The 57,050-nt window shown below is 53.6% G+C and carries 58 protein-coding genes (1 of these 58 only partly in view); 19 read left to right on the top strand and 39 right to left on the bottom strand.

Features of this window, described 5'->3' with window-relative positions; all coding sequences use genetic code 11:
• Window positions 1–228: 228 nt before the first annotated feature.
• The 4 genes from ACN06F_RS02685 to rho form a co-directional block, all read right to left on the bottom strand.
• On the bottom strand, window positions 229–357 hold the full coding sequence (locus ACN06F_RS02685) for a hypothetical protein (protein WP_267900578.1): 129 nt from the start codon (window positions 355–357) through the stop codon (window positions 229–231).
• 67 nt (window positions 358–424) lie between these two features.
• Entirely contained in the window at window positions 425–1,204 is a 780-nt protein-coding gene (locus ACN06F_RS02680; protein ID WP_433924604.1) for an NAD(P)H-flavin reductase, read from the bottom strand.
• A gap of 42 nt (window positions 1,205–1,246) precedes the next feature.
• Complete coding sequence (gene ubiD, locus ACN06F_RS02675; RefSeq protein ID WP_253486580.1) at window positions 1,247–2,740, bottom strand: 4-hydroxy-3-polyprenylbenzoate decarboxylase; 1,494 nt, start codon at window positions 2,738–2,740, stop codon at window positions 1,247–1,249.
• 69 nt (window positions 2,741–2,809) lie between these two features.
• A complete protein-coding gene (rho, locus tag ACN06F_RS02670; protein WP_038481222.1) occupies window positions 2,810–4,069 on the bottom strand; it encodes a transcription termination factor Rho in 1,260 nt (419 codons plus the stop codon).
• A gap of 466 nt (window positions 4,070–4,535) precedes the next feature.
• Between rho and ppx the strand changes: the two genes are divergently transcribed.
• Window positions 4,536–6,071 carry an exopolyphosphatase gene (gene ppx, locus ACN06F_RS02665; RefSeq protein WP_038481218.1) on the top strand — a complete coding sequence of 512 codons (1,536 nt, stop codon included), beginning with the start codon at window positions 4,536–4,538 and terminating at the stop codon, window positions 6,069–6,071.
• On the opposite strand, the gene tilS is transcribed toward ppx, so the two are convergent.
• From tilS to rpsB, 18 genes are all read right to left on the bottom strand, one after another.
• Entirely contained in the window at window positions 6,052–7,344 is a 1,293-nt protein-coding gene (tilS, locus tag ACN06F_RS02660; protein WP_433924603.1) for a tRNA lysidine(34) synthetase TilS, read from the bottom strand. The genes ppx and tilS overlap by 20 nt on opposite strands.
• Window positions 7,325–8,281, bottom strand: a complete 957-nt coding sequence (locus ACN06F_RS02655) for an acetyl-CoA carboxylase carboxyltransferase subunit alpha (protein WP_038486504.1) — start codon at window positions 8,279–8,281, stop codon at window positions 7,325–7,327. Before ACN06F_RS02655 ends, tilS begins: the two co-directional genes overlap by 20 nt.
• Before the next feature lie 173 nt (window positions 8,282–8,454).
• Window positions 8,455–11,958, bottom strand: a complete 3,504-nt coding sequence (gene dnaE / locus ACN06F_RS02650; RefSeq protein ID WP_198348659.1) for a DNA polymerase III subunit alpha — start codon at window positions 11,956–11,958, stop codon at window positions 8,455–8,457.
• Between the two features lie 38 nt (window positions 11,959–11,996).
• Window positions 11,997–12,614, bottom strand: coding sequence for a ribonuclease HII (gene rnhB, locus ACN06F_RS02645; RefSeq protein ID WP_095602773.1), 618 nt, complete (start codon window positions 12,612–12,614; stop codon window positions 11,997–11,999).
• Window positions 12,604–13,803: a lipid-A-disaccharide synthase gene (gene lpxB / locus ACN06F_RS02640; protein WP_198348705.1), complete on the bottom strand. Its 1,200-nt coding sequence runs from the start codon at window positions 13,801–13,803 to the stop codon at window positions 12,604–12,606. Before lpxB ends, rnhB begins: the two co-directional genes overlap by 11 nt.
• A 61-nt stretch (window positions 13,804–13,864) precedes the next feature.
• Complete coding sequence (gene lpxA / locus ACN06F_RS02635) at window positions 13,865–14,632, bottom strand: acyl-ACP--UDP-N-acetylglucosamine O-acyltransferase (protein WP_198348660.1); 768 nt, start codon at window positions 14,630–14,632, stop codon at window positions 13,865–13,867.
• Complete coding sequence (gene fabZ, locus ACN06F_RS02630; RefSeq protein WP_038481200.1) at window positions 14,629–15,072, bottom strand: 3-hydroxyacyl-ACP dehydratase FabZ; 444 nt, start codon at window positions 15,070–15,072, stop codon at window positions 14,629–14,631. The genes lpxA and fabZ overlap by 4 nt, the downstream gene beginning before the upstream one ends.
• Window positions 15,073–15,209: 137 nt before the next feature.
• Window positions 15,210–16,247, bottom strand: coding sequence for a UDP-3-O-(3-hydroxymyristoyl)glucosamine N-acyltransferase (gene lpxD, locus ACN06F_RS02625; protein ID WP_038486502.1), 1,038 nt, complete (start codon window positions 16,245–16,247; stop codon window positions 15,210–15,212).
• 52 nt (window positions 16,248–16,299) lie between these two features.
• Entirely contained in the window at window positions 16,300–16,806 is a 507-nt protein-coding gene (locus ACN06F_RS02620) for an OmpH family outer membrane protein (RefSeq protein ID WP_038481196.1), read from the bottom strand.
• A gap of 47 nt (window positions 16,807–16,853) precedes the next feature.
• Window positions 16,854–19,205, bottom strand: a complete 2,352-nt coding sequence (gene bamA, locus ACN06F_RS02615; RefSeq protein ID WP_370687195.1) for an outer membrane protein assembly factor BamA — start codon at window positions 19,203–19,205, stop codon at window positions 16,854–16,856.
• Between the two features lie 100 nt (window positions 19,206–19,305).
• Complete coding sequence (gene rseP, locus ACN06F_RS02610; RefSeq protein ID WP_038481192.1) at window positions 19,306–20,664, bottom strand: RIP metalloprotease RseP; 1,359 nt, start codon at window positions 20,662–20,664, stop codon at window positions 19,306–19,308.
• 55 nt (window positions 20,665–20,719) lie between these two features.
• Window positions 20,720–21,904, bottom strand: coding sequence for a 1-deoxy-D-xylulose-5-phosphate reductoisomerase (ispC, locus tag ACN06F_RS02605; RefSeq protein ID WP_433924602.1), 1,185 nt, complete (start codon window positions 21,902–21,904; stop codon window positions 20,720–20,722).
• Entirely contained in the window at window positions 21,901–22,722 is an 822-nt protein-coding gene (locus ACN06F_RS02600; protein WP_038481186.1) for a phosphatidate cytidylyltransferase, read from the bottom strand. Before ACN06F_RS02600 ends, ispC begins: the two co-directional genes overlap by 4 nt.
• Window positions 22,715–23,500, bottom strand: coding sequence for a polyprenyl diphosphate synthase (uppS, locus tag ACN06F_RS02595; protein ID WP_038481184.1), 786 nt, complete (start codon window positions 23,498–23,500; stop codon window positions 22,715–22,717). The genes ACN06F_RS02600 and uppS overlap by 8 nt, the downstream gene beginning before the upstream one ends.
• A gap of 106 nt (window positions 23,501–23,606) precedes the next feature.
• On the bottom strand, window positions 23,607–24,164 hold the full coding sequence (gene frr / locus ACN06F_RS02590) for a ribosome recycling factor (RefSeq protein WP_038481172.1): 558 nt from the start codon (window positions 24,162–24,164) through the stop codon (window positions 23,607–23,609).
• Between the two features lie 4 nt (window positions 24,165–24,168).
• Window positions 24,169–24,942, bottom strand: a complete 774-nt coding sequence (gene pyrH, locus ACN06F_RS02585; RefSeq protein ID WP_038481158.1) for a UMP kinase — start codon at window positions 24,940–24,942, stop codon at window positions 24,169–24,171.
• A gap of 122 nt (window positions 24,943–25,064) precedes the next feature.
• The gene (gene tsf, locus ACN06F_RS02580; RefSeq protein WP_038481144.1) at window positions 25,065–25,934 is read right to left on the bottom strand and encodes a translation elongation factor Ts; all 870 of its coding nucleotides are present in this window, start codon (window positions 25,932–25,934) and stop codon (window positions 25,065–25,067) included.
• Between the two features lie 218 nt (window positions 25,935–26,152).
• Entirely contained in the window at window positions 26,153–26,902 is a 750-nt protein-coding gene (gene rpsB, locus ACN06F_RS02575; RefSeq protein WP_038481130.1) for a 30S ribosomal protein S2, read from the bottom strand.
• 334 nt (window positions 26,903–27,236) lie between these two features.
• On the opposite strand from rpsB, the gene map reads away from it, so the two are divergent.
• From map to ACN06F_RS02540, 7 genes are all read left to right on the top strand, one after another.
• The gene (gene map / locus ACN06F_RS02570) at window positions 27,237–28,028 is read left to right on the top strand and encodes a type I methionyl aminopeptidase (protein ID WP_038481127.1); all 792 of its coding nucleotides are present in this window, start codon (window positions 27,237–27,239) and stop codon (window positions 28,026–28,028) included.
• Entirely contained in the window at window positions 28,028–30,703 is a 2,676-nt protein-coding gene (locus tag ACN06F_RS02565; protein WP_038481123.1) for a [protein-PII] uridylyltransferase, read from the top strand. Before map ends, ACN06F_RS02565 begins: the two co-directional genes overlap by 1 nt.
• A gap of 127 nt (window positions 30,704–30,830) precedes the next feature.
• Complete coding sequence (dapC, locus tag ACN06F_RS02560; protein ID WP_433924601.1) at window positions 30,831–32,027, top strand: succinyldiaminopimelate transaminase; 1,197 nt, start codon at window positions 30,831–30,833, stop codon at window positions 32,025–32,027.
• 28 nt (window positions 32,028–32,055) lie between these two features.
• The gene (locus tag ACN06F_RS02555; RefSeq protein WP_038481117.1) at window positions 32,056–32,403 is read left to right on the top strand and encodes a Spx/MgsR family RNA polymerase-binding regulatory protein; all 348 of its coding nucleotides are present in this window, start codon (window positions 32,056–32,058) and stop codon (window positions 32,401–32,403) included.
• A 57-nt stretch (window positions 32,404–32,460) separates the two neighbouring features.
• Window positions 32,461–33,486 (top strand): 2,3,4,5-tetrahydropyridine-2,6-dicarboxylate N-succinyltransferase, encoded by a 1,026-nt coding sequence (dapD, locus tag ACN06F_RS02550; RefSeq protein ID WP_038481114.1) that lies wholly within the window; start codon window positions 32,461–32,463, stop codon window positions 33,484–33,486.
• On the top strand, window positions 33,473–34,645 hold the full coding sequence (dapE, locus tag ACN06F_RS02545; RefSeq protein ID WP_038481111.1) for a succinyl-diaminopimelate desuccinylase: 1,173 nt from the start codon (window positions 33,473–33,475) through the stop codon (window positions 34,643–34,645). The genes dapD and dapE overlap by 14 nt, the downstream gene beginning before the upstream one ends.
• The gene (locus tag ACN06F_RS02540) at window positions 34,642–35,031 is read left to right on the top strand and encodes a hypothetical protein (protein ID WP_038481108.1); all 390 of its coding nucleotides are present in this window, start codon (window positions 34,642–34,644) and stop codon (window positions 35,029–35,031) included. The genes dapE and ACN06F_RS02540 overlap by 4 nt, the downstream gene beginning before the upstream one ends.
• 84 nt (window positions 35,032–35,115) lie before the next feature.
• Here ACN06F_RS02540 and ACN06F_RS02535 read toward each other — a convergent pair whose 3' ends face one another.
• Window positions 35,116–35,658 carry a cold-shock protein gene (locus ACN06F_RS02535; protein WP_038481105.1) on the bottom strand — a complete coding sequence of 181 codons (543 nt, stop codon included), beginning with the start codon at window positions 35,656–35,658 and terminating at the stop codon, window positions 35,116–35,118.
• Between the two features lie 110 nt (window positions 35,659–35,768).
• Here ACN06F_RS02535 and ACN06F_RS02530 point away from each other — a divergent pair, with 110 nt between their 5' ends.
• Window positions 35,769–36,017, top strand: coding sequence for a SlyX family protein (locus tag ACN06F_RS02530; protein ID WP_038481102.1), 249 nt, complete (start codon window positions 35,769–35,771; stop codon window positions 36,015–36,017).
• Between the two features lie 66 nt (window positions 36,018–36,083).
• Here the strand turns inward: ACN06F_RS02530 and ald are convergent, their stop codons facing one another.
• The 7 genes from ald to radC form a co-directional block, all read right to left on the bottom strand.
• Window positions 36,084–37,199: an alanine dehydrogenase gene (ald, locus tag ACN06F_RS02525; RefSeq protein ID WP_038481099.1), complete on the bottom strand. Its 1,116-nt coding sequence runs from the start codon at window positions 37,197–37,199 to the stop codon at window positions 36,084–36,086.
• 305 nt (window positions 37,200–37,504) lie between these two features.
• The gene (locus ACN06F_RS02520; protein WP_231658271.1) at window positions 37,505–37,939 is read right to left on the bottom strand and encodes an acyl-CoA thioesterase; all 435 of its coding nucleotides are present in this window, start codon (window positions 37,937–37,939) and stop codon (window positions 37,505–37,507) included.
• A 73-nt stretch (window positions 37,940–38,012) separates the two neighbouring features.
• On the bottom strand, window positions 38,013–39,203 hold the full coding sequence (locus ACN06F_RS02515) for a class I SAM-dependent rRNA methyltransferase (protein WP_415964581.1): 1,191 nt from the start codon (window positions 39,201–39,203) through the stop codon (window positions 38,013–38,015).
• An 81-nt stretch (window positions 39,204–39,284) separates the two neighbouring features.
• Window positions 39,285–40,112, bottom strand: coding sequence for a bifunctional DNA-formamidopyrimidine glycosylase/DNA-(apurinic or apyrimidinic site) lyase (mutM, locus tag ACN06F_RS02510; protein WP_038481090.1), 828 nt, complete (start codon window positions 40,110–40,112; stop codon window positions 39,285–39,287).
• A gap of 186 nt (window positions 40,113–40,298) precedes the next feature.
• Window positions 40,299–40,454 (bottom strand): 50S ribosomal protein L33, encoded by a 156-nt coding sequence (rpmG, locus tag ACN06F_RS02505; RefSeq protein WP_009098622.1) that lies wholly within the window; start codon window positions 40,452–40,454, stop codon window positions 40,299–40,301.
• A 25-nt stretch (window positions 40,455–40,479) separates the two neighbouring features.
• Entirely contained in the window at window positions 40,480–40,716 is a 237-nt protein-coding gene (gene rpmB / locus ACN06F_RS02500; protein WP_038481085.1) for a 50S ribosomal protein L28, read from the bottom strand.
• Window positions 40,717–40,966: 250 nt separating this feature from the next.
• Window positions 40,967–41,641: a RadC family protein gene (radC, locus tag ACN06F_RS02495; protein WP_038481081.1), complete on the bottom strand. Its 675-nt coding sequence runs from the start codon at window positions 41,639–41,641 to the stop codon at window positions 40,967–40,969.
• A gap of 153 nt (window positions 41,642–41,794) precedes the next feature.
• On the opposite strand from radC, the gene coaBC reads away from it, so the two are divergent.
• The 5 genes from coaBC (at window position 41,795) to slmA (ending at window position 46,685) form a co-directional block, all read left to right on the top strand.
• Window positions 41,795–43,111 carry a bifunctional phosphopantothenoylcysteine decarboxylase/phosphopantothenate--cysteine ligase CoaBC gene (gene coaBC / locus ACN06F_RS02490; RefSeq protein ID WP_415964582.1) on the top strand — a complete coding sequence of 439 codons (1,317 nt, stop codon included), beginning with the start codon at window positions 41,795–41,797 and terminating at the stop codon, window positions 43,109–43,111.
• Entirely contained in the window at window positions 43,108–43,569 is a 462-nt protein-coding gene (gene dut / locus ACN06F_RS02485) for a dUTP diphosphatase (protein ID WP_038481077.1), read from the top strand. Before coaBC ends, dut begins: the two co-directional genes overlap by 4 nt.
• Window positions 43,570–43,605: 36 nt before the next feature.
• Window positions 43,606–44,988: a phosphomannomutase/phosphoglucomutase gene (locus ACN06F_RS02480; RefSeq protein ID WP_433924600.1), complete on the top strand. Its 1,383-nt coding sequence runs from the start codon at window positions 43,606–43,608 to the stop codon at window positions 44,986–44,988.
• A gap of 167 nt (window positions 44,989–45,155) precedes the next feature.
• The gene (argB, locus tag ACN06F_RS02475) at window positions 45,156–46,055 is read left to right on the top strand and encodes an acetylglutamate kinase (protein ID WP_009724121.1); all 900 of its coding nucleotides are present in this window, start codon (window positions 45,156–45,158) and stop codon (window positions 46,053–46,055) included.
• 21 nt (window positions 46,056–46,076) lie between these two features.
• On the top strand, window positions 46,077–46,685 hold the full coding sequence (gene slmA, locus ACN06F_RS02470; protein ID WP_433924599.1) for a nucleoid occlusion factor SlmA: 609 nt from the start codon (window positions 46,077–46,079) through the stop codon (window positions 46,683–46,685).
• Between the two features lie 94 nt (window positions 46,686–46,779).
• Here the strand turns inward: slmA and rpoH are convergent, their stop codons facing one another.
• The 4 genes from rpoH to ftsY form a co-directional block, all read right to left on the bottom strand.
• Window positions 46,780–47,646 carry an RNA polymerase sigma factor RpoH gene (gene rpoH / locus ACN06F_RS02465; RefSeq protein ID WP_038481065.1) on the bottom strand — a complete coding sequence of 289 codons (867 nt, stop codon included), beginning with the start codon at window positions 47,644–47,646 and terminating at the stop codon, window positions 46,780–46,782.
• Between the two features lie 153 nt (window positions 47,647–47,799).
• Window positions 47,800–48,840, bottom strand: coding sequence for a permease-like cell division protein FtsX (ftsX, locus tag ACN06F_RS02460; RefSeq protein ID WP_433924598.1), 1,041 nt, complete (start codon window positions 48,838–48,840; stop codon window positions 47,800–47,802).
• Entirely contained in the window at window positions 48,837–49,505 is a 669-nt protein-coding gene (ftsE, locus tag ACN06F_RS02455) for a cell division ATP-binding protein FtsE (protein WP_038481059.1), read from the bottom strand. The genes ftsX and ftsE overlap by 4 nt, the downstream gene beginning before the upstream one ends.
• Complete coding sequence (ftsY, locus tag ACN06F_RS02450; RefSeq protein WP_433924597.1) at window positions 49,502–50,917, bottom strand: signal recognition particle-docking protein FtsY; 1,416 nt, start codon at window positions 50,915–50,917, stop codon at window positions 49,502–49,504. The genes ftsE and ftsY overlap by 4 nt, the downstream gene beginning before the upstream one ends.
• 90 nt (window positions 50,918–51,007) lie before the next feature.
• On the opposite strand from ftsY, the gene rsmD reads away from it, so the two are divergent.
• Both rsmD and zapB read left to right on the top strand, forming a co-directional pair.
• The gene (gene rsmD, locus ACN06F_RS02445; protein WP_038481054.1) at window positions 51,008–51,634 is read left to right on the top strand and encodes a 16S rRNA (guanine(966)-N(2))-methyltransferase RsmD; all 627 of its coding nucleotides are present in this window, start codon (window positions 51,008–51,010) and stop codon (window positions 51,632–51,634) included.
• 107 nt (window positions 51,635–51,741) lie between these two features.
• Complete coding sequence (zapB, locus tag ACN06F_RS02440; protein ID WP_038481051.1) at window positions 51,742–51,936, top strand: cell division protein ZapB; 195 nt, start codon at window positions 51,742–51,744, stop codon at window positions 51,934–51,936.
• On the opposite strand, the gene ACN06F_RS02435 is transcribed toward zapB, so the two are convergent.
• The 5 genes from ACN06F_RS02435 to ACN06F_RS02415 form a co-directional block, all read right to left on the bottom strand.
• The gene (locus tag ACN06F_RS02435) at window positions 51,933–52,406 is read right to left on the bottom strand and encodes a GNAT family N-acetyltransferase (RefSeq protein ID WP_038481048.1); all 474 of its coding nucleotides are present in this window, start codon (window positions 52,404–52,406) and stop codon (window positions 51,933–51,935) included. The two genes, zapB and ACN06F_RS02435, sit on opposite strands and share 4 nt — an antisense overlap.
• Window positions 52,403–53,260, bottom strand: coding sequence for a hypothetical protein (locus ACN06F_RS02430; RefSeq protein ID WP_038481044.1), 858 nt, complete (start codon window positions 53,258–53,260; stop codon window positions 52,403–52,405). The genes ACN06F_RS02435 and ACN06F_RS02430 overlap by 4 nt, the downstream gene beginning before the upstream one ends.
• Complete coding sequence (locus ACN06F_RS02425; protein ID WP_038481041.1) at window positions 53,257–53,565, bottom strand: BolA family protein; 309 nt, start codon at window positions 53,563–53,565, stop codon at window positions 53,257–53,259. The genes ACN06F_RS02430 and ACN06F_RS02425 overlap by 4 nt, the downstream gene beginning before the upstream one ends.
• Window positions 53,566–53,608: 43 nt before the next feature.
• Window positions 53,609–55,012 (bottom strand): MFS transporter, encoded by a 1,404-nt coding sequence (locus ACN06F_RS02420; RefSeq protein ID WP_231658278.1) that lies wholly within the window; start codon window positions 55,010–55,012, stop codon window positions 53,609–53,611.
• 88 nt (window positions 55,013–55,100) lie between these two features.
• Entirely contained in the window at window positions 55,101–55,487 is a 387-nt protein-coding gene (locus ACN06F_RS02415; protein WP_038481035.1) for a hypothetical protein, read from the bottom strand.
• Window positions 55,488–55,680: 193 nt separating this feature from the next.
• Between ACN06F_RS02415 and ACN06F_RS02410 the strand changes: the two genes are divergently transcribed.
• The 3 genes from ACN06F_RS02410 to ACN06F_RS02400 form a co-directional block, all read left to right on the top strand.
• A complete protein-coding gene (locus ACN06F_RS02410; protein ID WP_038481032.1) occupies window positions 55,681–56,088 on the top strand; it encodes a DUF2170 family protein in 408 nt (135 codons plus the stop codon).
• 121 nt (window positions 56,089–56,209) lie between these two features.
• On the top strand, window positions 56,210–56,905 hold the full coding sequence (locus tag ACN06F_RS02405) for a PspA/IM30 family protein (RefSeq protein ID WP_433924596.1): 696 nt from the start codon (window positions 56,210–56,212) through the stop codon (window positions 56,903–56,905).
• Between the two features lie 46 nt (window positions 56,906–56,951).
• A protein-coding gene (locus ACN06F_RS02400) for an ion channel (RefSeq protein ID WP_038481025.1) crosses the window boundary here: on the top strand, window positions 56,952–57,050 show its start. Its footprint extends 948 nt past the window's final position; the window shows 99 of its 1,047 coding nt (coding positions 1–99); it begins with the start codon at window positions 56,952–56,954; the stop codon falls past the right edge of the window.

The raw sequence follows: 57,050 nt of genomic DNA, 5'->3' as shown, positions 1-57,050 counted from the left end.
ACTGGTCGGCCAGGGGCACACCGTGGCTAAACCAATAGGCAGCATAAAAGAACGCAGCAACACACGCCCAAGCACTCGCCGCCGATATCGGCCTTGCTTGTGTGTGGCAAGTGCATTGTGCTGTGTGCATGGCTACATCCTAATTTATAAGTCTAATTCACGTTGCGCATCGCAAACGATGACATCTAAGTGTTTAATCCTGCCTGCATAGGAGCAAAATGGCAACCTTCAGCCGCCAAACGCTTGTATCCAACCAATCGTTGCGGGCAGTGCACTCATGCCAACCAGAACCACAACGCCGAGCACAATAGAAAGTAAACCTGATTCATCTTTGAAGTTGTCGTCATGGTGGGCCATGAAAGCCTCCTTTTTTATCGGTATCGGTTATCGGCACATGCCGTGCGTCAGTTATCGGCCGATCATTTTAGTGAGGGCGAGGAGCGTAGGCAAATACATCCGAGAACATTCTCTCACTACTGATGTTTTTTCGCTCGAACACATCAACACAGGCGTAAACCATCCCCGGTGAGCCTGATAGGAAGATATCACAATCGCTGGGCGTCAACTGAGCCCTTGCAAGTTCGCTCTCAAGGGCACTTTCCAGCACTAGGTCAACGCGTCCTTGATGGTGTGATATGCGTTCACCAACCGCCAGCGGCTCGGTAAGCGGAAACTCTGTTACGGCTTGAAAAGCAACATTGGCATACTGTTGTGCCCATTCGCAGGCCAAGTCTTCGGCATACAGATCGCGGTGCTCGCGGTTTGCCCACCATAGCGAAATAGGCCTAGCGGGCTGCTGCCGTAACGCTGCTTCTACAATGGCTTTCATCTGTGCAAAACCGGTGCCTGCCGCGATCAGCAGTAGCGGGCGCTCGCTTTCGGCGTCCAGCACACAGTCACCACTGGGTAATCGTACGGTCAACTGGTTGGCCACCTGCAACAACTCTCTCAGACGAGCTGAGTTGTCCCGTTCAGGCCAGTGTTGAATATGCAATTCGATAATGCCATCGCCACGTTCAGCGCTGGCAATTGAAAACGGCACCCAGGTGTTATCGTCTAGTTTCAGCTCTAAATACTGACCAGGCGCATGCTGCATGGCTTCTGGCCGCCCTTCCAGAGTCACCCCAAAGACGTCGGGATTTAAATCCTCAACGGCGGTTACCTGGCAGGTTAACGTCTTGCAAGTTGACGTGCTTGCGCTCATGAAAGCCTCTTTATGAAGAATCGTCCGACCTGCGCCACTGGGTTAGCCGTGGCGAGGTGTGGGTAACGGGATATCAATGCCCAGCTCGTCCCAACGCTCGTCAACGCGGGTCTTTATCGAATCGTCCATCACGATGGGTATCCCCCACTCTCGATCCGTTTCTCCTGGCCATTTATTGGTGGCGTCGAGCCCCATTTTAGACCCCAACCCGGACACCGGAGACGCAAAGTCGAGGTAATCAATGGGAGTATTTTCCACCATCACGGTATCCCGTGCTGGGTCCATACGCGTGGTAATTGCCCACATCACGTCTTCCCAGTTACGCGCGTCGACGTCGTCATCCAGTACAATGACAAACTTGGTGTACATAAACTGACGCAGAAAGCTCCAAACCCCCATCATGACGCGCTTGGCGTGACCTGGGTACTGCTTCTTCATGGTCACGACGGCCATCCGATAGGAGCACCCTTCCGGCGGCAGGTAGAAGTCAACAATCTCCGGGAACTGCTTACACAGGATCGGGACAAATACCTCGTTAAGCGCGACGCCTAGAATAGCTGGCTCATCGGGGGGGCGGCCGGTATACGTGGAGTGGTATATCGCGTCCCGCCGCATCGTCATCCGCGTGACGGTAAAAACGGGGAAGTGATCGACTTCGTTGTAATAACCGGTGTGATCGCCAAATGGCCCTTCCGCTGCCATATCGTCGGGATAAATAAACCCTTCAAGCATGATTTCTGCAGATGCAGGCACTTCCAGATCAGCATGGCCGCACCTAACAAGCTCTGTGCGTGAACCGCGAAGAAGCCCAGCGAATGCATACTCGGAGAGAGAGTCGGGTACCGGTGTGACGGCGCCTAAAATCGTTGCAGGGTCTGCCCCCAGCGCCACCGCCACAGGAAATGGCTCACCGGGATGCGCTTTTTGAAACTCAAGGAAATCCAGCGCACCGCCTCGATGGGAGAGCCAACGCATAATCAGGCGGTTTTTAGCAATTTTCTGTTGGCGGTAAATACCGAGGTTTTGACGCTTTTTATGCGGGCCTTTGGTAATCACTAATGGCCAAGTCACTAGCGGCGCCGCATCGCCAGGCCAGCAGTGCTGGATCGGCAAACGATCTAAGTCAACCTCATCGCCTTCAAACGATAGCTCTTGTACCGGGGCCCGCTTAACGATTTTTGGCCCCATACTTAGCACTTGCTTGAAAATCGGCAGCTTGTCCCAGGCGTCTTTTAGCCCTTTGGGCGGATCGGGCTCTTTTAGAAACGCCAGTAGTTTACCCACTTCGCGCAGCGCCTCTACCGAATCCTGCCCCATGCCCAGCGCAACCCGTTTAGGCGTACCAAAAAGGTTGCCCAGCAGCGGCATGTCATGACCCTTCACATTCTCGAACAACAGCGCGGGGCCGCCAGCACGCAATGTTCGGTCGCAAATTTCGGTAATTTCCAGATAAGGATCAACTTCTGCTTTAATTCGCTTAAGTTCACCCTGCGCTTCAAGTGCCGCAATAAAATCGCGCAAGTCGTGGTACTTCAAGGCACTCTCCTCAAGGCACTTCTCCGGCTGTCAGACGTTTATCGCTAGTGCTTGGCCGTAATGCAGCGCCTAGCGGCGCTTCATTGCTTCAAAGAACTCCAGATTCGTCTTGGTATCCTTCAGACGATCAATCAGGAACTCTGTAGCAGCCGTGTCTTCCATCGGGTTGAGCAGCTTGCGAAGAATCCACATGCGCTGCATTTCATCTTCAGACGCCAATAGGTCTTCACGCCGAGTACCGCTGCGACGGATATTGATCGCGGGGAACACGCGTTTCTCAGCCAGCTTGCGGTCAAGGTGCGCTTCCATGTTGCCGGTGCCCTTGAACTCTTCGAAAATAACTTCGTCCATTTTCGAACCAGTATCGACCAGCGCAGTGGCAATAATCGTCAGGCTACCGCCCTCTTCGATATTACGCGCGGCACCGAAGAAACGTTTTGGCTTCTCAAGAGCGTGAGCGTCCACACCACCGGTTAGCACTTTGCCGGAGCTGGGCACTACGGTGTTGTAGGCACGTGCTAGACGAGTGATGGAGTCAAGCAGAATCACCACGTCCTTCTTGTGCTCTACTAGACGCTTGGCTTTTTCGATAACCATTTCTGCAACCTGCACGTGGCGGGCGGGTGGTTCATCGAAGGTAGAGGCAACCACTTCGCCACGCACGGTGCGTGACATTTCGGTCACTTCCTCAGGACGCTCATCGATCAGCAATACAATCAGATGGCACTCAGGATTGTTGCGCGTAATGGACGTCGCGATGTTCTGTAGCATCAGTGTCTTACCCGCTTTAGGCGGTGACACCAACAGACCGCGCTGACCTTTACCAATCGGCGCAGTCAGGTCAATGATGCGCGCGGTAAGATCTTCGGTAGAGCCATTACCAATCTCCATGCGCAGCCGGTCGTCTGGGAACAGCGGCGTTAAGTTCTCAAAGAGAATCTTATGCTTGGCATTTTCCGGACGATCAAAGTTGATCTGGCTAACTTTGAGCAGGGCAAAGTAGCGCTCACCTTCTTTAGGCGGGCGGATTTTGCCGGAAATGGAGTCGCCTTTACGCAGATTGAAACGACGGATCTGAGACGGCGATACGTAGATATCATCCGGTCCAGCGAGGTACGAGCTGTCAGCGCTACGCAGGAAGCCGAAGCCATCCTGAAGGATTTCCAGCACACCATCGCCATAAATATCCTCTCCACTTTTAGCATGCTTTTTGAGGATGGCGAAAATGATGTCCTGCTTGCGCGAACGGGCTAAGTTGTCGATACCCATCTCGCGGGCGATATCGAGCAGCTCGGGAACGGTTTTTTGCTTGAGTTCAGTGAGATTCATCGGTGTGTTAGAAAGTTGCTCATGAAAGCTGGGCGACAAGCGCCGGGAATAAGACAGGAGGCGTGGCCTAAATAGTAGGGCTAAGCGCCGAGTGATGCGTTCAGAACCCCATCTAGGCACACACTCAGATACTGAAAGCTGGGCAGTCTTGAAGCAAATGCCAATAAAGGAGTAGCGGCATCAATGACTGCTTAGCGTGAGGGTGCTAATAAACTAGTTAATCTGATCGGCACAGAAAATGCTGTTTCAGCGGGTTATCTGACGACTTGGACATCTGGCTGATGCCATTGGATACGTACTGCTCGGAATACCCGAGTAATACGCCTGTTTAATAGGCAAACAAGTTAACTCGGATCAAGCCAGTAGTTCGATGGTAGTCAAGGCCCGCGATAAACGCAAGTGTTTGACAATTGACAATACTAATAAGGCACCGCAACCTTGGCATAGCCACTAGGAAGGAACGCCCATGCCCAAGGAAATTTCACTCCCTCTCACCGCGCCGTCGGCTGAACTGGATCACACTGAACCGCAGCGCTTAGCCGCCATCGACCTGGGTTCTAACAGCTTCCACCTGCTGGTCGCTAACTATCAAAACGAGCGCCTTCAAGTCGTTGCCAGGATGGGTGAAAAGGTTCAGTTAGCCGCTGGGCTAGACGAGAACGGCTATTTAAACGAGGCAGCCATGCAGCGCGCGTTGGACTGTCTAGGCCGTTTTGCACCCTTTCTCAACGACATTGAGGATGCCAATCTGCGCATTGTCGGTACGAATGCGTTGCGCGATGCCTATAACAGCCAAGCGTTTATCGAGCGTGCCGAAGCGCAGCTTGGCCACGCCATCGAAATTATTGCTGGCCGCGAAGAGGCCCGGCTTATTTATTTAGGTGCCGCCCACGCGCTAGCCGAAACTGGTCGCCGCTTAATTGTTGATATCGGCGGCGGATCGACGGAATTTATCATTGGCGAAGCCTTCGAGCCCAAAGCACTTGAGAGCTTACGCATGGGCTGCGTCACCTTCAGCAGCCGCTTTTTTCCTGATGGCGAACTTAGTGAAAAGCGTATGCGTCGTGCTGAGCTGTCTGCCCTGTCAGAACTGGCCAACATTCAGCGTCCCTACCTACGCCTTGGCTGGGATGACCCGGTGGGCTCCAGCGGAACGATAAAGGCTGCCGCGAGCGTGTTATATGCTTACGGCGATTCGCCCCAAGAAGGTGTTATCACCCGTAGTGGATTGAAAAAGCTGCGTGAACGCCTACTAAAATGCAAACAGCTGGAGAAAGTTGAGCTAGATGGTCTAAAACCTGACCGAGCAAAAGTCTTTCCTGCAGGTATCGCCATTTTAAACGCTATTTTTGAAGCCTTTAACCTTTCCCAAATGCGTTTTGCAGACGGCGCCCTACGCGAAGGAGTGCTTTATGACATGGCGGGACGGAATAGCGCGGAAGATACCCGTTCTAAAAGCCTAGATGCATTGAAGCGGATTTATGATGTTGATTCTCGGCAGGCAGAGAATGTCGCCGACACTGCCCTTCGCCTATTCAATAAAGTAAAAAAATCCTGGGGATTAACAAAAGAGCAAGGCCATTATCTTGTCTGGGCAAGTCATGTACATGAAATTGGCTTGGCTATTTCTCATAGTCAATTCCATCGCCACGGCGCCTATTTGCTAGAACATTCCGACTTGGCTGGCTTTTCACGCCCTGAGCAGCGCCTACTGGCGTTTTTAGTGCGCGCCCATCGACGCAAGTTTCCAACTAAAGAGTGGCAGGCACTGCCTGCCTCACACCAGGAAGGTTGTGCCAAACTTGCTCGCCTGCTGCGCCTTGCCGTGCTTATTAATCACTCCCGGTCTGAAAATCCCCCGCCGCTACCAGAGATTAACGCAGAGGGTGAAGCACTGCTGATGACGCTACCACCTAGCGACGAACCGACGCTGTTAAGTACCGATATGGAGCAGGAACAGGCCTATATGACAGCGGCTGGGTTTACGTTTTCGGTGGTGTAGCTGTAGAGGCAAGAACAACGCCTTCAGCCTGCCACAATACGTTGGCAGGCGGTTGGATAACGCCCAAGCATGACTTACCTTCCATTACTACAATCAAACGCTCACGCTCCCAAGGCGGCACTCCCCGCTCTTGGAGTAAGCGTTTAACGTCGCGCCGTCCGCGCTCTTTTAATGCAACCACTTCACCACCACGTCGCCAACGCAAGGTTACGCGGCGCGGCGGCGCCAGCGATACTTCCAACCGGCCCAAAGGGGTTAGCTGCCCTGGCGCGCCCTCCCATTCGGCTTCCCACTTAGGCAGCGGCTTAAGCGGCCTCATGAGATAGAGATGGCGTTGCCAAATCCGCGCGTCTACTCCTGGCCATTCAACCTTCACCTGGGCGTCGTTCACTGCGCCTAACTGCGCTAGCAGGCTTTCGAGGCGTTTTTGAGGGGGTGTTGGGAGCGCTAGCTGCTTACAAAGCGTACGCACCAGCAGCCGCTGGCGAGGTAAGGAGCGTTGACTAAGCAGCGTAGCATCCATGCAGTACTCTCCGCGCATCAGCGTTGCCAGCTCTTCCGCGGCATAGGCCGCCAACAGCTGGTCTGCCTCACCGGCATGCCGGGCACTGTTGGCAAGGGCCCGTGCAGCGCCAGGCCAACGTAGCTGTAATGCTGGCATCACTTGATGGCGTAAGCGATTACGATCAAACGCGATGTCTCGGTTTGTCGGGTCTTCGCACCAACTGATTGATAATCCATGCGCGGCATCAGCCAACGTCTGTCGGCTGACACTCAACCAGGGCCGCAGCAGAGTGAGCCCCTGCCACTCGCGGCGAAAAGGCATGCCCGCCAAGCCACGCACACCACTGCCGCGCAACGCGGCCAGCAGTAGCGTCTCGGCTTGGTCATCTTGGTGCTGGGCTAGCCATAGCGTATCGCCAGCGGGAATATGCGCCATGAACGCCTGGTAACGCGCTCGCCGCGCCGCCCCCTCTACACCTTCGCCCTGAGCGTCCACAGCAACGTTTGCCGTCACTAGTGATACACCAAGCGTATCGCACAGCGTTTGACAATGCGCTTCAAAGGCGCTGGCTGCCGCCTGTAGACCATGGTTAATATGAATCGCCCGCAGCGGACGACGTGCATCCCGGCAAACCTGAGCGGACAGCGTCAGCAGCAGCGAAGAGTCTAGCCCACCGGAAAGCGCTATCCAAATAGTACGCCCCGGCGGGGTCTCCGCCAGGGCGTCATTCAGTAAACGTAACAGCGGCTTAGGCGGCTGGGGCGCCATAGCTCATTAACCGCTTATAGCGGCGCTCCAGTAACGCATCGCTATCAAAGCTTTGCAGACGCTCCAGACTATTAGCCAAAGCCTCTTTAACGCGCTCAGCCGTCGTTAGTGGATGGCGATGAGCACCACCTAGCGGCTCTTTAATCAGCTCATCAACAAAGCCAAGCTCTTTGAGGCGCTCAGCAGTAATACCCATGGCTTGAGCGGCGTCAGATGCTTTTTCAGCGCTCTTCCAAAGAATAGACGCACAGCCTTCCGGAGAAATAACCGAATAGGTGGAGTACTGCAGCATATGCAGCTCGTCGCACACACCAATCGCCAGCGCGCCACCAGAACCACCTTCCCCCACTACGGTGGAGATAATCGGTGTTTTCAGGCGTGACATCACCGCCAAATTATACGCAATGGCTTCCGACTGACCGCGCTCTTCTGCATCGATCCCTGGGTAAGCCCCAGGCGTATCGATAAACGTTAGGATGGGCATTTTAAAGCGTTCAGCCATTTCCATTAGGCGACAGGCTTTACGGTAGCCTTCTGGACGCGGCATGCCAAAGTTGCGACGTACTTTCTCTTTAACATCGCGTCCTTTTTGATGCCCAATAACCATCACCGGCTGATCATTCAGACGCGCGACGCCTCCGACAAGGGCTGCATCATCGGCAAAGTTGCGGTCGCCGTGAAGCTCATCAAAGTCAGTAAAAATATGCTCAAGATAATCCAGCGTATAAGGGCGCTGCGGATGGCGAGATATCTGGGAAACCTGCCAGGGCGTTAAATCCTTGAAGATCGATTCGGTTAACTTACGGCTTTTCTCTTCCAGCCGAGATATCTCATCGGAGAGATTAACCTGGCTATCGGAGCTGACCAAACGCAGCTCCTCAATTTTTGCCTGAAGCTCGGCAATGGGCTGTTCAAAATCGAGATAGTTAGGATTCATCGGCTCTGCCTGTAAGCTGCCTATAAAAAAAGAAGCCTTGTCGAAACGGGCATGTATGAGGGGCATTATCGCACCCTGAACCTGCCACGCAAGGCAGTACCCTTTCAATTAGCGTGCCGCACCGCCATTTAGCACTCAATTTGACGGTAGCACGCGCACGTTTGTAGCGTTTGTTAGCGGTAACGTAGCTGAACGCCAACCTGCCCCTGCACATCACGAAGGGCCAACAGCAGGTCGTCGCTGGGAGCTACTTTCCATTCATCAGCCAGCGCCAGCCAGCCAACCGCTGCTGAGTGGCGATACTGTAGCCGTACCGGCAACCCGCCGGTATCGCGGTATGGCGCAAGACTCTCACGCAGGCTATCGACTAAACGCCCGTTGATCTGTTCAGCATCTAATGCTAATTCCACTGCTTCGCCATAGCGAATCCGCGCGGTCACCATCGGCGTAACGTCTTTACCCCGCAAGCGCAAACCGCCGGAGAAGTCATCGTTGGATACTTCACCTTCAACGATAATCACTTGGTCAGATTCGATTTGGCCTCGCAGTTGCTCAAATAGTTCGCCAAATAGAGAGGCCTCGATACGCCCGGTGCGATCATCCAGCGTGATAAACGCCATGGTATCGCCACGTTTGGACTTCATGGTGCGCATGGCTACCACTAAGCCAGCCACCCGCTGCGGCTCACGAGAGGCCTTCAAATCACTAATGCGAGTAGAGACAAAGCGCTTTAGCTCACGCTCATATTCATCAATGGGATGGCCGGTCAGATAGAGACCCAGCGTATCTTTTTCACCAGAAAGACGCTCACGATCTGTCCATTCACGGGCGCTCTGATACTCAGCATAAGGATCCGTTTCTTCCTCTTCCGCTGTAAACGCATCGCCAAACATATCCAGCATACCCAGATTTTGGTTGGCATGGTTTTGAGCAGCCGCTTTCAAGGCGTCTTCCATCGCGGCGGAAAGCACCGCCCGGTTAGGGCCAAGATTATCCAGTGCGCCAGAGCGAATCAGCGCTTCTAGCGTTCGCTTGTTCATCCGTTTTGGATCAAGGCGGCGACAAAAATCGAAAAGATCTTTAAATGGACCATCGGTGCTACGGGCTTCAACAATCGCACCAATCGGACCTTCACCCACACCACGAATGGCACCCAGGCCGTAAACCACGCGCCCTTCCGTATCAACGGTGAACTTGTAGCCACCGACATTAACATCCGGCGGTGTGACGGTAAGCTTGAGGTGGCGGCACTCCTCAATTAGCGGCACCACCTTGTCCAGGTTATCCATTTCCGTTGACATAACGGCGGCCATAAACGGGCCAGGATAGTGCGCTTTCAACCAGGCGGTTTGATAAGACACCAAGGCGTAAGCGGCAGAGTGCGATTTGTTAAAACCATAACCGGCGAATTTCTCAACAAGATCAAAGATATTGCCAGCAAGGTCTTTATCGATACCGTTGGCGGCACAGCCTTCCATAAAGCCTGAACGCTGCTTGGCCATCTCTTCGGGCTTTTTCTTACCCATGGCGCGGCGCAGCATGTCCGCCTGCCCCAAAGAATAGCCGGCCATTACCTGAGCAATCTGCATAACCTGCTCTTGGTACAAAATAATGCCGTATGTCGGGCTAAGTACCGGCTTTAACAGGTCATGCTGATAATCTGGGTGGGGATAAGAGACTTCGGCACGGCCGTGCTTACGATTGATAAAGTCATCAACCATGCCGGACTGCAGCGGGCCTGGGCGGAATAGCGCCACCAGGGCGATCATATCGTCGAGGGAGTCTGGCAGCAGGCGCTTAATCAGCTCCTTCATACCACGAGATTCCAACTGGAAAACGGCGGTGGTTTCCGCGCGTTTAAGCATCTCAAACGTTTTGCTGTCGTCCAGCGGGATAGCGTCGATGTTAAGTGGCGCTTGACCGTTTACCCCCCGCACTTTATCGACCATTTCCAGTGCCCAGTCGATAATCGTCAGCGTCCGCAAGCCCAAAAAGTCGAACTTTACTAGCCCAGCGTCTTCGATGTCGTTTTTATCGAACTGCACCACCAGGCCAGAGCCATCTTCATCGCACAGCAGCGGCGAGAAATCGGTCAGTTTGGTGGGCGCAATGACGACGCCCCCCGCGTGCTTACCGGTACCCCGGGTGGTGCCCTCTAGCTTGAGGGCCATTTCCCAGATCTCTTCGGCTTCGTCGTCATTGCCGATAAACTCTTTCAGTGCCGGTTCTTGCTCTATCGCTTTGGCAAGCGTCATACCCACTTCAAAGGGGATCAGCTTAGAAAGCTTATCGCCTAAGGAGTAAGGCCGCCCCTGAGCGCGCGCCACATCGCGCACCACCGCTTTTGCAGCCATGGTGCCAAAGGTGACAATCTGAGATACCGCATTGCGGCCATAGCGGTTAGCTACATACTCAATCACTTTGTCGCGTTTTTCCATGCAAAAATCGACGTCAAAGTCGGGCATGGAGACACGCTCAGGATTAAGAAAGCGTTCGAACAGCAGATCGTAGCCAATGGGGTCAAGATCGGTAATTTTTTGCGCGTAAGCCACTAATGAGCCCGCACCGGAACCACGCCCTGGGCCGACTGGCACGTTGTTATCCTTGGCCCACTGGATAAAGTCCATCACGATCAGGAAGTAACCAGGAAAGCCCATTTGGATAATAACGTTCAGCTCAAACTCAAGCCTGTCACGGTAACGTTGATCAATCTCGCGATATGCGTCGCTATCGCGGGGGTACTGTTCAACAGGGAACAGAAAATCTAACCGTTCAGTGAGGCCGTCATGGGAGACTTTGCGGAAAAACTCATCCTGAGTCATCCCTTCGGGAATTTCGAACTCAGGTAGGAAAATTTCGCCCAACCGTACATCAACGCTACACCGCTCGGCGATCATAACGCTGTTCTCAAGCGCCTCAGGAATATCAGCAAACAGTGCTGCCATCTCCTCAGGGCTTTTTAGGTACTGCTCTTCGGTGTAGCGTCTTTCACGGCGCGGGTCATCCAAGGCCTTGCCTTCGCCGATGGCAACGCGGGTTTCGTGTGCCCAAAAGTCCTCCCGCTCTAAAAAGCGCACGTCATTGGTCGCTACCACTGGGGTATTCGACTCAATCGCCAGCTTCACACTCGCGTGAACGCAATCTTCTTCAAGCGGCCGCCCGGTACGGATTAACTCCAAATAAAAACGGTCTGGAAAGGCGCGCTGCCACTCTTCCAACAGCTCCCGAGCTTCGCGTTCATGATCAGACAGCAAGTGACGACCTATCTCGCCTTCACGTCCGCCTGATAGCGCAATTAGTCCTTCGCTTTGCGCTAGCACCCACTGTTTGTCCAGAATGGCTCGCCCTTGGCGCTGGCCATCGGTCCACCCCTTAGAAATCAATTCGGTGAGATTGCGGTAACCAACATCGTTCATCGCCAGCAGCGTAATGCGATACGGATGGGCCTCATCATGGGGGTTGTACAGCCATAAGTCGCTACCGATGATGGGCTTGAGACCAGCGCCCTGCGCCGCTTTGTAGAACTTAACCAAACCAAACAAGTTAGCTTCATCGGTTAAGGCCAGAGCCGGCATCCCGCGCTCAGCGGTGGTACTGACCAGTGACTTGAGTTTTACCAAGCCATCAACCAGGGAGTATTCACTGTGCAAACGTAGATGAACAAACGGAACCGTCATGGGACTCTCAGCAACAAAGCTAGATAAATAGAAAATGCTTACAGCAGCGCTAACTGACGCTGAACCGGCGCAAAGCTCCGGCGGTGTTCGGCAAGCGGCCCGTGTGCAGACAATGCCGCTAAATGTTCTTTCGTTGGATAACCTTTATGGCGGGCAAAGCCATAATCAGGATAGCGCAGATCAAGCTCAGCCATCTGAGCATCTCTGGCCACCTTGGCCAAAATTGACGCAGCGGCGATCGCAGGATGGCGGGCATCACCTTTTACCACCGCTTGCCCAGGAAGCTCGTGGCCGGGCAACCGATTACCATCTACCAATAAATATTCAGCCGCGGGTATTAAAGCATCAATGGCACGCCGCATAGCAAGATGAGTGGCATGGTAGATATTTAGCTGATCAACCTCAGCAGCACTGGCCTCGGCCACAGCAAACGCTAGCGCACGTTCGCGAATCTGCACATCCAGCGCTTCGCGCTTCTTAGCGGTGAGCTTTTTTGAATCCGTCAGCCCCTCAATAGGGCGACTAGGATCAAGAATCACCGCCGATGCCACAACACTGCCAATCAGAGGCCCACGCCCAACTTCGTCAACGCCCGCTAAGAAGTCACCACGATAGTCGATCACTAAGGGGGGATAGTCAGTCGGCTTAACGGCCATGATGATTCCCTTCTTGGGAAGCTATTTCGTTGCTATCCAATGGCTGGCCCGCCACCATCGCGGAAATTGCTTGTGCCGCCCGTTGGCTGGCATTGCGCTGTAATGCACGATGCATATCGGCAAAGCGTGCCTCCAGGGCGTTACGTTCTTGGGCATTATTAAGCATTTCGCCGAGCCGATCAGCGATCGTTTCTGGTGAGGCAGCGTCCTGAATCAGCTCGGGCACAACGCCCTCTTGAGCAATCAAATTGGGTAGTGAAATCCACTCGGTTTTCACCAACCGCTTTGCCAGCCAGTGGGTCGTCGGTGCCATTTTATAAGCCACTAGCATTGACCGATGACATAGCATGGCTTCTAGCGCGGCGGTGCCCGAAGCCAGCAACACAGCATCGCTGGCTACCATCGCCTCGCGAGCCTGCCCTTCCAAGAGCATGACACGCTCGCTTAACGTGGGGTAGCTTGCCAGGAGCTGGGTGATTTCTTGATAACGCTGGTGGGTCGCTGCGGGAATGACCACATGTAGCGCTTCATTACGCTGACAGAGCAGCTCAGCAGCGCGTAAAAACGTATCACCAAGAAAGCGTATTTCATTACCCCGGGAACCAGGCAATATTGCCAGAACAGGGGCTTGAGCAGGCAATGCGAGTGTTTGGCGAGCCGCTTGGCGGTCATTCTCAAGCGGTAATTCATCCGCTAATGGATGACCAACAAAGGCGACCGGTACCTGGTGCTGATGGTAAAAGTCAGCCTCAAACGGCAGTAGCGTCAACATGCCATCAACCGCCTTGGCGATCTTTTTCACCCGCCCTTGCCGCCATGCCCATACCGAAGGGCTGACATAGTGAGCTGTCTTTAATCCGGCGGCACGCAGCTGTTTTTCAAGGCCGATATTAAAGTCAGGCGCGTCAATGCCAATCATAATATCCGGCTGCCAGGCGAGCGCTTCTTCACGCAGAGTGCGGCGCACGCGAATGAGCTCTGGCAAGTGCTTGATGACTTCAACAAGACCCATCACCGATAATGTTTCAAGGGGAAAGCGGCTCGTCAGACCATGCGCTTCCATGCGAGGCCCACCCAGCCCACGAAACTCAATGTTGGGGTGACGCAGCTTCAGCTCGTGCATCAATCCTGCCCCGAGGATATCGCCGGAGAGTTCACCTGCAACAATATAGACGCGCTGAAGTGTCATGATGACGGGAGAAGTAGTGGCATTTGAATCCATCGTTGATGTCAGCTAGACATCAATATCGTTAGCGGACGATACCGCGCGTTGACCGTTCAATAGAGTCGGCAAACGTGGTGACTTCGGGCAGATCGAATCGGCTGCGCATTTCGCTAACCGCCTGTTCGACAGTTAAGCCCTGGCGGTATACCAGCTTGTAGGCACTGCTTAATGCATTAATCGCGTCTCGACTAAAGCCACGGCGCTTCAAACCAACAAGATTAAGGCCTCGCGCTTCAGCAGGGTTGCCATTGATCATCACATAGGCGGGCGTGTCTTTGGTAATAATCGACCCGCCTCCGGCCATCGCATGTTCACCAAAGTGACAAAACTGGTGAACAGCCGCTAGGCCACCCAAAATGGCGTGATCGCCGAGAACCACATGACCTGCCAAAGTAACTTGGTTAGCTAGGATACAGTCGTTGCCAATCACACAGTCATGACCGACATGAACATACGCCATAAATAGGTTACGCGAGCCAATAGTGGTTTCGCCGCGATCCTGCACGGTACCACGATGGAGGGTAACGCCTTCACGGACAACGTTATCATCCCCCATTACCAACCGTGTTGGCTCGCCCGCGTATTTCTTGTCTTGGCAGTCTTCTCCTACCGAAGCAAACTGAAAAATTCGCGTACGTTCACCTAGAACGGTAGGCCCTTTAATAACCACGTGGGGGCCTATCACAGAGCCAGCGCCAATCGTGACGCCTGGCCCAATAACACTAAACGGGCCAACCTCAACGTCGTCAGCAAGCTGCGCTTTGGGATCAACCAGTGCAGTAGGGTGTATCAAGCGACCTTCCTCTCAGCACAAATAATTTCCGCCTCACAGGCTAATTCACCATTAACCGAGGCACGGCAGGCGAACTTCCAAATACCACGTTTCCCACGGATGACATTGGCTTCCAGGACTAACTGGTCTCCCGGCATAACAGGGCGTTTGAAGCGCACATTATCGCTTCCTACTAAATAGTACACATAGCCGTCAGCGGGCAGCTTATTGACTGTTTTAAACCCTAAAATACCGCACACCTGAGCCAGCGCCTCTAAGACTAAAACACCTGGCATAATGGGATGGTGCGGGAAATGGCCATTAAAAAACGGCTCATTAATACTGACATTTTTGTACGCAACGATGGATTCACCCACGGTTAATTGCGTTACTCGATCCACCAGCAAAAACGGGTAGCGATGAGGCAAGTATTCGCGAATTTCGTTAATATCCATAACCATCGTAACGACCTCTAAAATGACAAAAGGCCTGAATCATATCAGGCACGCGCCAGCAAAGTTGCTGGTTAAAAAACAGTGAATTATAACCTGCTGCTATGCAGCCTCAAGCTAGCTGTATCTATATTGCTGGCATAATTCTACTTACTGCGATGGCTTTTCTCTAAACGAGATAAACGCTTGGCTATTTCATCTAGCTGTTTAAATCGCACCGCATTCTTGCGCCATTGGGTATTACTCATGGCACCAGTACCCGAAGAGTAGACACCTGGCTCATGAATCGAATTGGTCACTAGACTCATCCCCGTTACCTGCACACCGTCACAAATAGTAAGGTGTCCGGACAGTCCAACGCCCCCTCCGAGCATGCAGTGTTTACCCACTGTCGTGGAGCCAGCAATGCCAACACATCCCGCTAGTGCACTGTGATCACCAATGATTACGTTATGCGCAATCTGTACCTGGCTATCGATTTTTACATCGTTGCCAATGACGGTGTCTCCCAACGCGCCACGGTCAATGCTTGAGCAGCTGCCGACTTCAACATCATCGCCTAGCACAACCCCGCCTAATTGAGCGATTTTGTGCCATCCTGCCCCGTCATGGGCAAAGCCGAAACCATCACCACCGATCACACAGCCGCTTTGCAAAATCACTCGCTTGCCCACAACAACACCGTGGCAAACAGTAACGTTGGCGTGTAGCCGAGTATCATCGCCAATCACACTATCGGCACCAATCACACTGCCAGCACCAACAACTACACGCTCACCTAACACAACGCCTGCCTCAATCACTGCATGTGCTTGAACAGAAACACCTTTGCCCAACATAGCGTCATCCGCTACAACAGCTGTAGGGTGAATACCTGTAACATCCCGAGCAGGTAACGGATCAAATAGCTGGGAAAGCTTTGCGTAACCTAAGTAAGGATTAGCCATCTCTAAGCGCGGAACAGGGCAATTCTTGCCATGCTCAGGATGAAGCAGCACCGCCGCTGCTTTTGTGGTTGCTAGATCTTTTAAATACGCACGATTAGCGAGAAATGCGACTTGATCAGGCGCTGCCTCTTTAAGCGTTGCAAGACCCCGAATCGGCTGTTCGGCGTCGCCTTCAAAATCGACGTCCAAGTGACGTGCAATATCCGCAAGGGTAAGGTGATGAGGAGCGTGCGTCATAGAAGCCCAGAGAAACATGGGTGCGGGCTAGCCCGCACCAACAGTCCTAAAATTAGTTTAGCGAATCAAAAATCTGTGTGACTTCATTAGTCACATTAGGCAGGTCAGTTGATGAGTGCAACACCCCTTGAGGTTCTACCAGAACATCAATGTTGTGGCGCTCTAGCACCTGCTCTACCGCTTGTTCCAGCTTGGGCTCAGCGCCTTCAAGAAACCGCTGCTCAGATGCTTGCTGCGCTTGGATCACTTCACGGCGCAGCTGCTCAAAGCGGCTACCCTTTTGCTGAAGTTCAGCAATGAGCGGATCTCGCTGAGACTGAGACATCGTCTCACCTTCACGCTGTAAACGCTCTTGTAGGCGTTGAAGCTCTTCGCCCAACGCTTGAGCCTCACGCTGCTGGTTACCGATTTGGCCTTCCAGTTGGCTCAACGATGACTGAGCCGACTGTGTATTCATCAACGCGGCGCGCCAATCAAGCACTGCCACTTCAGCGGCAACGGCGTAGGCGGGTAGCGTCATTGCACCAAGTAGGCACACAGCTGCTGTCAGTTTACGCATCGTGTTAACTCCTTTTTATTAGGTAGGTACCAACGTATCCCACCATGTTAGAACGTTTGGCCCAGCGAGAACTGGAAGAACTGAGTATCGTCACCGCTTTTATCGCTTAACGGCTCTGCCACGCTGAAGGTCAACGGGCCTACCGGCGTTAGCCACGAAAGGCCGATACCAACGCTGTAACGCAAGTCACCCAAGTCGACTCCAGAACTGCATTGCTGGCGCCCAACATCTGCTTCCTGCACATCATAGCAAGAACTCAAGAAGGTATTACCCGCGTCGAGGAAGAGCGACGGTTGAATCGCACGCTGATCTTCCACAAAGGGCATTGGGAAGAGCACTTCTGCCGACCCTTCTACCAATATATTGCCACCCAACGTACGGTCACGACCACCATCTCGAGTCGGCGTTGTACGCTGTCCCAGGGTGTTTGAAGTAAAACCACGTACTGAACCTAAGCCACCCGCATAGAAGTTCTCATAGAACGGATAAGGATCATTGCTACCCAGCGTGTCGGCATAGCCTAGATTACCGGTAAACTTCAACGCCCAGGTCTGGTCATCATTGATCGGGAATAGCTGCTGGGCACGAGCACGCAGCTTGTAGTACTCCGCATCACTACCAGGGACACCTGTTTCTAGCGATACACGCTGATAGTTACCCGCTGTTGGCATAATGCCACGGTTCAAGTTATTACGTGTCCAGCTCGCAGTCAGCTTCAGGCTTTGTGCATTATCGCCTTGATCTTCGACGTAACGAATAATTTCTGAGGCAGAGTCGTTGTAGGTTTTAACCGTGATTTCTTCAAGACTGGCGCCGAAGTTCAGACGGGAAAGCTCGCTGATGGGATAACCGAAGTTAATACCAGCGCCGTAAGCATCGGTGGAGAACGTCGAAATATCGGAGTCGCCGTAATCAGTTTCCCGATAAAAGAGATTATAACCGCGCGAAATACCATCCAGTGTCCAATAGGGATCCGTGAAAGCAAAGTTAACACTGGTAAACGTATCACTACGTTGTGCACCTACGTTGACGCGGTTCCCGGTGCCCAGGAAGTTATTTTGCGCCAGACCAACGCCGTAAATCACACCTGCGCTTTGTGAAAAGCCGACACTGGCAGAAACTGAGCCAGACGGCTGCTCTTCAACGTTATACGTTACGTCTAGTAAGTCAGGCTGTCCCGGGACCGGTTGCGTATCAACCTCTACTTGGCTAAAGAAGCCAAGACGCTCTAAGCGTTGACGCGACTGAGTAATCGACTCAGTCGAGGCAGGTGCACCTTCTAACTGGATCATTTCGCGACGCAATACTTCGTCTTGCGTTGTGGTATTGCCGAAAAACTCAATGCGACGTACATAAGTTCGCTGACCAGGGTTGACCGCGATCACTAAATCAACCGTTTCACCATCACCGGCCATTTCAGGGATACCTTGAACTTCAGCAAACGCAAAGCCTTCCGCACCAAGTCGCTGGCGAAGCGCTTCAGTAGACGCATTAAGATCGCCACGAGAGAACGTATCACCACGGCTAATGGTCAGTAGTTCGTTCGCTTCGTTTTCGCTGATTTGCAGATCACCTGCAAAACGAATGTCACCAACTTGGAACTGATTGCCTTCATCAATATTTAATGTGATGAAAATTTCTGACTTTTCGGGACCAATCGATACCTGCGTTGAGGTGACATCAAAATTAACGTAACCACGATCCAGGTAAAAAGAGCGTAGTCGCTCAATGTCACCTGCAAGCGCTTCACGAGAGTAATCATCCTTAGAGAACCAACCAAAAACACGCCCTGGCCGATCATTTAGCTCGAATACGTCGCGCAGCGTCTCGTCGTCGAATGCCTCATTACCAACAATATTGATCTGTCGGATTTTAGCGACTTCGCCTTCATTAACATTGATATTAACCTGGACGCGGCCCTCATCAATTTCATCAACTTCAACATCGATGCCTGCGCTGTAGCGTCCCTGAGCTTGATAAACCCCTTCAAGCTCACGTTGAATCTCTTCCAATGTGGAAAGCTGAAGCACCTGCCCTTCGGAAAGGCCTGATTCGCGTAGGCCATTGCGCAGATCCTCATCAGAAATCTGCTGATTCCCTTCGATGTTCAAGCGCGCGATGGTCGGCCGCTCAACCACCTGGATAACCAACACATCCCCCTCGCGCGCGAGGGAAACATCTTCAAACAAGCCTGTGGCAAACAAATCTCGCGCAGCAGCAGCAAGCTGCTGTTCGCTAACGCGATCATTGGCATTGACGGGAAACGCATTAAAGACCGAGGCGGCAGATACCCGCTGCAGTCCTTCCACACGAATGTCGGAAACATCAAAGGATTGTGCTTGGGCACTGCTGGTACCTACCAGCAACAATGCCGCCATTCCAAGGGTCTTGATTTTCATGCAGTCAGTTCGCTCGCGTTGGTCTGCCCATCATTCCAGATAGGCACCATATACATTTGTGCAGGCAGATGACAAGGCATCCAGCGCCCTACACGCGTCATTACCACAGGCGCATCAGATCAAAATAGAGAGCCATTAACATTAGGGTGCCTACCATGGCAAGCCCAATACGCAACCCTACTGCTTGCGTTTGCTCAGAGACCGGCCGCCCACGCACGACCTCTATAAAATAATAAAGTAAATGCCCACCATCGAGCACAGGTATTGGCAGTAGATTAAGCACGCCAAGGCTGATGGAAAGATACGCTAGAAAGCCTACGAACGCTTCCATCCCCGCACGAGCAGAGTCACCTGATATCTGCGCGATGGTAATCGGCCCCGAAAGGTTCGACGGTGAAATAAGCCCCACCAGCATCTTACGGATAGCATCTACCGTCAGTAGCGTCATCTCACCTGTACGTGATAACGCCTGACCTACCGCTGCTACAGGCCCGTAACGAATTTCACGTTGAAACTCTTCAGGCCATGTTACCTGCTGCGCTCCGGCACCAATGTACCCAACCTCACCGCCACTCTCCAGCGTATTACGACCAGGCGTTAAAGAGAGGCTGCCCTGCTCATCACCACGCTGGTAACTCACCACTAGGGTTTGGCCTGCACTCTCACGAATAACCGAGACAAACTGCATCCAATCATCAATTGGCTCGCCATCCAGTGACAAAATACGATCACCTGCTCGCAGGCCAGACTGTGAAGCCGCCTGGCCATCAATCACTTGGCCTAGCACCGCGGGTACGTTGGGGCGCCAAGGAGTAATACCCAAACTCTGCATTGGCTGGGGCGGGTCCTGGCGAACCATGTAGTCAACAACAGGAAGCTGATAAACCCGTGAGGCATTCGCCCCTTCAGGCTGCGCCTCAAGCATCAAGTCACCATTAAACCCGATCATAGAGACAAGCTTTAAGTTAATCTCTTCCCAGGAGCGCATAGCATCCCCCTGGATAGAGGTAATCTCTGCACCGTGAGAAAGCCCTGCCTCTGCCGCAGGAGAGTTAGGAGCAACATCGCCCACTACTGGGGCAACGGTTGTGGTGCCAGCAACAAACAGTGCCCAATAGGCCACAATCGCGAGTAAAAAATTTGCAATCGGGCCAGCAGCAACAATAGCGATACGCTGCCACACATTTTTACGATTAAATGCTTGATCTAATTGCTCTTCAGGTACAGGCGCTTCACGCTCGTCAAGCATTTTCACATAGCCGCCTAGCGGTATGGCCGCCACCGCAAACTCTGTGCCGTGACGATCAACGGTCGACCACAGCGGCTTACCAAAGCCAACCGAGAAGCGCAGCACCTTTACACCGCAGCGCCGCGCCACCCAAAAATGGCCAAACTCGTGAAAGGTTACCAACAACCCCAGTACCACGATCACCGCTAATATGTTCTGAATCAGGCCCACTCTTCGCTCCTTTACATAACTCGCTGATCAACGATGGCTGATGCCAAGCGAATTACTAGCATACTATTAGCGCCGCCTGCTCCCGTGCCCACTGATCTGCAGATAATATCTGCTCAAGCGTGTCCGCACGTCCTTCAAACGGTAGAGCCATCACTTTTGCCACTACATCAGCAATCGCGCTGAAGCCAAGCTGTCCTTCCAGAAAAGCTTCCACGGCGACCTCATTCGCCGCATTCAAAATCGCCGGTGCAGCGCCGCCCTTGTGCATAGCATCGCGGGCGAGCGACAAGCAGGGGAAAAGCGTTTCATCAGGGGCTTCGAAATCCAGACGCGCCACCTGAAAAAGATCCAACGTCTCAACACCCGCATCAATCCGTTCCGGCCATGCCAATCCATAAGCAATAGGCGTACGCATATCAGGATTACCCAGCTGCGCAATTACCGAACCATCATCATAGGCAACCATAGAGTGAATAACGCTTTGCGGATGAACTACAACCTGTATCTGATCAGGCGTTGCATCAAATAGCCAGCACGCTTCGATAAGCTCTAAGCCTTTATTCATCAACGTCGCGCTGTCGACGGAGATTTTGCGCCCCATTGACCAGTTAGGATGATGACAAGCCTGCTCGGGGGTCACATTAGCGATATCTTCTGCCTGCCAGCCACGAAAAGGGCCGCCAGAGGCGGTGAGCAGCAGCTGGCGAACACCGTGCTGACGCAATCCACCTCTATGCTCGGTAGGTAGACATTGGTAAATAGCATTATGTTCGGAATCAATCGGCAATAAAGTTGCACCTGAGCGAGCAACAGCGTCCATAAACAGGGCGCCACTCATCACTAAAGCTTCTTTATTGGCCAACAGTACGCGCTTACCTGACTCGGCAGCTGCTAGCGCAGGTAGCAGGCCCGCTGCGCCAACAATAGCGGCCATAACGGTATCCACCTGCCTGTCTCGTGCCACCTGGCAAAGCGCCATAGCCCCTGAAAGAACATTGGTAGTGAGGCCTGATGTTAAAATTGCTTGCTGCAACCAGGCCGCATCCTCAGGATCATCTAACACAGCAACAACTGGACGATGAACACGACATTGCGCTAAGAGCGCTTCTTTTGAGGTATGAGCCGTTAAGGCATAAACGCTATAACGATCTGGATATTGAGCAATGACATCAAGAGTACTTTTACCAATTGAGCCTGTTGAACCAAGCACTGTAATACGTTGAACAGCTGGTGGGCTCATAGGACGCTCACCTGGAGATGGATCACCTGCAGATAGAACAGCGCAAAAATAGGCACTGCTGCCGTCAAGCTATCAATACGATCCAATACGCCACCGTGGCCTGGCAAGAGCTGGCTTGAATCTTTAATATCCCGATAGCGCTTAAGCATACTTTCGAGAAGATCACCAAGCACTGAAACTAGCGTAACCAATCCGGTAATCACTACCAGTGCAACACCGCCCATAAGATTAATGGGCTGCCACACAGCGAACACAATCGCTAGCAATAGTGTGGCCGCAAGGCCGCCATAAACACCTTCCCAGGACTTACCTGGGCTCACTTTTGGAGCAAGCTTATTTTTCCCCCAACGCCTGCCAGCAAAGTAGGCGCCAATATCAGCGGTCCAGACCAGCAATAGCACAAACAGCAGCCATACAGCACCACTATCGCGGAGCACATTGAATCCTACCCAGCACGGCAGCAGCACCCACACCCCCATGAGCAACCGACGAGAAGTGGCTTGCCATTGGTTGGCAGTATCAGGGTAGTGAGTCACCCAATAAAGATTAATCACCCACCCCACAGCTGCCAGCCAAAGCGGCCAAGCGGCTAGCGCTGCCTCTGCCAGCCACATCGCCAGCATTAATACTCCCATAACAGCCACCAGGAAAAATCGCGCTCCCTGGCGGGCTACACCGGCTAAGTTGGTCCACTCCCAAGCACCTAGCAGCACAATTAGTGCTGTAAACAGTGCAAAGGCTCCACCTTGTAGTCCGAACAAGCCGATCAGCGTCAGGGGCGCTAACCAAGCTGCTGTAATCATCCGCTGTTTAAGCACCTTGCGCCTCTATTTGTGCGTCGGTCATACCAAAACGACGGCGACGTAGGCAAAAGTCGTCCAGCGCTTCATCAAGCGCCGCCCCGTTGAAATCTGGCCAGAGCAGTGGCGAAAAATGCAGTTCTGCATAAGCCAACTGCCATAACATAAAGTTAGATAGCCGCTGCTCCCCGCTGGTGCGGATGCATAAATCTACCGGCGGTACATTGTGTGTATTCATTGCCGCATCGAGACGCGCCTCATCAATATCGGAAGCCACTAACTCACCTGCGGCTACTTGCTCCGCCAACTGCCTAGCCGCTCGCGCAAGGTCCCATTGGCCACCGTAGTTGGCCGCAATCACCAGATGCATGCCAGTATTCTCTGCGGTTAACGACTCGGCACGCTGAATATGCTTTTGGATCGCATAGGAGAAACCACGCTGTTCGCCAATAATTGACAGGCGAATATTACGCTCATTGAGCTTTTTGACTTCACGCTTAAGCGCCATCAAAAAAAGCTCCATCAAGGCATTCACCTCAGCTGCTGGACGCTTCCAATTTTCACTAGAAAAAGCAAAAAGACTCAGTGTCTGAACGCCTCGCTGCGCAGCGCGTTCAATAACCGCCCGCACGGCTTCAACACCGGCTCGGTGACCGCGTACTCCGGAAAGCCCACGTGCACGCGCCCAGCGGTTATTACCATCCATAATAATAGCAACATGGGATGGCGGTGCCTCCTCGGATCGAGAAGGCGGTGTGCCATCCTGCTGCGCTTGGGGAAGCTGCGGAGACGTCATGGGTTCTCGCACCAAAGATCAGTCATAGTAAAGCCAAGCGATGGCCCACGGGCAGCCAAGCTCCCCGTGGTTGATTGAAAGCAGGTAGCTATTTTTACACTAATAACTATACCTGCATGAGATCTTGTTCTTTTGCGGCAAGCGCTTTATCAACCTCAGCAATATACTTATCCGTCAACTTCTGGATTTCGTCTTCGCCCTGGCGCTGATCGTCTTCAGTAATTTCTTTATCCTTCAGCAAAGACTTAAAATCACCGTTGGCATCACGACGTACGTTACGCACCGCCACGCGCGCATGTTCAGCTTCGCTACGCGCCTGCTTGATGTAACCTTTGCGCGTTTCTTCGGTCAGCATCGGCATCGGCACACGAATGACATTACCGGCGCTGGCAGGATTGAGCCCCAGATCAGAGGTCATAATTGCCTTTTCAATCTTAGGCACCATGCCCTGCTCCCAAGGCGTCACTGTCAGTGTACGAGCATCTTCCACGTTAACAGAAGCCACTTGATTTAGCGGCACCTGGCCACCGTAATAATCAACGGTAACAGCGTCGAGAATACTGGGATGAGCACGCCCCGTACGGATCTTGTTGAAGTTACTGTGCAGCGCTTCAACGCTTTTCTTCATGCGAGATTCTGCATCTTTCTTGATGTCATTGATCACGATATTACCCTCTGTCTATCAGCGTGCCTTCCTTGCCCCCTACTACCAAATTCAGCAGGGCACCAGGCTTATTCATATCAAATACCCGCACCGGCATATTATGGTCACGTACCAGGCAGATTGCGGTCAAATCCATAACGCCCAATTTTTGGTCTAGGGCATCGTCGTAGGAGAGCTGGTCGTACTTCACGGCATCGGGATGCTTAACCGGATCTTTATTGTACACGCCGTCCACTTTGGTGGCTTTGATCACCACGTCAACATCTACTTCAATACCACGTAAGCAGGCTGCAGAGTCGGTCGTAAAGAAAGGGTTACCCGTACCAGCTGAAAACAGCACCACGTCTCCGGACGTTAAGTAGCGGATGGCGGTGCGGCGGTCGTAATGCTCCACCACACCACTCATGGGAATCGCTGACATTACCCGCGAGCGAATATTGGAGCGCTCAAGTGCATCCCGCATTGCTAGTGCATTCATCACTGTTGCCAGCATTCCCATGTGGTCACCCGTCACCCGATCCATGCCGGCTTCATTAAGCGCCGCGCCACGAAATAGGTTTCCACCACCAATCACGATACCCACCTGAACGCCAATACCAACCAATTGGCCAATCTCTAGCGCCATACGATCCAGCACTTTCGGATCAATACCAAAATCGTGCTCACCCATTAGCGCTTCGCCAGACAACTTCAGCAAAATACGTTTGTATTTTGATTTCGACTTTTCAGCCTTGCTGGCAGCAACTGCGGGGGCGGACTCTTGAACTTCACGTGACATGGCATCTCTCCTGAGGCAGACCTGAACACAGGCGGGCGAGACGACCCCAGTTTTTCACAGGGGCCGGATACACAAAAGCGTGCGCTCGCGCGCACGCCATCTTCTTTCTGAAACCTCTGACCTTAGCGACGGCCAGCCTGTTCCATAACTTCTTTAGCAAAGTCGACTTCTTCTTTCTCGATGCCTTCGCCCACTTCAAAGCGAGTGAAGCTAACCACTTCGCCACCCGCCGCTTTCACGAACTCGGCAACGGATTGGTTCGGGTCTTTAACGAACGGCTGTTCGGTCAGGCTGTTCTCGGCCAGGTACTTTTTCAGACGGCCTTGAACCATTTTCTCAGCGATCTGCTCAGGCTTACCGGCCATGTCCGGCTGGGCCAGAATAATCGCTTTTTCTTTATCCAGCTCTTCCTGCGGCATATCTTCTGGGTGCGCAACCGACGGATTGATCGCTGCTACGTGCATAGCAACGTCTTTAGCAGCTTCCGTGTTACCACCTTTCAGAACGGTCAAGACGCCGATACGGCCGCCGTGAACGTATTCGCCTACAAGGCCACCTTCAACGGCGTTCACAACAACGGCACGACGCACACCGATATTCTCGCCGATTTTCTGCACCAGCTGCTCACGAGTAGACTCGAGGTCGCCAGCCATTACCGCTGCAACGTCTTCATTTTTCGCCGCAAAGAACGCATCCGCGATCTTGTTGGTGAAAGCGATGAAGTTGTCGTCACGGGCAACGAAATCAGTTTCGGAGTTGATCTCGACCATTACGCCGTAGCTGCCGTCTTCTGCTACGCGAGTAACAACGGCACCTTCTGCAGCGGTACGACCCGCTTTTTTCGCGGCTTTAAGGCCAGAGCTTTTACGCAGGTTCTCAATTGCAACTTCGATATCACCGTCGGCTTCAGTAAGTGCTTTTTTACACTCCATCATGCCAAGACCGGTACGTTCGCGCAGTTCCTTAACCTGAGAGGCGCTGATAGCAGCCATGAGTTTTCACCTCGGAAATGGTTCTAGCTGAAAGTTAAACGCGCTACAGAGTATAGGCTCGGTAGATGACCGTTGCGTATCACTTTGTAGAGCATTCGCCGGCATTAAGCGTCCGGCATAATCGGCCCACTTGAGCGAACTCAAAGCGGGAAAAAGGGGGCATAAGGCCCCCTCTTAAACATGATGCGGCTTATCTGGCCGCCGCACCACTGCAACCGTTACTCGGCAGCAGCGTCAGTGTCGGCAGAAGCGGCTTCTTCAGTCACTTCAACAAACTCTTCCGGACGACCTTCTTTTGCACGACCACACGCGTCAGCAATTGCTTTCACGTAGATCTGAATAGCGCGGATGGAGTCGTCGTTACCCGGGATAACGTAATCAACGCCATCTGGGTTTGAGTTGGTATCTACCACACCAATAACCGGGATACCCAGTTTGTTGGCTTCGTTGATCGCGATGCGCTCGTGGTCAACATCGATAACGAACAGCGCGTCAGGAAGGCCGCCCATGTTCTTGATACCGCCGATAGAACGCTCAAGCTTCTCTTGCTCGCGAGTTGCCATCAAGACTTCTTTCTTGGTCAGCTTCTCGAACGTGCCGTCTTCGCGCATGGTTTCAAGATCACGCAGACGCTTGATGGACTGACGAATGGTCTTGAAGTTAGTCAGCATACCACCCAACCAGCGATGGTTGACGAACGGCTGGTTAACGCGGTTTGCTTCTTCTTTGATGATCTTGCTAGCGCTGCGCTTGGTGCCAACAAACAAAATTTTGTTGTTGGATGCCGCCATCTTCTCAACCACGTCGATCGCTTCGTTCAGCGCCGGCAAAGTGTGCTCGAGGTTGATGATATGAATCTTGTTGCGCGCGCCGAAGATGAACTTGCCCATCTTCGGATTCCAGTACTTGGTTTGGTGACCGAAGTGAGCGCCTGCTTTCAGCAGGTCACGCATATTAACGTGAGACATGATAAAACTCCTGAAACTCGGGTTAGGCCTCCACGCACCCCATGGATCCGACCAGTGGCATCGTCAAACGCTGCCAGCGGCACCCGGGACCATGTGCCGGTGCATGTGTGTTTTCAAGGCTTGCTGTTTAGTAACACAGATTTCTGCATTACGTTTAAATAGCCTTTCTGCAGATGACCAACTGAAAAAGAAGCATCGGATGGCGATTGCAGGAAAGCGCGCGGCTTTATACCATAGATCATTACCAAGATGAAGTCACAGCGCATGTAACGGTCTTAATTTACCGCTCACCATTGCCGTTCACCACTTACTTTAGAACCCACATCGAGAATTCATGAACGTTCCTATCAAGACGCCTTCTGAAATCGAGAAAATGCGTGAAGCCGGGCGCCAAGCCGCCAGCGTCATTGAAATGATCACCCCCCACATCAAGGCGGGGATCTCTACGGGTGAAATTGATCGCCTGTGCCACGATTTTATTGTTAACAATTTGGGCTCTACACCTGCCCCGCTGAACTACCACGGTTTTCCGAAAGCAACCTGTACATCAATCAATCACGTGGTCTGTCATGGCATTCCTGATGATGCCAAAAAATTGAAGAACGGCGATATCATGAATTTGGATATCACCGTCAAAACAACCGACGGCTACCACGGTGATTCCAGCGTGATGTTCGTCATCGGCGATACGATCCAGGGCGAGCGCTTATGTCGTATCACCCAAGAGTGCCTGTACAAAAGCATTGAGCTAGTAAAGCCAGGCATACACCTTTCGGAACTTGCCCGCGTCATTCAGCAACATGCTGAAGCACACGGCTACTCCGTGGTGCGCGACTTCTGCGGTCACGGCATCGGCGCCGATTTCCACGAAGATCCGCAGTTTCTTCACTATGATGGCTATGCACCCGATGCCGACATCTCGCTGGAAGCTGGCATGTGTTTTACTATCGAACCAATGATTAACGTAGGCGGCTATAAAACCAAGGTGCTACGCGATGGTTGGACAGCGGTCACTAAGGATCGAAGCTTATCTGCCCAGTGGGAGCACACGCTGCTGGTCACAGAAACCGGTGTTGACGTGCTGACTGCACGCAGCGACGAAGACTTCAGTTTTCTAAATCGCTGATGCTTCTTCATCACTACCGGTTCGAGCCGGACACCACGCTGTACGATCTCGCTATGTTTCGCACCGAACTCGCCGGATCACGCTCCCCCATTGCGCCGTTTAAGGCGGCGCTTCGGGAGCTACAAGCCAAGCTGGATGAGCAGTTTCGCTCTGGGGCTGATATACGCGACCTAGTCCGCGGGCGAGCGTGGTATCTGGATCAGCTGCTAGCCATTGCCTGGGCCCAGCACGACTGGCCTGACGATGGCGTTGCCCTGGTGGCAGTGGGTGGTTACGGCCGAGGCGAGCTACACCCGCACTCAGACATCGACCTCCTACTGCTACTGGAGCATGATGATGACACCCCTTATCGCGAGTCGCTAAGCGCTTTCATTACCTTCTTATGGGATATCGGTCTCGAGATCGGCCATAGCGTGCGCTCGCTTAATGACTGTGAGCGGGAAGCTGAAGCTGATGTCACCGTGATGACCAACCTGTTGGAATCGCGACTCATTGCTGGCCCCGAACATCTTCGCCAAAAGATGCGTGAACGCCTTAGCGCCGAGCATATTTGGCCTGCTGACCGCTTTTTTGAAGCAAAGTGGCAAGAACAAATTGCCCGCCACTATCGCTACAACAACTCGGAATACCACCTAGAGCCAAACCTGAAAAGCTCCCCAGGCGGCCTACGTGATATTCAAATGATTGGCTGGGTAGCTAAACGCCATTTCGACACTGAGCACTATGCTGACATCGTCGCGAATGGCTTTATGAATGATGCCGAACTGCGCATTCTAAGCCAGGGCCAAGCCTTTTTATGGCAGGTGCGTTATGCCCTGCACATGCTAACAGACCGCGCCGAAGATCGATTACTTTTTGATCACCAACGTACCATTGCCGAAATGTTTGGCTTTAGGGATACCCCTGAGCGCTTAGCAGTTGAACAGTTCATGAAGCGCTACTATCGGCATGTGACCGCCTTGGCCGGGCTTAACGACATGCTGTTACAGCACTTTGATGAGGTTATCCTACGCGGCAAAGAAGCCTTGGAAACCGTTAAGCTGAACGAGCGCTTCGAAACCAAAGGCGGCTACATCCAAGCGCGCTCACGCAATCTGTTTCGTGAGCGACCGGCGGCCATGCTGGAACTGTTTCTGCTGATGGCAAAGCACCCGGAAATAGAAGGGGTACGCGCCGACACCATTCGCCTGATCCGCGATCATCGCCATCAAATTGATGACCACTACCGCGAAGACCCTCGCCATCAGCGACTATTCATGTCCATTTTGCGGGCTCCCGGCAATGTCCCTCGCCAATTAAGGCGCATGAACCGTTACGGCATCTTGGGCAAGTATCTGCCAGAATTTGGTCGCGCGGTCGGGTTGATGCAGCACGACTTGTTCCACATTTACACGGTAGACGCCCACACCCTTCGCTTACTGAAGTTTTTACACGGTTTTCGCAAACCGGATGCCAAAGACGACTTCCCCGTCGCAGCCACACTGATTCATCAACTGCCTAAAATGGATCTGCTGTGGATTGCCGGGCTGTTTCACGATGTTGGCAAGGGCCGCGGCGGCGATCATTCTGAGATTGGTGCGCGTGATGTTGAGCAATTCTGTCATCGTCACCATGTCTCTCAACACGACACCAACTTACTGCGCTGGCTGGTGGAGCATCACCTATTGATGTCTATGACCGCCCAGAAGCGCGACATTAGTGATCCCGACGTAATTCGCGACTTCGCTCTAACGGTGCGCGACGAGACCCGCTTAGACTATCTCTACGTGCTCACCGTTGCCGATATCAATGCAACCAACCCCACCCTGTGGAACGGCTGGCGTGCGTCGCTGTTGCGGCAGCTTCATGCTGAAACCAAGCGAGCACTGAGACGAGGGCTAAAAAACCCGCCTGACCGAGATGACTGGGTGCGCGAAACTCGTACCGAAGCCCGTTCGTTACTGCAAACAGTCGGCGTAGACAGCGCTCAGATTGATCAACTGTGGGAATCCCTCGGCGAAGACTATTTCCTTCAGTACGCACCCAGCGAAATTGTCTGGCAGACCCAAGGCATTCTTGCCCACCAGCCGTCTGCTTTGCCGCTGGTCTTAATTAGCGCACCCACCGCCGATATGGCCGAAGGCGGCACCAAGGTTTTTATCCATACCCGCTCGGTAGACGACCTATTTGCCGCGACCGCCGCCGCCATGGAGCAGCTAGGTCTATCTATCCATGATGCCCGCATCGCCACCTCGCACAACGACTGGACGCTAAATACGTTTATTGTGCTAGATCATTACGGCCAACCTATCCGTGATCCTGAGCATATTGAGGAGATGCGTCGGCATCTCGTCGAAGAGCTGGACGATCCGGATGACTATCCAGAGATCGTCACGCGCCACACACCGCGCCAGCTTAAGCACTTCAAGGTACCCACCGAGGTGGTCATTGAGCAGGACCCAGCCAACGAACGTACGCTGCTAGAGCTAACTGCCCCAGACCGCCCCGGCCTGCTGGCTCGTGTCGGGCGTATTTTTATGGAACAGGATATTGCCTTATCGGCTGCGAAAATTGCCACGTTGGGGGAACGGGTTGAAGACGTTTTCTTTATCACCACGAAAGCGGGCGAGCCGCTCACCGATCCAGAACGGCAACAGCAGCTTCGCGAACGGCTTATCGAAGTATTAGGCGTGTAAGCGCTTAAATGAGCGACGCCTTGGTGGTTAAGTTTGAGGTGGCACCAGGGGTTGCCTATAATCGGCGGTTTAGTTGGCCGTTTTTACAGACATCCAGCACCGCCTTTAGGCTATCAACGGACATGCCATGAATCCTGATCTAAACCTTCTGCCCCCCTATCCGTTTGAAAAGCTAGCCGCCCTAAAGGCAGCGCTTGTGCCACCGGTGGGGCTTGAACATATTCCCCTCACTATTGGGGAGCCTCAACACGCCCCTTACGCAGGGGCGTTAGAGGCGCTGGTTGCCCATCAATTAGAGATGGCTCGCTACCCGGCAACCAACGGCCTACCCGCCCTACGCGAAACCATTGCCCACTGGGCAATCCAACGCTTTTCGCTTGCCGGGCTAGATGCCGAACAGCAAGTACTCCCCATTAACGGCACCCGCGAAGCAATTTTTGCCTTTGTGCAAGCCGCCTTGGATCGCCAGCGCCCCGCTAAGGTGGCTGTCCCTAATCCCTTCTACCAAATTTATGAAGGGGCCACACTACTGGCAGGTGGCGAGCCGCTCTATTTGGATTGCACGGCTGACAACGGTTTTCGCCCTGATTTTTCGGCCGTGAGCGCGGCAACCTGGCGCGATGTACAAATGGTATTCATTTGCTCACCTGGCAACCCCACAGGGGCCGTCACGCCACTTTCTGAATTCAAGGAGCTCATCGCACTGGCTGATGAGCACGACTTTATCATCGCCTCCGATGAGTGCTACTCAGAGCTATATCTGGATGAAAGCACGCCCCCTCCCGGCCTGCTACAAGCCTGCGCAGAGCTTGGACGCGACGACTATCAACGCTGCGTAGTGTTTCATTCGCTATCTAAGCGCTCTAACCTACCAGGGCTACGCTCCGGCTTTATAGCGGGTGACGCGAACCTTCTCGCGCCGTTTAAGCGCTACCGCACCTATCATGGCTGTGCAATGTCGTTGCCACTTCAGCACGCCTCTATCGCCGCCTGGCAGGATGAAACTCACGTACGTGCCAACCGGGACGCTTACCGCGAAAAATTTAGCGCTGTCACCAACGTGCTGGCACCCGTAATGGACTTCCCTACGCCGGAAGCTAGCTTTTACCTGTGGCCAGCAGTGCCCGACGGCGATGACATCGCCTTTACTCAGCGGCTATTTAGTGAGCAACACGTCAGCGTGTTACCTGGCAGCCTCATGGGCCGCCCAGGGAAAAATGGCCATAACCCCGGGTCGGGTCGACTACGTTTAGCATTAGTGGCGGAGCTTGCGCCCACCCTCGAAGCAGCTGAGCGACTTCGTCAACTGCTTGAGCGCGGCTAGACACCGTAGACTTGTTTAAGGAGGTTATATGCTGACACTCTATATCATCAACACATGCGACACCTGCCGCAAAGCACGCAACGTACTTGAAGAGAAAGGTATCCCTTTCAAGACCCATGACCTGCGTAAAGATGGTCTTTCAGCCGGCTTACTTGAGCACATTCTTGAGCGCGTACCGCTATTAGAAGCGCTTAATAAGCGCAGCAAAACATGGCGTGATTTACCCCAGGAAGAAAAAGACAGCCTGGATGCTACCTCTGCCCGCAGGCTAGTGCTTGAACAGCCCACGCTGCTCAAAAGACCACTGCTAGAAGTTGATGACGACACTATTTTAGTGGGCTACCGCGACGGCGATTACGACTCTCTCAGCGGCTAACATACCACTGAACCCTAACAACTGATTGTTATTCAAAACTTTAAAGGAAGACGCGTTATGCTGAGCTTCGCGCTTGGAATCGGCACCCAAAACACACAGGGCGACTGGTTAGAAATCTACTACCCAGCACCACTGTTTAATCCTGCAGACAGCTTGGTAGCCGCAGCCAAAGAGGCGTTAGACGCCCCCGCTGGCAATACGGCAATCAGTTTCCTGCCCGAAGATTGCACGCGCTTGGCCAAAGCATTGGAAGCTGCTGGTCACTCTGAGCAGGCAGCACTCGCCGAATCATTCGCCGCCAGCCATCGCCCCCTGGTCGCGATGTTTTTAGAAAGCGATCAGGCACCGCAGACCGTTCCTGAAGTTTACTTAAAGCTGCACTTGCTCTCTCACCGCTTAGTGAAGCCTCACGGCTTGGATCTGACGGGAATGTTTGGCCTGCTGCGCAACATCGCCTGGACCAACGAAGGCGCGATTGATATTGAAGAGCTGCCCGCCCGCCGTCTTAAAGCGCGTTTAGCGGGTCGCGCGCTGTCAGTCGACTGCGTCGATAAATTCCCCAAAATGACCGATTACGTGGTACCCACCGGCATCCGCATTGGCGACACTGCTCGCGTGCGCCTGGGCGCTTACCTGGGTGAAGGCACCACGGTAATGCATGAAGGCTTCGTCAACTTCAACGCAGGTACTGAAGGCCCCGGCATGATTGAAGGGCGCATTTCTGCTGGCGTCATGGTCGGCAAAGGCTCCGACCTGGGTGGCGGCTGCTCCACCATGGGAACGCTCTCTGGCGGCGGTAATATCATTATCAAGGTTGGCGAAGGCTGCCTGATTGGCGCTAATGCAGGCATCGGTATTCCGCTAGGTGACCGCTGCACCGTAGAAGCGGGCTTATATATTACCGCGGGCTCGAAAGTTACTCTGCTCGACGATCAGAAACAAGAAGTTAACACCGTGGCAGCACGCGAGTTAGCAGGCCAAGATGACTTATTGCTGCGTCGCAATTCACAAAATGGCCGTATTGAGTGCCTGACGAATAAAAGCGCCATTGCGCTGAACGAGGCACTGCATGCCCATAACTGAGCCTGAAACGCTGTCGCCCACGTTGCAGCTCGCGTTTGAGCTACTTAGCCGGGCGTCAGTAACGCCGGATGACGAAGGCTGCCAGGAACTCATGATCGAGCGCTTAACAGCGCTCGGTTTTCATATCGAGCAACTGCCGTTTGGCGATGTCAAAAATTTCTGGGCAATAAGAGGCCATCATGGCCCCGTATTAGCCTTTGCTGGCCACACTGACGTTGTGCCCAGCGGCCCCCACACGAACTGGGAATTCCCACCGTTTGAGCCGTGTATTGATGAGCACGGCATGCTCTGTGGGCGAGGCGCAGCAGACATGAAGGGCAGCCTAGCGGCGATGCTCACTGCCGTTGAGCGCTTTGTGGCCACCCATCCAGAGCACGATGGCCGCATTGCGTTTTTAATCACATCCGATGAGGAAGGCCCTGCCATCGATGGCACCAGCGCAGTGGTTGAGCATTTACGCGAACGCAACGAGCGCTTGGACTACTGTATTGTCGGTGAACCCTCGTCGACCTCACGACTGGGCGATATGATTAAAAACGGACGCCGCGGGTCATTGGGCGGCGTTCTACATCTCAAAGGGATTCAGGGTCATGTGGCCTACCCACACCTTGCGCGCAACCCTATTCACCAAGCGATGCCCGCACTGGATGCGTTGGTTAACGAGCACTGGGACGCAGGCAATGACTTTTTTCCAGCCACCAGCTTCCAGATATCTAATTTTCGCGCGGGCACCGGGGCCACTAACGTCATTCCAGGTGAAGTAGAAGTCGTGTTTAACTTCCGCTATTCCACGGAAGTTACCCATGAGATGCTAAGAAGCCGCACCGAGTCGATTTTGGATCAGCATGGCCTCGAGTACCATATTGATTGGACGCTCAACGGCGAACCATTCCTGACCGCAGAAGGCGAATTAGTCGATGCTGCCATTCGCGGTGTAGAAGCCGTTACCGGCGAGCGCCCTGCACTTTCGACCAGCGGCGGCACCTCGGATGGTCGCTTCATCGCGACACTTGGCGCCCAAGTGGTCGAGCTTGGCCCGCTTAATGACACTATTCATAAAGTGAATGAGCGCGTGCGCGCCAGTGACTTGGATGAACTAAGCCGCATTTATGAGGCAACGCTTCAAGCCTTGTTAACGGACGACGAGGTGAGCGTATGATGGAGCGGTTTCCGGATATCGAGGTATACCTTGCCAGCGTAGCGATAGATAAGCTCAATGCGTGGCTAAGCGAAGCTCTCGATGCACCGCCCCTTAGCCCAGCCGGCAAGGGTAAATGGAAGACTCGCGGCCACCATCAAGGTGAAGCTGTGCCCGTACTATTGGTGGACAAAGCAGCCGATGGTTTTGCCAGCTTGTGGTTTGATAGCCACCACACCCCGTGGCACACCGACCAAGAGTGCGCTCAGCACGCCGCCGAAGCTTTACAGACCGAGGTTCGCTGCTCGTTAGGTGGCTGGCACCCCGGCGATGACCCTGACCGCTTCTGGCAAGTATTGCCAGGGGGCCAGGAAAGAGCCATTGAATGGCCTGATTCAGGCCGTTAAACGCACAAGACCCCGCTTAGCGGGGTCTTGTTTTTCAGCAGTTGACGATGCTAGCGCGATTCAATCAAAGCGATTCAATCAAAGCTACTCAATAATACTAACGTCGTCTGCCTGAAGGCCACGGTCATTCTTAATCACGTGATAGCGAACAATCTGCCCTTCAGCAAGCATACGCGGGCCACGGCCACGAATAGCACGAAAGTGAACAAACACATCCTCGCCATTATCCCGGGTAATAAAGCCGTAACCTTTATTGGTGTTAAACCACTTTACTTCGCCCTCTTCGCGACCATCATTGGGGTCGATGATATCTTCCTCTTCATCATCTTCCACTTCAGGTACCGCTTGAGGCTGACGCGGCGCAGATTTAGTTCGAGAAACATCAGCTTTCACTACCATAGGCGGCGCCAGAGCAGCAGCGGCTAAAGTACCTATAAATAACGCAATAAAACATCCCAGAGCAGCGGCAATATACACACCACTTACCCCGCTGATGGCAAGCTCAGCCAGCCACTGCTCAGCAAGCGGTGCATTCGTTAAATGAACAATCCCCGCCAAAAGAAGTGGCGTGGGGGCGGCAAGTAAAACACTGATGAAGAAACAGCGAAAAACAACTTTTGGATTCATAGATGATAAAAGCTCTCTTGTTGTATGGGTAACAGACGAAGGACAATACTCGGCCAACTAGGCCCATTCCTAACAGTACCGAGCATACTACACAAGGTCACGATGTTATCATGACAAACGAATTATCGCCTGCAGAGCTAACTCAACTTCTTGAATCTTTAGAGAGTCGACTGGCTTACCAAGAGCATTGGCTAGACACCCTTGACCAAGCGGTTGCTCAGCAAGAGCGTCGGCTAGAAAAGCTGGAGCAACTGAGCACGCTGATGCGTGACCGCTTGCGCGAGCAGTATCAGGCACTCCAGGCGGGTGACTCACAGGGAGATACCCGCCCAGAAGACGAAGTGCCCCCTCACTATTAGCACCACCACTAGCAGCACCACCCGGGTAACAGTAGTATCACCTACTACTAATTGACGTACCGATTATCATGCCACTGCACTCGCTGGGTCGATGCTCTTGAGTCCAAAAGCATCGGCAACAGCCTGATAAGTCACTTGACCATTATGGACGTTGAGCCCGGGCAGGAAGTGTGGGTCGTCTTTAAGCGCCTGCTGCCAGCCTTTATCAGCCAGCGCCAGTACAAACGGCAAGGTGGCATTGGTAAGACCCAAAGTAGATGTCCGCGCCACCGCGCCAGGCATATTGGCCACACAGTAATGAACGATGCCATCCACAATATAGGTCGGCTCGGCATGCGTCGTAGGCTTGCTGGTTTCAAAACAGCCGCCCTGATCGATGGCTACGTCTACCAATACACTGCCCGGCTTCATATCGGCCAGCATGGCACGGGTAATCAACTTGGGAGCAGCGGCTCCGGGGATAAGTACGGCGCCAATGATCATATCGGACTCTTTAGCTGCCTGATCAAGGGCGTCCGCCGTTGAGTAGACAGTTTTGATGCGCCCCTGGTAACGATCGTCCAGCACCTCTAAGCGAGCAATCGACTTGTCCAGAATGGTCACCTCGGCCCCCAACCCTAACGCCATACGGGCGGCGTTTTCACCAACCACACCACCGCCAATCACGGTAACTTTACCCGGCGCAACGCCTGGCACACCAGGCAATAGCACGCCGGAGCCACCTTGGGCTTTTTCCAGGCTATGCGCACCTGCCTGGACGGCCATGCGCCCAGCAACCGTGCTCATCGGCGCGAGCAGCGGTAGCCCACCTTTTGCATCGGTGATGGTTTCATAGGCAATGCAGGTAGCACCGCTGGCCATCAGCCCTTGGGTTAATTTTTCCTCAGCGGCCAAGTGCAGATAGGTAAACAGCGTTTGGTTGGCGGTTAGACGCGCCACTTCTTCGGCCTGAGGCTCTTTTACCTTGAGAATCAGCTCGGCGCTTTGCCACAACGCATCTACATTAGCTTCCACCTGGGCGCCTGCGGCTTCATAGTCGCTGTCGCTAAATCCGGCTCCTTCTCCTGCAGCTGCCTGCACGCTTACCGAGTGGCCACGCCCTACTAGCTCCCGAGCACCTGTCGGAGTGAGTGCCACCCGATACTCGTGATTTTTGATCTCTTTTGGGACGGCGATTTTCATTAGCGGTTTCCTTCTCTATTGATTGTTAGTGCTAAATCTCAACTGCTAAATCTCAACTGCTAAGTCTCAACTGCTAAGTCTCAACTGCTAGATAGTCAGAGCCTCATCTTTACTACCTATCTTTACCACCTAGCCGTTAGAGCCAGGCCATCAATAAGCGCTATTAAGCAAATTACAGCACAGCTGGCACTAACCACCACCTCAAGCAAGAAAAACAAAAAAAACGCCGGCTAGGGCGTTTTTTGGGAGAAGAATCTAGCGTTTAACGAAAATCAGCGAAAAAATCGACGGCATTTTAGCATTAGCTACTCCGCCACCACCGCACCACCGTAAATGCGCTGGTACTCATCAGGCAGCCGCGTGGGCCGCCCGCTGCTAAGCGCCACACAGGCAAACCTGGTGCGAGCATTTAGCAACGTCTTGCCACTCCCCACGCGCTTAAGCTGGAACCGGCGGGTCAAACTAAAACGGCCATCGCAGGCAACAATCCACGTCGCCAGTTGCAACTTATCGTCGACAAAGGCGGGTGCCAGATAGTCCAACTCATGACGATGGACGACCATGGCACGGTCTAGGGACTGATAGCGCTCAAGGGATAGCCCCAAGGCTTCGGAGTGGGCCCAACTGATCTGCTCAACCCAGCGTAAATACTCGCTGTTATTGACATGCCGGTAAGCGTCAATGGCCTCCGGCGTCACCTGAAGATCGATCACAAAAGGGTTTGGCAGTGCCCACTCCATAACGCTACTCCTTGCGGTGACTCCTTGATGCTACTTCTTGCCTTGCAAATGTTTGCCAAGCAGCGTCTTTGGCCTAGTCGCGGAATACCCGCACGCCCAGCGCCTTCAGATACGAGGTTTCCGGGATAGCCGGATGAACGGGGTGATCGGGGCCCTGATGCCCCTGAAAAATCACCTGGCCATGACGGTCTTGGTGGCGAACGGCACCACGAACCACATCCACCAAACGCTCAGGAGCGAGGTGCATGGAACACGAGGCTGACAACAGCAAGCCATCGCGGCCCAATAGCCGCATCGCTTCACGGTTTAGTCGTGCGTAAGCACGCTCACCATTAGGGATATCCTTGCGCTTTTTGATAAACGCAGGCGGATCAAGAATGACCACATCAAATTGTTCGCCGTCGGCTTTCAGTGCCGCTAACGCTTCAAAGGCATCGCCTTCGGCTACTGCGACCTGCTCCTGCACACCATTTAACTCAGCATTGCGTGCCACCTGATCTAGCGCTGAGGCAGAAGCATCGACACACAACACTTCCGAGGCACCGCTCGCAGCCGCCTGAACACCCCAGCCGCCCACGTAACTGAACACATCCAGCACGCGCTTGCCCGCCACTTGGCTGTTCAGCCATGCGCGGTTGACGCGATGGTCGTAGAACCATCCTGTCTTTTGGCCATTCAGAACAGGCACTGCAAAGGTAACCCCATTCTCTTCCAGTAGAACCTCGTCAGGAAGTGTGCCTTTGACCACTTCAACGTGGGCTTCTAGGCCTTCCTGGCGACGGCCGCCCGTATCATTACGGAACACGATGGCATTAGGCTTAACAACTTTTTCCAGCGCATCGACAATATCTTCCGCCAACGCTTGCATACCTGCGGTATTCAACTGCACCACCAGCACATCACCGAAACGGTCAATCACCAAGCCCGGCAACAGGTCACCTTCACCGTGGATCAAACGGTAAAAAGGTTTATCGAACAGACGCTCACGCAGCGCCAACGCTTGGTTGAAGCGGTGTACGAATAACGAGCGATCTAGGCGCATTTCTGGGTCACGCGACATCACCCGACCACAAATCAGCGAGTGCGGATTAATGTAAGCGACGCCAAGGGTTTTGCCATTGGAAGCTTCAACTAACGCAGGCTCACCAGCCACAAAGTTTTTTAGTGGCGTCTCTTTGATATCTACCTCGTTGGAGTAGATCCATAGATGGCCCGCTTTCAGGCGGCGATCGGCATTTTTATTCAGGCGCAGGCGTTGAGTCACAACAATCTCCAAAAGAGCAATCTTACAAAGCACATAGACTCTGAAAGCATAGGCAAAACAGTTAATATCAAAGAGCGGCCGCTAACGCTGACAACCAGGGCAAAACACGCTGGCTCGCTGGCCTAGAGTGATACGACGCAGCTCAACGCCACAGCGCAGGCAAGGCTGCCCATGGCGCCCATATACATTCAGTTGCTGGGCAAAGTAACCTGGCTCGCCCTGCCCACTGACAAAATCCCGCAGCGTGGTGCCACCTTGGGTAATCGCTGCCGCCAGCACCTCTTTAACCGCCGCGGCTAGCTGCTGGTAACGGGCCAGGGAAATTTTCCCAGCGGCACGTCGGGGATCAATGCCCGCCATAAATAGCGCTTCGGCAGCGTAAATATTACCCGCACCGACCACCACGCGGTTATCCATTAAAAAAGGCTTTACCGCAACGCGTTTATTACGCGATGCGTTATAGAGCCAGCGACCGTTAAACGCGTCATCCAACGGCTCAGGACCAAGGTGCGCAAGGCGCTTATCCAAGCTGCCATCGCCCTGCTGCCAGTCAACAAAACCAAAGCGACGCGGGTCATGGTAGCGCAGCACATGCCCCTTGGCCGTCACCACGTCAACATGATCATGCTTTTTAGGCAAATCGCCGACGTTTGCAATCCTTAGGCTGCCCGACATGCCCAGATGCCACAACAGCGTAGCCTCACCTTCAAGTGTCGCCACGGGAATTTGTAGGTACTTAGCGCGGCGCTTTAATACGCCAACCCGAGTTCCTACTAGCCGCTCGGCTAGATCTTCGGGCACCGGCACGCGTAACCGAGTCTGGCGCACCAGCACCTCGGTAATCTCTTGCCCTTCTAAATAGGGGGCAATGCCGCGTCGCGTCGTTTCAACTTCAGGCAATTCGGGCATGATGAAAGTCTATGATGACAGCACCGTGACAACCATTCTGTCGCCTAAGCGGTGCCGAAGCGTAGGGACAGATACCGCCAACCTACAAAGTAAGCGGCTAAATACCGGGCATGCAAAAACCCGGCTTAGGGCCGGGTTTTTCAACAGGCGCTCGCCTGCGGTGAAAGCCGATCATTGTAATCGCGATTACTTGATCTTAGCTTCCTTGTAGATAACGTGCTTACGGACGACCGGGTCGTATTTCTTGAATTCGAACTTATCCGGTGTATTCCGCTTGTTCTTATCAGTGGTGTAGAAGTGGCCTGTACCGGCACTAGACACCAGCTTGATCTTATCGCGCATGGTTTAACTCTCCCAAAATGCTAGCTTAGATGGCGTCGCCGCGTTTGCGGATATCAGCCAGAACCGTTTCGATACCTTTCTTGTCGATGATACGCATTCCTTTAGAGGAAACGCGCAGCTTGACGAAGCGGTTTTCAGATTCAACCCAAAAACGATGGGTGTGCAGGTTCGGCAAGAAACGACGACGTGTCTTACGCTGGGAGTGAGAAACGTTATTACCAGTTACCGGACGCTTGCCGGTAACCTGACATACTTTGGACATGAGAGCCTCCAACCGCTTGGCGAGTTGTTCAAAACTGTCGGGCAAACCGGAGCAGGGAGGGAGTCGACGCAGTTAACCGCCTAGCTGTACCCAAATCCGTTATTCAACCCAAGTTTAAAGGTGGCACTTTATACCAGAGCACCCGGCTACCAGCAAGCAAAAACGCCCCAAAATACCAAAAAAGGCATTTTTTGGACAATTTACTTAGGTAAACGACGAGATTTTGTCGTCGCACCATTTTGATTAATTGCTATAGCCAACCGCGCTCGGCAAACGAAACCACGTTACCGTCCCCCACCACGAAATGATCAAGCACTCGCACATCGAAGAGTGCAAGGGCATCTTTTAGACGTTCAGTAATACGTCGATCAGCATCGCTTGGTTCAGCAACACCCGATGGGTGGTTGTGAGCTAGGATGACAGCACCAGCGTGTAATTCAAGTGCACGCTTGGCTACTTCGCGGGGGTAAACGGATGCGCTATCTAGGGTACCGCGAAACAGGGATTCATAGCGAATAATTCGATGCTGTGTATCTAAAAAAAGTACGGCAAACTCTTCATGCCCCAGATGACGAAGCTGAGAGCTTAAGTAATGACGCACAAGCGCCGGCGATGTAAGCGCATTGCCACGGGCAAGCTGGCTCGCCAAATGACGCCTAGAAAGCTCCAGGGTCGCCTGAAGCTGGGCAAATTTCGCACTACCAAGCCCTCGAGCCGCACAAAACTGATCCTGATCCGCCTCCAAAAGCTGCCTCAAACCACCAAAACTGGCCAACAGATCCCGTGCCAGATCCACCGCAGAGCGCCCCTGCACGCCTACTCGCAAAAAAATGGCAAGTAGCTCAGCGTCTGAAAGCGCCTGCACCCCCATGTTCAATAACTTCTCGCGTGGCCGCTCACCTTCCGGCCAGTGATTAATCCCCATCGCCGCCTCCTTGCCCAACTCTGATAGCACCGTCCGCGTTTGCTACTGCGCCCACCCAAACTGGCTTTTCCAACTGCTGCTTGAGCATGCCAAAATAACCCGTCAAATGGTATGGTACTCACCTTTAACAAACGCTACATGGGACTCCCCATCATGGCCTTATTATCGCCATCCCCGTTAACGTCGCTTGCTGGCAAGCGCCTGCTGCTTGGCATTAGCGCCGGCATTGCGGCTTATAAAAGCGCGCTGATTGTTCGGTTACTCAAGCAAGCCGGCTGTGAGGTTCGCGTGGTAATGACCGAGGGTGCTCAAGCGTTTATTACGCCGTTAACACTTCAGGCGCTTTCAGGGGAGCCGGTACGCACCTCGTTGCTTGATCCTGAAGCAGAGGCTGGCATGGGGCATATTGAGCTGGCCCGCTGGGCAGATGCCGTATTGATTGCCCCAGCAACGGCTGACTTGATCGCCCGATTAGTGCATGGCATGGCTGACGACTTGCTAACCACTCTGTGCCTAGCCTGTGAAGCACCCAAGTTGATTGCACCGGCCATGAATCAGGCCATGTGGCGACACCCTGCAACCCAACGCAACGTCTCTCAGCTAGACAGCGATGGCTGGCAGTTGATCGGGCCAGCGGCTGGTGACCAAGCGTGTGGCGACATCGGTCCTGGGCGAATGAGCGAACCAGAGGTTATTGTTGATTTCTTAGCACAGCATTTTGCTTCTGCTGCCAAATCACCAGCATCAGCCTCTGCGCCGCACGTAGTGATTACTGCAGGTCCCACCCGCGAGGCGCTAGATCCCGTGCGCTATCTATCCAATCACAGCTCAGGGAAAATGGGTTATGCACTGGCCGCTGAAGCTGCCGCCCAAGGAGCACGGGTGACGCTGATAAGCGGCCCAGTTAATCTCCCCACTCCTCTCGGCGTTGAACGCATCGATGTGGAAACCGCTGCACAAATGCATCACGAAGCGTTAATACTCGCCCCCCATGCTGGCCTATTTATTGGCTGCGCTGCGGTCGCTGACTACCGCGCTGCCAGCGCTGCCGAGCACAAAATCAAAAAAACCGACGACAGCGATACGCTAACGCTTACGCTGGTCAAGAATCCTGACATTATTGCCGATGTTTCCGCACTGCCTACTAACCAACGCCCTTTTGTGGTGGGCTTCGCCGCCGAGACTCAGGATGTCGCTCGCTATGCAGAAGATAAATTGACCCGCAAAGGGCTAGATATGATCGTAGCCAACGACGTTTCCCAGCAGGGGCTCGGTTTTGGCAGCGATAACAATGCCGCTCTGCTGCTGTGGCGCTCTGCGACGGGAACCAATCAACGGGAAGCCCCACCTCAGCCTAAAACCCAGCTAGCCGCGCTAATTATTCGTCACGCACTATCACTACTGCCTTCTCAACGGCCATCTCAACCACCTTCTCAATTACCCTCTCAATCCTCCGGAGAATTATCATGAGCGGTTCTCGCCCACGCCTGCAGTGCAAAGTATTGGATGAACGCCTGCACGACTACCTCCCCTCTTATGCAACAACAGGCTCAGCGGGGATGGATTTGCGAGCACTGCTAGATGAACCACTAGTGCTTGCACCTGGTGACTGCCAGTTAGTGCGAACAGGCCTTGCCATTTACATAGAAGACCCTAGCTTGGCGGGTATGATTTTGCCTCGCTCCGGGCTAGGTCATAAGCACGGTATCGTGCTGGGCAACCTCGTCGGGCTCATCGACTCTGATTACCAGGGCGAACTGATGGTATCGGTTTGGAACCGTGGTCAAAGCAGTTTTACGTTATCGCCCTTTGAGCGTCTCGCTCAATATGTCGTTGTTCCTGTCGTGCAAGCAGAACTTACCATTGTTGATGCCTTTGAAGACTCCACTCGCGGCAGCGGTGGTTTTGGCAGCACAGGCAGCCAATAAGCCAAGCGCTGTTTTAGCGCATATCTAGGAGCGACAATGAACGTACCTGCGTCGATATTTCGTGCTTACGACATTCGCGGCATTGTGGGCGATACGCTGAGCGAGGCCACCACCGAACTCATTGGCCGAGCTATTGGTTCTGAAGCCGCCGCTCGAGGCGAGCAAACGGTCATTGTTGCCCGTGATGGACGACTTTCCGGGCCCCACCTGCAAGCAGCGCTGATTCGCGGCCTAACAGCCTCAGGACGAGACGTTATAGACATCGGCATGGCACCTACCCCCGTGCTTTATTTCGCCACCCACACACTGCCTGAAAGCTGCTCTGGGGTAATGCTAACCGGCAGTCACAATCCACCTGACTACAACGGCTTCAAAATCGTCTTAGCGGGTGAAACGCTCTCCGGTGATGCTATCACCGCCCTCTATGAGCGCATCCAAGCAAACGACCTAACCAGCGGCCAAGGCAGCGTTCGCCAGCATGACCTACGCACGGCGTATCTTGAAAGAATTATTAACGACATCCATATCGAGCGCCCACTGAGCGCAGTTGTGGATTGTGGCAACGGGGTCGCCGGAGAGTTGGGCCCGCAGCTTATTGAGCGCCTGGGGGTAAAAACCACCCCATTATTCGCCGACATTGATGGGCACTTCCCGAACCACCACCCCGACCCAGGCAAACCTGAAAACCTACGCGACTTGATCCACAGCGTTAAGGAAACAGGTGCCGATATTGGCTTGGCTTTTGACGGCGACGGCGACCGTTTAGGCGTTGTCACGCCAAGTGGCCGTATGATCTACCCTGACCACCTACTGATGGTATTTGCAGCTGATATGCTGTCACGCACCCCCGGTGCCAAGGTGATCTTCGACATCAAATGCACGGGTAACCTGGCGCGAGTTATTAGCGACGCTGGCGGCGAGCCTGAAATGTGGCGCACCGGGCATTCACTAATCAAGGCACGCATGCGGGAAACCGGCGCTGAACTGGGCGGTGAAATGAGCGGGCATATTTTCTTCAAGGAGCGCTGGTATGGCTTTGACGACGGCCTCTACGCCGCGGCCCGCTTGCTTGAAATTCTAGCCCGCCACCCCGGCAGTGCCGATGAACTGTTTGATCAATTTCCACAAGATATCAGCACGCCTGAAATTAATATCGCGGTCGCTGATGAAGAAAAATTTCCGCTTATCAAGAAGCTTGCTAGAGAGGGCGACTTCGGCGAAGGTATCAAAACCACGATTGATGGCATTCGCGTGGACTATGCCGATGGCTGGGGACTGTGCCGAGCCTCTAACACCACTCCTGCGCTAGTACTGCGCTTTGAGGGTAGCGATGCCGCGGCACTTAGCCGAATAAAACAGCGCTTTGCCAATGCGCTGGAGAAAATTTCACCAACGCTGATGATTCCTGAACCTCAATAACGTGGATAGATACGACAGGGTGAACAGAAGAAAAGTGATTGTGCCAATCGAATGCGCGACACAATAAGAATGCTAGACAACACGCCGCATGGAAAAGCCAATGCTCGCGCTGTAATAACGGTCGCGATAAAAAAGTAGCGACGGAAAAAATCAAAAGGGACAACGTCATGAGTTCAACTAGCCGCGACCCTCAGGTCGTTGTGGAGGTATTGTCAGAAGCCCTCCCCTACATCCAGCAGTTTTCGGGCAAAACGGTCGTCGTTAAATATGGCGGCAACGCCATGACTGAAGACACCTTGATCGATTCATTCGCGCGTAACATCGTGCTAATGAAAGAGGTCGGTATTAACCCGGTTGTCGTCCATGGGGGCGGGCCACAAATTGGCAGCCTGCTAGAAAAACTGAATATCGAATCTCGCTTTGTGAACGGCATGCGAGTGACCGACTCTCAAACCATGGACGTCGTGGAGATGGTTCTAGGGGGCTTAGTCAATAAAAGCATTGTTAATCTAATCAATCAAAGCGGCGGCAAAGCCATTGGTTTAACCGGCAAAGATGGCGCGCAAATTCGTGCCCGCCAACTAAAAGTAGAGCACCAAAGTCCTGAGATGACCGCACCGGAAATTATCGACATTGGCCACGTAGGTGAAGTGGAGTCTATCTCCACCGACCTCATTGAGATGCTCGCCGCCAGAGACTTCATTCCGGTAATAGCACCTATCGGCGTTGACGGTGAAGGCCACAGCTATAACATCAACGCCGACTTGGTGGCAGGCAAACTGGCCGAGGCACTCAACGCTGAAAAACTGATGCTATTGACCAACGTCGCGGGCCTGATGAACAGTGAGGGAGAGGTATTAACTGGACTAAGCACTGCTCAAGTTGACGCCTTAATCGCCGACGGCACGATTTATGGTGGCATGTTGCCAAAAATACGTTGTGCACTAGATGCAGTAAAAGGCGGCGTTAACAGCGCCCACATTATCGACGGCCGCGTTCCCCATGCGGTCTTGCTGGAAATCTTTACCAATGCTGGGGTAGGCACCCTGATTACTGACGCAGGTTAACCGCGACGGAGGGCTAACGTCATGAGTGACGAACAAAAACCTCGCCGCCGCGAGCAAATCCTGCAAGCGTTAGCCGTTATGCTGGAAGAGGATAGCGGCAAGCGCATTACAACCGCTGCGCTTGCCCGCCAGGTTGGCGTCTCAGAAGCAGCGCTGTACCGGCATTTCCCCAGCAAAGCGCGCATGTTTGAGGGGCTGATCGACTTCATTGAAGAAAGCATCTTTGCGCGCATTACCCGCATCCTAGAAGATATCCCCAATGCGGCGTCTCGATGCGGCACTATTCTGGCTTTGCTTCTCGGCTTTGCCGAAAAGAACCCAGGGCTTGCCAGGGTACTGGGAGGCGATGTACTTACTGGCGAAACGGCCCGGCTGCGCCAGCGCGTTCACCAACTGTTTGAGCGCTTGGAAACCCAGTTAAAACAGATACTGCGGGAAGCTGAGCTGCGCGAAGGGCTACGCACCAGCATATCCGCTTCAGCAGCAGCCAACCTGCTGATCGCTCAGGCTGAAGGGCGTATTTCTCAGTATGTGCGCAGTGATTTCAAGCGCTTGCCGACCGAGTACTGGGAAGACCAATGGGCGCTGCTGTCTAGCCAGCTGTTACGAGCAGCCGTACAACCAGCTTAGGTAGCGGTGACACAACATGCACGCCCAATAAAAACGCCCCGAAGGCAGAGCCTTCGGGGCGTTTATCTTATGCTTAACCAATATGTGTACGTGATTAAGCAGCGATAGCTTCGCCCATTTTTTGGCGCAGTTTTTTCATCGCATTCTTTTCGAGCTGGCGAATGCGCTCAGCGCTGACGCCATAAACATCGGCCAGATCGTGCAGTGTCGCTTTGTTGTCAGTGAGCCAGCGACGCTGCAAGATATCCCGCGAACGCTCATCAAGGCCTTTCAAGGCTAGCTGTAAGCGACGCGTTGAATCTTCCTCAAAGTTGCTGTCTTCCAGCAGCGTTGCCGGATCAGCGGAAGCGTCATCTAAAAAATACGCCGGCGCTTGATAGGTGCTCTCTTCGTCGTCGCTAGGAGACGCATCAAAACCCGCATCGTAAGCCGACAGACGTCCTTCCATATCGCGCACTACTTCTGGCTTTACGTTGAGGTCTTCCGCAATCGCGTTAACTTCATCGTTGTTTAGCCAAGCTAAGCGTTTTTTGGCGCTACGCAGGTTAAAAAACAGCTTGCGCTGAGCTTTGGTGGTTGCAATTTTGACAATACGCCAATTGCGCAGCACAAACTCGTGAATTTCCGCTTTGATCCAATGCACGGCAAATGATACCAAGCGAACGCCCTGATTAGGGTCGAAACGCTTAACGGCTTTCATCAGACCGACGTTACCTTCTTGAATCAGGTCAGCCTGTGGCAGACCATAACCCGAGTAACTACGAGCAATATGCACAACAAAACGCAGGTGCGATAGCACCAAACGGCGTGCTGCTTCCAAGTCACCTTCATCGTGGAGGCGGAATGCAAGCTCACGCTCTTCATCAACGCTTAGTACGGGGATGCCGTTAACCGCTTGAATATAGCCGCCCAGATCGTGACCTGGAGAAAGCTGACCCACCGGTAGAAGACTAGTGCTCATGTGCAGGTGGTCTCCCTTAAAACCTATCGTGGTTGGTGTTCCGTTAACTCTAAGACCTTAGCCTAAGCATAAGGTTCAAATGACCGATGCATTCACTGCATAAGACACAAAACGGGGTGGAAATTCCCGCTACTGACCGCATAACAAACATAATCAACGCGGGCGTATGCTAGAGAGATGGCGTGTAACAGCCAACCAAGCTCCCAGCCAGCCCAGTAGTGTACTGCAAGATAGCAGAATTGTAGAGCCTGTCACATCTAACTGCGGCAACACAAAGTTCGCTCCGTAGCTTGCCGCCAAGGCGGCAACAGGCATCGACAGCCAGTGGTTGCCAAATGCCAGCAATCCCAGCGCCAGCAGACCGCCCCCCACGCCGTACCAAGCCCCACTATAGAGGAAGGGTCGACGGACAAAGGCATGGGTCGCGCCAATGAGCATCACTACTTCGACTTCTCGTCGTCGGCTCTCAACCGAAAGACGGATAGTGTTGCCCACCACTAGCAGCACACCACAGCCGAACAACACCCCAAGCGCGAGCGCCACCCGTCGCCCAAGATCCGCCAAATGACGTAAACGCTCTACCCACGCCAAATCCACGCGCACCTCGTCTACCCCAGAGAACTCCTCCAAGCGCTGTGCCAGTTGTGCCATAGCTGCAGGTTCAACGCTCTGTGGATAAATCACAATACTGGCCGGCAGTGGATTATCTTCCAGCCCTGCCAGGGTATCTTCAATACCAAGGGACTGCTGAAACTCAACCATACCTTGCTCGGCACTGATAATGCGGGTCGTTTCGACACCTTCGTCCGCGATGACAGCCTCCTCAATGCGAACGGACTGTGCAGCGTCTACGGTCGTTTCCAAATAAACGGTGAGGGTTGCACTCTCATCCAGTTCTGCGTCTAACAGCTTAGCGCTATCCAAGGTTAACCAAAGCGCCGCAGGCAAGACTAACGCAATGGCGATGGCCAGCATGGTTAGCAAATTACCCACAGGATGGCGTACCAAGCGATAAAGGCTATCCAGTGCCATTGCACGATGATGGCGTCCCCAGGCGCGTAAGCGGCTGCTAAAACGTGTTTGCTGTGAACGTGCGCCACGCCGCTCGGCGTGTGGCTCACTGGGAGCTCTGGCCGATTGTCGCTTACCTTTGGGCGCTGCGCCTATAGGACGGGGTGTCGCGGCACGTTTCATACGGCCCCCTCATCTGCCACCAGACGACCATCTTGCAAACGCAAAATGCGGTGACGTAGTCGCGCAATCAGCGCTAAGTCGTGACTGGCAATCATCACGGTGGTGCCAATACGATTGAAGTCTTCAAACAGCGCCATAATATCGGCAGAAAGCTGTGGGTCTAAGTTACCGGTAGGTTCATCAGCAAGCAGCAGAGCTGGCTTATTAACCACTGCGCGCGCAATGCCCACTCGCTGCTGCTCGCCACCGGAAAGCTCTACTGGCAGCGCTTTTTCGCGGTGTAAAAGCCCGACCTTATCCAGTGCTGCACGAACGCGCCGCGCCGTTTCACGCGGCTCTACCCCCTGGATTTCTAGCGGCAGAGATACATTGCGGAACACACTGCGATCAAACAGCAATTGGTGATCTTGAAACACCACGCCAATTTGCCGACGATAAAACGGCACTTGGCTGGCGTGGAGCTCGGCAATGTCGTGCCCAGCCACCACTACCCGGCCACGGCTAGGCTTTTCGAGGCGCATAATCAGTCGCAGCAACGAACTTTTACCAGCACCAGAATGCCCCGTCAGGAACACCATTTCGCCTCTTGCAACGCGAAAGTTGAGGTGTGCCAGCGCATCAAAGCGCCCTCCATAGCGCTTACCCACATGTTCAAAAGCGATCATGCGCGGCCATCATCCCCTTGCCGGTCAAACAGCGCGTTAACAAAGTCATCTGCCTCAAAGGGGCGGAGATCATCCAGCCCTTCGCCTACACCAATAAAGCGAATCGGTGTTTTGAGCTGCTTCGCCAATGCGAAAATAATCCCGCCCTTGGCGGTACCGTCCAGCTTAGTCAGCGTAATGCCACTGATCGGCACGGCGTCGTTAAATGTGCTGGCCTGGGAAATGGCGTTCTGCCCTGTCCCCGCATCCAGCACCAACATCACTTCATGAGGAGCAGTACCATCCAGCTTCTGCATGACCCGATGGACTTTTTTCAGTTCTTCCATCAGATGGCTCTTGTTGTGCAGCCGTCCTGCTGTGTCGGCAATCAGCACATCCACGCCACGTGATTTAGCAGCCGCCACCGCGTCGTAAATCACAGAAGCGCTATCAGCACCCGTGTGCTGCGCAATCACCGGCGCGTTGTTACGCTCACCCCACACCTTAAGCTGTTCAACCGCCGCTGCGCGGAAGGTGTCGCCTGCAGCGAGCATGACGCTTTTACCCTCACGTTGAAAACGCTGGGTCAGCTTGCCGATAGTCGTTGTTTTACCTACGCCGTTAACCCCTACCACAAGAATGACAAAAGGCCCTTCACTCTCTTTTTCAAAACTTAGCGGCGTCGCTACCGGCGCCAGCATCAACGCCAACTCTTCTTGCAACCCGCGATAAAGCGCTTCTGGGTTATTCAGTTCTTTGCGCGAAACGCGCGCCTCAAGGCGCTCAATAATCTCGCTAGTGGCTTCAATGCCTACATCCGCCATCAGCAGCTGGGTCTCAAGATCTTCCAACAGCTCATCATCAATCTGCTTTTTGCCCAGAAACAGATCGGCAATACCGTCAGTTAGATTGGCGCGGGTTTTGCCTAACCCTGACTTAATACGAGCGAACCAGCCTCTCTTTTCGCCTTTTTCGGCCACGGGCTTCTCTTGAAGGGCCGGTTTAGGGGCAGATATTGTGGCCGGTTCTGGTTCTGGTTCTGGTTCTGGTTCTGGTTCTGGTTCTGGTTCTGGTTCTGGTTCTGGTTCTGGTTCTGGTTCTGGTTCTGGTTCTGGTTCTGGTTCTGGTTCTGGTTCTGGTTCTGGTTCTGGTTCTGGTGAAGAGGCTAGCTCAGGCGCTAGTTCTGATTCACTTGTTTGTGACTTTTCAGCGGTTTCTTCAACGGATGTACTGTGTTCCGCTGGCTCGGTTTCAGGCACTGACGTTTCTTGCACAACAGCTTCCGCCGTTGGCAAGGCCTGCTCTGTTTTATGCTCTAGCGCTGGCTCTTTGGTAGCCTCTACTTCGCCATGCTCCTCCTGAGACAGCGCCTGCTGATCTTGCTGCTCCTGTTGGGAGTCGTGCTTTTTCTTACGTTTGAAAAAACCGAACATAGGTGTCATCCGACTAAATAGGTGAACATTGCGATTATCCTACCATCGCAGACCAAGACTTTGGATAAGTAGCCCGCTACAATCCGCGTTATGAAACGACAACGCTCTTCTCGCCCTTCTACTTCTCGCTCATCGACAGCGCGGCGCGGGCCTGCCAAACCGCCGGGTAAGCTACGCATCATCGGCGGCGACTTTCGCCGCCGTCAGTTGCCTGTACTCGACCACCCAGGGCTACGGCCCACCCCTGATCGCGTGCGTGAGACCCTATTCAACTGGCTAGGCCAACACCTGTTTGGCAAACAAGTGCTGGACCTCTTTGCAGGCACAGGAGCACTAGGCTTTGAAGCCCTTTCCCGCGGCGCCAGCAACGTTACGTTTGTCGAGCGCGATTCCCGGGTAGCCGCGCTAATTAGTGAAAATATTATCACCCTTAGCACCAGTAATGGCCGAGTGGTATCTACCGATGCACTCGCTTTTCTCAACCAACCCTGCCAACAGCCTGCGGATGTCGTCTTTCTTGATCCACCGTTTCATCAAGGCTTAGCCGCTTCCTGCTGTTCCGCATTAGAAACCGGCGGCTGGCTTGCAGACGATGCCATGATCTACCTGGAAACTGAAAAGTCCCTATCTCCAAGCGTGCCCACTAACTGGCAGCTTTATCGGGAAACCCAGGCGGGCGAAAGTGCGGCTCGCCTCTATCTTCGTAAACCCGTGTAAACTGCGCTTGCCGCAATCCTGCAGCGGCGTTACGCTCGCCCAACTGAATTACGTTTTTGTCCCCGTTATGACAGGTAGTGTGCCTGTCGACGTTATTGGAGGTAGGCATGAGCCTTGAGTTATTTAACCAGCTGGAACAAAAAATTACCGACACCGTTGAGGCGTTGGAATTGATGAAGCTTGAAAACGAAGAGCTGCGTGGCGAAAACGCGCTGCTAAAGCAAGAACGTGAGGAGTGGGAGCGCCGTTTACAGGGTGTACTCAGCAAATTTGAAGACATCGAAAGCGATAGCGTGTCTTAAAGTAAGCGCGACATCAGTAACGCATCTTCTCGCCCGGCGGCACCCTGTGCAGCCGGGTAGTAACCTCGGCGCCGACCATCTTCATTAAACTCGTAGTGCTGATAAAGCGTTATCGCACGTCGGTTACTTGCCCGCACTTCAAGCAGTAAGCGTTCGCTTTGCCACTGCCTAGCACAGGCGACCACTGCGCCAAGTAGCTTGCCACCGATTCCCTGGCCTTGCTGCTGTGGAAGCACTCCAATCGCTTGAAGCTCTGCCTCAAATGGCAAACGCACCACGATGGCATAACCAAGCAGCACACCGCCAACGGACACATGGCCAACCGAAGCTGATGGTTGCCAGTAACCAATCACCTGTGAATTAGGGTCGTTTAGCGCGTCATGGAGATGCTGCGAACTTATGCCACTGTTAGCTTGCGCTTCTAACGCCTGTAACGCAGCACTGTCAGCAACGCTTAATGGGCTTATCACCGGGTGGCAACCTCAGCACGCCACTGCTGACCAAGCGACACCAGCGCGGGCCAAAGCTTACGCTTGGCACTCCCGTGCTCGGCAAGTGTCCTCAATGCAGGGCCCTGCCACACGGGCAGCGACAACGTTTGGCTGCGTTGCTGGCTAACATCCATGACCCGCGCTAAGGGGGAATCATCGGCTAGTTCATCAGTTCCCCACCACAACAGGCGTTCCAACTGCCAGCCCTGCCTACCCGCCGCGCCAGCAATAAAGGCAGCCACTCCGTCTTGCGCTTCTTCCAGCGGCTCCTCCGGCGTGAACGTATTGGCCATTGGCGGCCATTTAAAATACGTCACCGCGGGCATTTCACCGCTCAACACGCCTGCTGCCCGCAGCATATTAGCCAGCAGTTGCTGTTCAATAGGCGTTATTTCTCCCTCATGAAGGCTTAACCAGCGCCCACCAACACACATACAGGAAAGACTGAACGTAAGCGGCTCAACTTTGCTAACCGGCTTTTTTTCCTGCGTAGAATTTTCCAGTGTAGAAGCAACGGGGGCGTCGGCTGGCTTACTGGCAGGAACAGGAGGTTGGCCCAGCAACGCGCGCACTGCCGCCGGGGCCGAAGAGGATGCCGATGCCGTGTGAGTGGCAACGGGAGCACTATCACCTTTCGGTGACTGATTACGCGGGCGAGGTGCAGGTGCATCGTCCAATAGCGCGTGAAGGCGCTCTCGCGGCGGAGTAACAGCAGGCGCATCTTCCCATTCGCACGCCTCCGTAGGTCGTGCGTTAGGCAGTTGATATTTGGCTGCCCAGGCTGTTATGCCCATTGCATCCAAATACTGCCGGCGAATAACGTCTGGCGTCACTGGCCGCCGCCCCGACAGTTAGGCGAATTCGGGCGCTCGCCGCCACGTGTCTGCCACTCTTTTGGGGTGTACAGATGCAACGCCAATGCATGCACGGGCCCAGACAGCTCATCGGCGAGCAGCGCATAAATCTGCTGATGGCGCTTCACCGGCATGATGCCATCGAAGCTATCGCTTACCAGGGTGACTTTAAAGTGCGTCTCAGCGTTAGCCGGCACGTTGTGCATGTGGCTTTCATTTTCTACGTGCAGCACGTCGGGCGTTAACGCCGCTAACTTCTGCTCAATCTGTGTCTGCATCGCCATGAGTACTTTCTCCTTCAATCAGCAACCAATTTATTGTACGCCCTTACTTGCTAACAGACGATGCCCGCCGCTCAATGAGAGCACGCTGGGCTAACGCCACCCGGGAAAGACTAGCCACCAGCGCTAGCAGCGTGGTGCCAGCCCCCAGCCATAGGGTTATCTGTACAGGTGAACCCAACGCCAAGGCCGCCCCTACCAATGCCACCCCAACTGATTGTCCAACAGTACGGGTAGTGCTCATCACGCCGGATACATTAGCGCTTCGCTCAGGCGGAAGACTGCCCATCATTTCGCGGTTGTTAGGTGGCTGAAACAGACCAAAGCCGATGCCACACAAGGCGGTGCGCCACAGACTGCCTGCCACGCCGGTAGATTCATCAACGAGTGCTAGCGCTACTAATCCCATAATCAGCAGTATTAAGCCTGCGCTTGAAAGAAGACTCGGGTTGATTCTGTCAGCTAAACGACCCGCTAGGGGGCCAACCACCATAATCGCTAACGGCCAAGGGGTGAACAGCCAAGCTGTCTCCAGTGGCGAGAATCCCATCTGCTCCTGATAAAAAAACGACAGCGCAACAAACGTTAACCCCTGACCGATAAAGGCCAACCCTGACGCTGAAACAGCCAGCGTAAAGCGTTTTTCAGCAAATATACTCAGCGGCAGCAGCGGATAAGGCGCGTGACGCTGGCGTCTAATAAACAGCGCGCAAGCCAGCACCGCTATCACCGACCAGCCACCGCTTTGCCATAGCGGTGCGGCATGGCCGACTGCATCCATTGCGAGAAAGAAACTGGCTAGCATCAACATAGACAGCAGTGCACCCAGCACATCAAAGCTGCCCCGGCGTGGTTTATCTCGGGGCAACGCACGACTAGCCAACCATAGCGAACACACACCAAGCGGAACATTAAGCGCAAACAACCAGGGCCAGTCGGCAAACGAGAGGATGACGCCGCTCAACGTTGGGCCAGCTGCATAGCCACCGGCCACCACTAACGCGCTAAGGCCTAAAGCGCTACCCAATAGACGTGACGGAAAAATTGCCCGATACAGCGACGGACCGATGGACAGCGTGGCCGCTGCCCCCAACCCCTGCAAGGCGCGAAATATCAGTAGCGTTTCTAGATTACGCGAAAGCGCCGCCCCTAACGCCGCGAAAACGAAGGTGGCCAAACCAAATAAATAGAGCCGCCTGCGGGTGATCAGCTCACTTATGCCTGCGAACACTAATAAGAACGCCGCGCAGACCACTTGGAATAAATTGGTGATCCATACCGCTCTGGAGGCAGGCACATTAAGATCTGCGGCAATCGTCGGGAGGGCCAAATTAATCATGGTGGTGTCGACTACCGCCATTAGCGTGCCGGTGACGAGTGCCAGTACGGCTAGCGCACGCGCGGGCCCTGGCAAACCATCGTCACCTGCCCGAGTTTCAAACAATCGCATGGTGGTTCGTTCCTAAACTGCACCATTAAAAACAATAAAACCGGCCTGGGCCGGTTCCACAATACGCATACATCAAGACGACAATGCGCTAGTCTTGCTCATTATCGAGCAGGAGTGCGTCATCAACCTCAGAAATTTCAAGTGCGGTTTCGTCGTCAAGATCAATCGCAAGGTAGCTATGTTCAATGCGTAAAAAGTCTTGGAACAGTGACCAATCAAGCTTTTCTGGCCATTGGCGCTCATCCTCTTCCCAAGCACGCAGCTCAGTCTCTAGGATTTCTGCATAGCGCTCACGAACAAACGTCTCAAGCGCTTCAGGGGTATCCATCTCTGGGATAAGGTACACCGTACTTTCACGTTCGACGTCGTCCAGGGTCAGGTCGTCGTCTCCCATGGTGGGTTCGAGCGCATTGATCCAGTCCACGAAGGTCTGGGTCGGCCTGACGCTCAGGGCAGAGCGATTTAGCAGTTTCATGGGATTCTCCTCGCCGTCGAAACGTTGACCATTATGGGTGCTAACGGATTAGTTTGCCATCGGTGCAGACGCAATATCGATTGATTCGGTAAAATGCTGAAGAATTTTTAGCTAGCAACTCCGTTACTCACCGGCACGGCTGTTACAGTCCTATGTACAGCCCTATGCAGGATAGACCATTAGGATACGCTCAATGAATACACAGACACGACTTGAAGCGATTAAACACAGCGTAGAACAGAACGAGCTAAACTGGCCTAACGCTGACATCACTCTCGACCAAGACAACGATTCGCTGGTGTTTACGCTAAAGGACTACGGCGACTTACCTGTTACCCTGACGCATTGCGAGCAAGAGTGGTTGGTGATGACCGAAGTGGCTCCCACCAGCGCGGTTGAGAATATCCATACCTTCAACGATGCTTTGTTGCGCTTAGGCATGACCCTACCGCTAGTCAGCGTTGGCATCCACACCCTGGGTGACGAAGATTACTATGTGGTCTATGGCCAACTGTTTGCAGATTGCAAACTTGAGGCCATCAGTGCTGAAGTCGAAGCTTGCGCTCAGGCTGCATTGGAAATTGCCGATTTAATCGGTTGATTCAAATACTCACGAGTTAACGTGATCCAGGCACCAGCCAGATATCGCCTGTTGTTAAGTATCACCCTGTTGTAAGCCCCACGCGCAAGCGTCGGATTGGTTCGATTTAAGGAGTTACCCGATGTTACTACGCAAAATGTTTACCGCCCTGCGCGGCAAAGCCACTGAAACCGGCGAAGCGATTGTCGATAGTCAGGGGATTCGTATCATGGAGCAGGAACTGCGTGACGCTAAAACAGCAATGAACTGGGCCAATGAAGAACTCACAACCATAATGGCCAGGCGCAACCTTGCCGCCAAGGAAGTGGATACGCTGTCGGATAAAATGGCAGAGTATGAAAAAAGCGCCATGGCCGCGCTTGAAAAAGGCGAACAGAGCTTAGCTGAAGAAGTCGCTGGGGAAATTGCCCGCCTGGAAAGCGAGCGCGAAATCGCTCAGGCCAATGTCACCCAATACGATGGCACTATCGAAGCACTGAAATCGACCATCGCTAAATCGAAAAGTGAAATTCGCCGCGTTGAGCAGCAGATGTCCCACGTCAAGGCCACTGAAGCCGCGCAAAAAGCACAGGCTGCCGTGGCATCTCAACATGCTGGCCAAAATGCCAGCATGAACAGCGCCGTTGCCTCCCTTGAACGCATTAAAGAGCGCCAGGCCCTACAGGCTGAAAAGCTTAAGATTGGTGAATCAATGCAAGCGCAAGACTCCGGCGCTGACTTGGAAGCGCGCCTTTCCCAGGCAGGTATCGGCAAACAGCAGACGTCAGGAAGCGATGTTCTGGCTCGCCTAAAAGCCAAGCAAAATGCTGGCAATTGAGTGCTAGCGTTATTACTACCGCCTGAACGCAAGGAAGACTGACGCCATGCCAGTGCTACAACGGCTACTAAAAGTTTTAAAAGCCTCTACGATTAACGTCAGTTGGACGTTTCTGTTACTGCTGGCACTGGCACATATGGCAACC

The sequence above is a fragment of the Vreelandella sp. 21 genome (assembly GCF_050995515.1).
GTDB lineage: Bacteria > Pseudomonadota > Gammaproteobacteria > Pseudomonadales > Halomonadaceae > Vreelandella > Vreelandella alkaliphila.
This window is presented reverse-complemented; position numbering and strand designations above follow the sequence as displayed.

What these genes read in the sequence shown, in the direction of transcription:
- ACN06F_RS02620 (WP_038481196.1), bottom strand. Translation starts at nt 16,806, where the DNA reads ATGCGTAAACTGACAGCAGCTGTGTGCCTACTTGGTGCAATGACGCTA.
- rsmD (WP_038481054.1), top strand. Translation starts at nt 51,008, where the DNA reads ATGAAACGACAACGCTCTTCTCGCCCTTCTACTTCTCGCTCATCGACA.
- rpmG (WP_009098622.1), bottom strand. Translation starts at nt 40,454, where the DNA reads ATGCGCGATAAGATCAAGCTGGTGTCTAGTGCCGGTACAGGCCACTTC.
- rpmB (WP_038481085.1), bottom strand. Translation starts at nt 40,716, where the DNA reads ATGTCCAAAGTATGTCAGGTTACCGGCAAGCGTCCGGTAACTGGTAAT.
- slmA (WP_433924599.1), top strand. Translation starts at nt 46,077, where the DNA reads ATGAGTGACGAACAAAAACCTCGCCGCCGCGAGCAAATCCTGCAAGCG.
- ppx (WP_038481218.1), top strand. Translation starts at nt 4,536, where the DNA reads ATGCCCAAGGAAATTTCACTCCCTCTCACCGCGCCGTCGGCTGAACTG.
- ACN06F_RS02410 (WP_038481032.1), top strand. Translation starts at nt 55,681, where the DNA reads ATGAATACACAGACACGACTTGAAGCGATTAAACACAGCGTAGAACAG.
- ACN06F_RS02530 (WP_038481102.1), top strand. Translation starts at nt 35,769, where the DNA reads ATGACAAACGAATTATCGCCTGCAGAGCTAACTCAACTTCTTGAATCT.
- radC (WP_038481081.1), bottom strand. Translation starts at nt 41,641, where the DNA reads ATGGGGATTAATCACTGGCCGGAAGGTGAGCGGCCACGCGAGAAGTTA.
- ftsY (WP_433924597.1), bottom strand. Translation starts at nt 50,917, where the DNA reads ATGTTCGGTTTTTTCAAACGTAAGAAAAAGCACGACTCCCAACAGGAG.
- ACN06F_RS02405 (WP_433924596.1), top strand. Translation starts at nt 56,210, where the DNA reads ATGTTACTACGCAAAATGTTTACCGCCCTGCGCGGCAAAGCCACTGAA.
- ispC (WP_433924602.1), bottom strand. Translation starts at nt 21,904, where the DNA reads ATGAGCCCACCAGCTGTTCAACGTATTACAGTGCTTGGTTCAACAGGC.
- ACN06F_RS02425 (WP_038481041.1), bottom strand. Translation starts at nt 53,565, where the DNA reads ATGGCGATGCAGACACAGATTGAGCAGAAGTTAGCGGCGTTAACGCCC.
- ACN06F_RS02685 (WP_267900578.1), bottom strand. Translation starts at nt 357, where the DNA reads ATGGCCCACCATGACGACAACTTCAAAGATGAATCAGGTTTACTTTCT.
- coaBC (WP_415964582.1), top strand. Translation starts at nt 41,795, where the DNA reads ATGGCCTTATTATCGCCATCCCCGTTAACGTCGCTTGCTGGCAAGCGC.
- zapB (WP_038481051.1), top strand. Translation starts at nt 51,742, where the DNA reads ATGAGCCTTGAGTTATTTAACCAGCTGGAACAAAAAATTACCGACACC.
- dapE (WP_038481111.1), top strand. Translation starts at nt 33,473, where the DNA reads ATGCCCATAACTGAGCCTGAAACGCTGTCGCCCACGTTGCAGCTCGCG.
- dut (WP_038481077.1), top strand. Translation starts at nt 43,108, where the DNA reads ATGAGCGGTTCTCGCCCACGCCTGCAGTGCAAAGTATTGGATGAACGC.
- ACN06F_RS02480 (WP_433924600.1), top strand. Translation starts at nt 43,606, where the DNA reads ATGAACGTACCTGCGTCGATATTTCGTGCTTACGACATTCGCGGCATT.
- pyrH (WP_038481158.1), bottom strand. Translation starts at nt 24,942, where the DNA reads ATGTCACGTGAAGTTCAAGAGTCCGCCCCCGCAGTTGCTGCCAGCAAG.
- map (WP_038481127.1), top strand. Translation starts at nt 27,237, where the DNA reads ATGAACGTTCCTATCAAGACGCCTTCTGAAATCGAGAAAATGCGTGAA.
- ftsX (WP_433924598.1), bottom strand. Translation starts at nt 48,840, where the DNA reads ATGAAACGTGCCGCGACACCCCGTCCTATAGGCGCAGCGCCCAAAGGT.
- lpxD (WP_038486502.1), bottom strand. Translation starts at nt 16,247, where the DNA reads ATGACGCACGCTCCTCATCACCTTACCCTTGCGGATATTGCACGTCAC.
- uppS (WP_038481184.1), bottom strand. Translation starts at nt 23,500, where the DNA reads ATGACGTCTCCGCAGCTTCCCCAAGCGCAGCAGGATGGCACACCGCCT.
- fabZ (WP_038481200.1), bottom strand. Translation starts at nt 15,072, where the DNA reads ATGGTTATGGATATTAACGAAATTCGCGAATACTTGCCTCATCGCTAC.
- ACN06F_RS02655 (WP_038486504.1), bottom strand. Translation starts at nt 8,281, where the DNA reads ATGAATCCTAACTATCTCGATTTTGAACAGCCCATTGCCGAGCTTCAG.
- ACN06F_RS02420 (WP_231658278.1), bottom strand. Translation starts at nt 55,012, where the DNA reads ATGCGATTGTTTGAAACTCGGGCAGGTGACGATGGTTTGCCAGGGCCC.
- rpsB (WP_038481130.1), bottom strand. Translation starts at nt 26,902, where the DNA reads ATGTCTCACGTTAATATGCGTGACCTGCTGAAAGCAGGCGCTCACTTC.
- ACN06F_RS02680 (WP_433924604.1), bottom strand. Translation starts at nt 1,204, where the DNA reads ATGAGCGCAAGCACGTCAACTTGCAAGACGTTAACCTGCCAGGTAACC.
- ACN06F_RS02565 (WP_038481123.1), top strand. Translation starts at nt 28,028, where the DNA reads ATGCTTCTTCATCACTACCGGTTCGAGCCGGACACCACGCTGTACGAT.
- tilS (WP_433924603.1), bottom strand. Translation starts at nt 7,344, where the DNA reads ATGGCGCCCCAGCCGCCTAAGCCGCTGTTACGTTTACTGAATGACGCC.
- ACN06F_RS02520 (WP_231658271.1), bottom strand. Translation starts at nt 37,939, where the DNA reads ATGGAGTGGGCACTGCCAAACCCTTTTGTGATCGATCTTCAGGTGACG.
- rpoH (WP_038481065.1), bottom strand. Translation starts at nt 47,646, where the DNA reads ATGAGCACTAGTCTTCTACCGGTGGGTCAGCTTTCTCCAGGTCACGAT.
- ACN06F_RS02555 (WP_038481117.1), top strand. Translation starts at nt 32,056, where the DNA reads ATGCTGACACTCTATATCATCAACACATGCGACACCTGCCGCAAAGCA.
- bamA (WP_370687195.1), bottom strand. Translation starts at nt 19,205, where the DNA reads ATGAAAATCAAGACCCTTGGAATGGCGGCATTGTTGCTGGTAGGTACC.
- rho (WP_038481222.1), bottom strand. Translation starts at nt 4,069, where the DNA reads ATGAATCTCACTGAACTCAAGCAAAAAACCGTTCCCGAGCTGCTCGAT.
- argB (WP_009724121.1), top strand. Translation starts at nt 45,156, where the DNA reads ATGAGTTCAACTAGCCGCGACCCTCAGGTCGTTGTGGAGGTATTGTCA.
- ald (WP_038481099.1), bottom strand. Translation starts at nt 37,199, where the DNA reads ATGAAAATCGCCGTCCCAAAAGAGATCAAAAATCACGAGTATCGGGTG.
- dnaE (WP_198348659.1), bottom strand. Translation starts at nt 11,958, where the DNA reads ATGACGGTTCCGTTTGTTCATCTACGTTTGCACAGTGAATACTCCCTG.
- lpxB (WP_198348705.1), bottom strand. Translation starts at nt 13,803, where the DNA reads ATGACACTTCAGCGCGTCTATATTGTTGCAGGTGAACTCTCCGGCGAT.
- ftsE (WP_038481059.1), bottom strand. Translation starts at nt 49,505, where the DNA reads ATGATCGCTTTTGAACATGTGGGTAAGCGCTATGGAGGGCGCTTTGAT.
- dapD (WP_038481114.1), top strand. Translation starts at nt 32,461, where the DNA reads ATGCTGAGCTTCGCGCTTGGAATCGGCACCCAAAACACACAGGGCGAC.
- tsf (WP_038481144.1), bottom strand. Translation starts at nt 25,934, where the DNA reads ATGGCTGCTATCAGCGCCTCTCAGGTTAAGGAACTGCGCGAACGTACC.
- ACN06F_RS02540 (WP_038481108.1), top strand. Translation starts at nt 34,642, where the DNA reads ATGATGGAGCGGTTTCCGGATATCGAGGTATACCTTGCCAGCGTAGCG.
- ACN06F_RS02535 (WP_038481105.1), bottom strand. Translation starts at nt 35,658, where the DNA reads ATGAATCCAAAAGTTGTTTTTCGCTGTTTCTTCATCAGTGTTTTACTT.
- mutM (WP_038481090.1), bottom strand. Translation starts at nt 40,112, where the DNA reads ATGCCCGAATTGCCTGAAGTTGAAACGACGCGACGCGGCATTGCCCCC.
- ACN06F_RS02415 (WP_038481035.1), bottom strand. Translation starts at nt 55,487, where the DNA reads ATGAAACTGCTAAATCGCTCTGCCCTGAGCGTCAGGCCGACCCAGACC.
- dapC (WP_433924601.1), top strand. Translation starts at nt 30,831, where the DNA reads ATGAATCCTGATCTAAACCTTCTGCCCCCCTATCCGTTTGAAAAGCTA.
- rnhB (WP_095602773.1), bottom strand. Translation starts at nt 12,614, where the DNA reads ATGGCCGTTAAGCCGACTGACTATCCCCCCTTAGTGATCGACTATCGT.